Source organism: Tenuifilum sp. 4138str (assembly GCF_041102575.1).
Classification (GTDB): Bacteria; Bacteroidota; Bacteroidia; order Bacteroidales; family Tenuifilaceae; genus Tenuifilum; species Tenuifilum osseticum.
Window position 1 is genome coordinate 115,343 of record NZ_JBGCUE010000009.1, and the last position, 48,208, is coordinate 163,550.

45 protein-coding genes are annotated in these 48,208 nt (G+C 42.7%); 35 read left to right on the plus strand and 10 right to left on the minus strand.

Going from position 1 to position 48,208, the window contains the following annotated elements:
- Positions 1 to 223: 223 nt before the first annotated feature.
- The 4 genes from AB6811_RS09665 to AB6811_RS09680 form a co-directional block, all read right to left on the minus strand.
- Positions 224 to 1,030: a DUF5692 family protein gene (locus tag AB6811_RS09665; RefSeq protein WP_369490251.1), complete on the minus strand. Its 807-nt coding sequence runs from the start codon at positions 1,028 to 1,030 to the stop codon at positions 224 to 226.
- 25 nt (positions 1,031 to 1,055) lie between these two features.
- Entirely contained in the window at positions 1,056 to 1,631 is a 576-nt protein-coding gene (locus tag AB6811_RS09670) for a TetR/AcrR family transcriptional regulator (protein WP_369490252.1), read from the minus strand.
- A gap of 187 nt (positions 1,632 to 1,818) precedes the next feature.
- The gene (locus tag AB6811_RS09675) at positions 1,819 to 4,461 is read right to left on the minus strand and encodes a DUF5686 and carboxypeptidase regulatory-like domain-containing protein (protein ID WP_369490253.1); all 2,643 of its coding nucleotides are present in this window, start codon (positions 4,459 to 4,461) and stop codon (positions 1,819 to 1,821) included.
- Between the two features lie 9 nt (positions 4,462 to 4,470).
- Positions 4,471 to 5,550, minus strand: coding sequence for a DEAD/DEAH box helicase (locus tag AB6811_RS09680; RefSeq protein ID WP_369490254.1), 1,080 nt, complete (start codon positions 5,548 to 5,550; stop codon positions 4,471 to 4,473).
- A gap of 197 nt (positions 5,551 to 5,747) precedes the next feature.
- Here AB6811_RS09680 and AB6811_RS09685 point away from each other — a divergent pair, with 197 nt between their 5' ends.
- The 8 genes from AB6811_RS09685 to AB6811_RS09720 all read left to right on the plus strand — a co-directional run bounded on the left by AB6811_RS09685 (position 5,748) and on the right by AB6811_RS09720 (position 13,781).
- A complete protein-coding gene (locus AB6811_RS09685) occupies positions 5,748 to 6,911 on the plus strand; it encodes a glycosyltransferase (protein ID WP_369490255.1) in 1,164 nt (387 codons plus the stop codon).
- A complete protein-coding gene (locus AB6811_RS09690) occupies positions 6,905 to 7,522 on the plus strand; it encodes an RNA polymerase sigma factor (protein WP_369490256.1) in 618 nt (205 codons plus the stop codon). Before AB6811_RS09685 ends, AB6811_RS09690 begins: the two co-directional genes overlap by 7 nt.
- 11 nt (positions 7,523 to 7,533) lie before the next feature.
- Positions 7,534 to 8,154 (plus strand): 16S rRNA (guanine(527)-N(7))-methyltransferase RsmG, encoded by a 621-nt coding sequence (gene rsmG, locus AB6811_RS09695; RefSeq protein ID WP_369490257.1) that lies wholly within the window; start codon positions 7,534 to 7,536, stop codon positions 8,152 to 8,154.
- A gap of 351 nt (positions 8,155 to 8,505) precedes the next feature.
- Complete coding sequence (gene rpmH, locus AB6811_RS09700; protein WP_369490258.1) at positions 8,506 to 8,661, plus strand: 50S ribosomal protein L34; 156 nt, start codon at positions 8,506 to 8,508, stop codon at positions 8,659 to 8,661.
- Positions 8,662 to 8,746: 85 nt separating this feature from the next.
- Positions 8,747 to 9,871: a CofH family radical SAM protein gene (locus tag AB6811_RS09705; protein ID WP_369490259.1), complete on the plus strand. Its 1,125-nt coding sequence runs from the start codon at positions 8,747 to 8,749 to the stop codon at positions 9,869 to 9,871.
- 58 nt (positions 9,872 to 9,929) lie between these two features.
- Positions 9,930 to 10,808 (plus strand): PASTA domain-containing protein, encoded by an 879-nt coding sequence (locus AB6811_RS09710; protein ID WP_369490260.1) that lies wholly within the window; start codon positions 9,930 to 9,932, stop codon positions 10,806 to 10,808.
- The gene (locus tag AB6811_RS09715) at positions 10,792 to 12,729 is read left to right on the plus strand and encodes a T9SS type A sorting domain-containing protein (protein WP_369490261.1); all 1,938 of its coding nucleotides are present in this window, start codon (positions 10,792 to 10,794) and stop codon (positions 12,727 to 12,729) included. Before AB6811_RS09710 ends, AB6811_RS09715 begins: the two co-directional genes overlap by 17 nt.
- The gene (locus AB6811_RS09720; protein ID WP_369490262.1) at positions 12,726 to 13,781 is read left to right on the plus strand and encodes an RluA family pseudouridine synthase; all 1,056 of its coding nucleotides are present in this window, start codon (positions 12,726 to 12,728) and stop codon (positions 13,779 to 13,781) included. The genes AB6811_RS09715 and AB6811_RS09720 overlap by 4 nt, the downstream gene beginning before the upstream one ends.
- A gap of 97 nt (positions 13,782 to 13,878) precedes the next feature.
- Here the strand turns inward: AB6811_RS09720 and AB6811_RS09725 are convergent, their stop codons facing one another.
- Entirely contained in the window at positions 13,879 to 14,568 is a 690-nt protein-coding gene (locus AB6811_RS09725) for a Crp/Fnr family transcriptional regulator (protein WP_369490263.1), read from the minus strand.
- Between the two features lie 199 nt (positions 14,569 to 14,767).
- On the opposite strand from AB6811_RS09725, the gene AB6811_RS09730 reads away from it, so the two are divergent.
- The 15 genes from AB6811_RS09730 (at position 14,768) to AB6811_RS09800 (ending at position 30,155) form a co-directional block, all read left to right on the plus strand.
- Positions 14,768 to 15,262, plus strand: coding sequence for a Na+/H+ antiporter subunit E (locus AB6811_RS09730; RefSeq protein WP_369490264.1), 495 nt, complete (start codon positions 14,768 to 14,770; stop codon positions 15,260 to 15,262).
- Positions 15,255 to 15,515, plus strand: coding sequence for an MrpF/PhaF family protein (locus tag AB6811_RS09735; protein WP_369490265.1), 261 nt, complete (start codon positions 15,255 to 15,257; stop codon positions 15,513 to 15,515). The genes AB6811_RS09730 and AB6811_RS09735 overlap by 8 nt, the downstream gene beginning before the upstream one ends.
- Positions 15,515 to 15,856, plus strand: a complete 342-nt coding sequence (mnhG, locus tag AB6811_RS09740) for a monovalent cation/H(+) antiporter subunit G (protein ID WP_369490266.1) — start codon at positions 15,515 to 15,517, stop codon at positions 15,854 to 15,856. Before AB6811_RS09735 ends, mnhG begins: the two co-directional genes overlap by 1 nt.
- Positions 15,857 to 15,858: 2 nt before the next feature.
- Positions 15,859 to 16,101 carry a Na(+)/H(+) antiporter subunit B gene (locus tag AB6811_RS09745; RefSeq protein WP_369490267.1) on the plus strand — a complete coding sequence of 81 codons (243 nt, stop codon included), beginning with the start codon at positions 15,859 to 15,861 and terminating at the stop codon, positions 16,099 to 16,101.
- Positions 16,094 to 16,795: a Na(+)/H(+) antiporter subunit B gene (locus tag AB6811_RS09750; RefSeq protein WP_369490268.1), complete on the plus strand. Its 702-nt coding sequence runs from the start codon at positions 16,094 to 16,096 to the stop codon at positions 16,793 to 16,795. Before AB6811_RS09745 ends, AB6811_RS09750 begins: the two co-directional genes overlap by 8 nt.
- Positions 16,796 to 16,797: 2 nt before the next feature.
- The gene (locus tag AB6811_RS09755) at positions 16,798 to 17,172 is read left to right on the plus strand and encodes a sodium:proton antiporter (protein ID WP_369490269.1); all 375 of its coding nucleotides are present in this window, start codon (positions 16,798 to 16,800) and stop codon (positions 17,170 to 17,172) included.
- Positions 17,166 to 20,291, plus strand: coding sequence for a proton-conducting transporter transmembrane domain-containing protein (locus tag AB6811_RS09760; protein WP_369490270.1), 3,126 nt, complete (start codon positions 17,166 to 17,168; stop codon positions 20,289 to 20,291). The genes AB6811_RS09755 and AB6811_RS09760 overlap by 7 nt, the downstream gene beginning before the upstream one ends.
- Entirely contained in the window at positions 20,292 to 21,197 is a 906-nt protein-coding gene (locus AB6811_RS09765; protein WP_369490271.1) for a respiratory chain complex I subunit 1 family protein, read from the plus strand. It begins immediately after the preceding gene.
- A 28-nt stretch (positions 21,198 to 21,225) separates the two neighbouring features.
- On the plus strand, positions 21,226 to 21,867 hold the full coding sequence (locus AB6811_RS09770) for a NuoB/complex I 20 kDa subunit family protein (protein WP_369490272.1): 642 nt from the start codon (positions 21,226 to 21,228) through the stop codon (positions 21,865 to 21,867).
- An 11-nt stretch (positions 21,868 to 21,878) separates the two neighbouring features.
- Positions 21,879 to 22,409: an NADH-quinone oxidoreductase subunit C gene (locus AB6811_RS09775; protein ID WP_369490273.1), complete on the plus strand. Its 531-nt coding sequence runs from the start codon at positions 21,879 to 21,881 to the stop codon at positions 22,407 to 22,409.
- Positions 22,399 to 23,592, plus strand: coding sequence for an NADH-quinone oxidoreductase subunit D (locus AB6811_RS09780; RefSeq protein WP_369490274.1), 1,194 nt, complete (start codon positions 22,399 to 22,401; stop codon positions 23,590 to 23,592). The genes AB6811_RS09775 and AB6811_RS09780 overlap by 11 nt, the downstream gene beginning before the upstream one ends.
- 22 nt (positions 23,593 to 23,614) lie before the next feature.
- On the plus strand, positions 23,615 to 25,414 hold the full coding sequence (locus AB6811_RS09785) for an FAD-dependent oxidoreductase (RefSeq protein ID WP_369490275.1): 1,800 nt from the start codon (positions 23,615 to 23,617) through the stop codon (positions 25,412 to 25,414).
- A 31-nt stretch (positions 25,415 to 25,445) separates the two neighbouring features.
- Positions 25,446 to 26,429 carry a dihydroorotate dehydrogenase-like protein gene (locus AB6811_RS09790; protein WP_369490276.1) on the plus strand — a complete coding sequence of 328 codons (984 nt, stop codon included), beginning with the start codon at positions 25,446 to 25,448 and terminating at the stop codon, positions 26,427 to 26,429.
- A gap of 313 nt (positions 26,430 to 26,742) precedes the next feature.
- The gene (locus AB6811_RS09795; protein WP_369490277.1) at positions 26,743 to 29,028 is read left to right on the plus strand and encodes a spermine/spermidine synthase domain-containing protein; all 2,286 of its coding nucleotides are present in this window, start codon (positions 26,743 to 26,745) and stop codon (positions 29,026 to 29,028) included.
- 134 nt (positions 29,029 to 29,162) lie between these two features.
- Complete coding sequence (locus AB6811_RS09800) at positions 29,163 to 30,155, plus strand: D-alanine--D-alanine ligase (RefSeq protein ID WP_369490278.1); 993 nt, start codon at positions 29,163 to 29,165, stop codon at positions 30,153 to 30,155.
- A 6-nt stretch (positions 30,156 to 30,161) separates the two neighbouring features.
- On the opposite strand, the gene AB6811_RS09805 is transcribed toward AB6811_RS09800, so the two are convergent.
- The 3 genes from AB6811_RS09805 to AB6811_RS09815 form a co-directional block, all read right to left on the minus strand.
- Positions 30,162 to 30,503: a YbaN family protein gene (locus AB6811_RS09805; RefSeq protein WP_369490279.1), complete on the minus strand. Its 342-nt coding sequence runs from the start codon at positions 30,501 to 30,503 to the stop codon at positions 30,162 to 30,164.
- Positions 30,504 to 30,696: 193 nt separating this feature from the next.
- Complete coding sequence (locus AB6811_RS09810; protein ID WP_369490280.1) at positions 30,697 to 30,903, minus strand: CDGSH iron-sulfur domain-containing protein; 207 nt, start codon at positions 30,901 to 30,903, stop codon at positions 30,697 to 30,699.
- A 4-nt stretch (positions 30,904 to 30,907) separates the two neighbouring features.
- On the minus strand, positions 30,908 to 31,390 hold the full coding sequence (locus tag AB6811_RS09815) for a CDGSH iron-sulfur domain-containing protein (protein WP_369490281.1): 483 nt from the start codon (positions 31,388 to 31,390) through the stop codon (positions 30,908 to 30,910).
- Between the two features lie 346 nt (positions 31,391 to 31,736).
- On the opposite strand from AB6811_RS09815, the gene AB6811_RS09820 reads away from it, so the two are divergent.
- From AB6811_RS09820 to pyrF, 8 genes are all read left to right on the plus strand, one after another.
- Positions 31,737 to 33,932 (plus strand): glutamine synthetase III family protein, encoded by a 2,196-nt coding sequence (locus tag AB6811_RS09820; RefSeq protein ID WP_369490282.1) that lies wholly within the window; start codon positions 31,737 to 31,739, stop codon positions 33,930 to 33,932.
- A gap of 301 nt (positions 33,933 to 34,233) precedes the next feature.
- Positions 34,234 to 36,222, plus strand: coding sequence for a PorE family type IX secretion system protein (gene porE / locus AB6811_RS09825; RefSeq protein WP_369490283.1), 1,989 nt, complete (start codon positions 34,234 to 34,236; stop codon positions 36,220 to 36,222).
- Positions 36,223 to 36,291: 69 nt separating this feature from the next.
- Positions 36,292 to 36,981 (plus strand): tetratricopeptide repeat protein, encoded by a 690-nt coding sequence (locus AB6811_RS09830; RefSeq protein WP_369490284.1) that lies wholly within the window; start codon positions 36,292 to 36,294, stop codon positions 36,979 to 36,981.
- 12 nt (positions 36,982 to 36,993) lie between these two features.
- Complete coding sequence (locus tag AB6811_RS09835) at positions 36,994 to 38,109, plus strand: hypothetical protein (RefSeq protein WP_369490285.1); 1,116 nt, start codon at positions 36,994 to 36,996, stop codon at positions 38,107 to 38,109.
- A 243-nt stretch (positions 38,110 to 38,352) separates the two neighbouring features.
- The gene (locus AB6811_RS09840) at positions 38,353 to 38,712 is read left to right on the plus strand and encodes a 7(1) septoil knot domain-containing protein (RefSeq protein WP_369490286.1); all 360 of its coding nucleotides are present in this window, start codon (positions 38,353 to 38,355) and stop codon (positions 38,710 to 38,712) included.
- A gap of 69 nt (positions 38,713 to 38,781) precedes the next feature.
- On the plus strand, positions 38,782 to 39,951 hold the full coding sequence (locus AB6811_RS09845) for an AIR synthase related protein (protein ID WP_369490287.1): 1,170 nt from the start codon (positions 38,782 to 38,784) through the stop codon (positions 39,949 to 39,951).
- Between the two features lie 47 nt (positions 39,952 to 39,998).
- Positions 39,999 to 41,090 carry a peptide chain release factor 1 gene (gene prfA / locus AB6811_RS09850; RefSeq protein ID WP_369490288.1) on the plus strand — a complete coding sequence of 364 codons (1,092 nt, stop codon included), beginning with the start codon at positions 39,999 to 40,001 and terminating at the stop codon, positions 41,088 to 41,090.
- A gap of 12 nt (positions 41,091 to 41,102) precedes the next feature.
- Positions 41,103 to 41,936, plus strand: a complete 834-nt coding sequence (pyrF, locus tag AB6811_RS09855; RefSeq protein WP_369490289.1) for an orotidine-5'-phosphate decarboxylase — start codon at positions 41,103 to 41,105, stop codon at positions 41,934 to 41,936.
- 6 nt (positions 41,937 to 41,942) lie between these two features.
- On the opposite strand, the gene AB6811_RS09860 is transcribed toward pyrF, so the two are convergent.
- Together AB6811_RS09860 and AB6811_RS09865 are read right to left on the minus strand one after the other, a co-directional pair.
- Positions 41,943 to 43,058: a gamma-glutamyl-gamma-aminobutyrate hydrolase family protein gene (locus AB6811_RS09860; RefSeq protein ID WP_369490290.1), complete on the minus strand. Its 1,116-nt coding sequence runs from the start codon at positions 43,056 to 43,058 to the stop codon at positions 41,943 to 41,945.
- Between the two features lie 20 nt (positions 43,059 to 43,078).
- A complete protein-coding gene (locus AB6811_RS09865) occupies positions 43,079 to 44,536 on the minus strand; it encodes a M28 family peptidase (protein ID WP_369490291.1) in 1,458 nt (485 codons plus the stop codon).
- A 277-nt stretch (positions 44,537 to 44,813) separates the two neighbouring features.
- Between AB6811_RS09865 and AB6811_RS09870 the strand changes: the two genes are divergently transcribed.
- The 4 genes from AB6811_RS09870 to AB6811_RS09885 all read left to right on the plus strand — a co-directional run bounded on the left by AB6811_RS09870 (position 44,814) and on the right by AB6811_RS09885 (position 48,136).
- The gene (locus AB6811_RS09870; protein WP_369490292.1) at positions 44,814 to 45,410 is read left to right on the plus strand and encodes a hypothetical protein; all 597 of its coding nucleotides are present in this window, start codon (positions 44,814 to 44,816) and stop codon (positions 45,408 to 45,410) included.
- Positions 45,411 to 45,477: 67 nt separating this feature from the next.
- The gene (locus tag AB6811_RS09875; RefSeq protein WP_369490293.1) at positions 45,478 to 46,620 is read left to right on the plus strand and encodes a L,D-transpeptidase family protein; all 1,143 of its coding nucleotides are present in this window, start codon (positions 45,478 to 45,480) and stop codon (positions 46,618 to 46,620) included.
- 2 nt (positions 46,621 to 46,622) lie between these two features.
- On the plus strand, positions 46,623 to 47,339 hold the full coding sequence (locus AB6811_RS09880; protein ID WP_369490294.1) for a L,D-transpeptidase: 717 nt from the start codon (positions 46,623 to 46,625) through the stop codon (positions 47,337 to 47,339).
- Between the two features lie 11 nt (positions 47,340 to 47,350).
- Positions 47,351 to 48,136, plus strand: coding sequence for a hypothetical protein (locus tag AB6811_RS09885; protein WP_369490295.1), 786 nt, complete (start codon positions 47,351 to 47,353; stop codon positions 48,134 to 48,136).
- Positions 48,137 to 48,208 lie beyond the last annotated feature (72 nt).

Below are 48,208 nucleotides of genomic sequence, written 5' to 3' on the forward strand. Positions count from 1 at the left end.
AACGTCTCATGGGGTCGATTAGAGATCCTTCGCTGCGCTCAGGATGACAGGCATGAATATTTTTGTTAACTAAACGACATTGATTCAACATTAATCAAATCGGCTTCGTAAAGTAAAACCGCCAACGGTTAACTGGTTTCAAAATTATCAATATGAAAACTATACAAAATAATTGCACGCATCAGTCGATGCGCGCAATTAGTGCTACATGATTAAATATCTATTACTTATCAGTTTTCTTGAAAAAGAAATACCAAATAAGATATGGCAGATGAAGCGAGAAGTTAACTATACCCCACCAAAATACAACCTTTTGGCTTGCAAATGCCGACGAATCCATGATTGGCGTAAAAATATCGTAGGTGGCTCTAATAAGAATGTGAATGGCTAAGGTATATACACGGGCTTGAACATATAATTCGGGTCTGCGTTTAATTACAGGATAAAGTTCGGCAGCCAATAGGATGCAAAGCGAACTTGCTGCGTATCCGGGATTTTCAGCATAAACAAAAGCAATATTCCAGCTGGTATATAGGAAGTTCCATATTGCATCGGTGTAAGCAATTAAGTCGCCAGGTTTCTCCTCGGAAATCTTCCATCCGTTCCGTTTACCCTTACCTGCTTTTACAAGCGGTATTGTTACAATAAGTATTAATCCCGATAGGCCATTGAACCAATTGCCCATTTCAAAATCCTTCAACGAGGCTTCCAGTATGTTAAGCCCAAGAATAGCATACAGAAACCATAACACCCAATCCTTTCGAAAGATTGTCCACCATCCCTCGCGCTTTTCGTATTGGGCAATACGGGCAAAGCCAACCACAAAGGCTGTAGGCAATAAAACCGAAAGTGTTTTTGCCCAACGGAACCAACCTTCAAGGTTATTAAACCATAGAGGAAAAGTAAAAAACGATAATACCCAGAATACAGCTGCAAACCTGTAATTCTTTCGCATAAACTCCACTGCCAGCATTAACAGTACAATGTAAAGTGGCATCGAAACCAAATACTGCCAAAATGGTATTGCCATAAACATCAAAATTTAAGTTTTACAATCATGCTTTAATCATATTCCAACTCATATCAAAGGCCTTATCAATACTATTGTCATCCAGAACAAAAACATTTGCCACATGCTCATCGGCAAGTTCACGGATAAAACCGAGCATGCCCAAAAAAATCATTTCATTATCAACATCTTTTCGAACCAGTCCCAAATCCTTTCCTTTTTGTATTATGTCATGAACAGGCTTTTTCATTTGTTCTGCCATTTGTTTATGGGTATCGCTGATGAACCTAGATTTATAGTACTCTTCAAGAAAGTGGCTTTTTTTGTAATGGTTAATACGATGCATTAGGTAATTAACCCAGACCCGCTTAAGTCCTTCCGTGAAAGGAGCAGTTGTGTCATAGTTTTCCAGAAACCTTTCAATACTCTCCTTATAGAGTTTTAAATACAGCTGGTTAAGTAAATCTTCTTTATTGTTAAAGTATAGGTATATGGTGCCAACTGCTATGTTTGCACGCTCTGCAACTTTTGCCATCGAAAAGCCGCCAAAACCACTATCCATAAGCACATCAAGGCTTGCCTCAAAGATTACTTCCGGTTTAGCTTCGTCTTTTTTTCTCATGTGGCAATATTAATGAATATTCATTCATTTTACAAAAAAACATAAAAAAATAACGATACTACACTGATTTCCTATTCGTTAACTATTCGTTAAAAAATAGAATATAGATTATAGAATATAGACTTTAGAATTAGATGTAAAAAAACAAATGCAGCTCCTATGAGTACTAAACAAACAGTTTAGCATACTACTCAAAGCCAGGAATAAGTAGCGATACTTTTACCGATAGCGAGTGGAATTGCTTCCCCTCAAACGATCCAAAAACACCAATGCCCCCAACAACACCTATCTGGCTTAAAAAATAGCCAATCTCATAGTAAGGTTTATAGCCTGCAGTTTTAAGGAAAACCAACTGCAAGTTTTCCAGCCAAATTCTATTGCTCAGGAATGGCAAATACTTTAAAGCAAGGTACGGCGATTGGTAACTCAGAAAGGCTTGCGCATAGCACTCCGAAGTGCTCCTGCGGTAGTAACTGATATTCTGGTAACCCTCTATAAAAGAGGGATTTACCACCGGAGAACGCATGGTGTTGAAATGCTTATAATCCACAAAGTAAAGATTCCCCTTGCTTGCGAAATCACCGTAAATAAATTTATAGGAAATACGATTACTTGGACCGGTTCTGATTGTTTGATTAACCATGGCTTCCCATCGGAGATAATCGGAATTTGAGCTAAGTACATTTGGAAAACCCTTATGAACCTGAAAGGTAATGGTTGGCCAGCGAGAGTAAAGCATTTGCTTACGACCATTGCGAATTCGGTAATGGTAAAACGGAGTGTAGCGCACCCGAATGGAACCCTCAAGCGAACTATGAGTTGATAGGTTCTGGGGTGTGACATCCTCGTTTGCAGGAACATTTGGGGTATACCATCGCAGATTCTGCTGGTAAATAATAAAATCGGTCTTATTTTGCAGCTCAACCCTGCGAGCAAACGAAACCGAGGTGTAAACCTCAAATCCGTTTAATGGGTCAATCCGGTTCGAAAACGACACATACCGGTTTTCGTAAAGTTTCATGTAGTTTCGGCCAAACCAAAGCGAGGCCGAGGTATTGGTTAATGGACTAATACCCGCATCGCCATTGAAATCGTAACTTATCCAACCCAATCGGATGGATGCTAAACCCCTATTCATATTGGCATAGGAAAACCGAAAATCGGTTTCACCCATGAGCGTTTTGCGGGCAGTTGCGTAGTATGCCGATTGTTTTATATAAATTCCATTCCTGCTGTACTGCTTACGGTAACTACCCGAAGCCCCTACTACAAAACCATCAACAGTGTTGAAGCGGAACTCATTTGGACCAGCAAAGCCCGAGAATCGAAATGTACGTTTTTTATTGGCGTTATACCAGGTGTGCCCCATGTAAAGGGTTTTAAGTAAATTTATCTTCCCGGTACTATTGGCCGAAACGCTATCGGGCGTCAACTGTAACTTACTATCTATCTCCCTATTCACTTTGAACTCTTCGGCATTAAGCGCAACAGGCCTAACCTGCTGCCACGCCATGGTGTCGGGTTTGGTTGCAACCGAGTCGACTGTAATGGATAGAGGGTTAGGCACCTCAAGCTTATTGGGAAGCGAATCGGATTGGCGTACTTGTTTTTGCATGAGCTTTTGCAGCTCATACATTTCACGATTTGTAAGATTATCCTTGGCTAGGAGTTGTTCCATGCGGGCATCTTCCCTTTGCTTTCGGGGCGAAGTATTTCTTTTGACCTGTGTATCCTCGGCAATTTGCTTTGTTTCTGCTTCTTTAATATCAATCTTAACAGGTGGTTTAACTTTTGAGTTTAGTTTTACATTCAGATACTTGATAGCCGTAACATACTGTATTCGGCCAACGTTGCCAAGGAAATTAGCATCAATATCAAAATACTGGCTGATGGGAAGCCAAGCATTACGCTCAACCTCCCCAAAGGTTTGTTTAATCCGAAATGGCCCCGCAAGCGACTGAACAGTAAAATCGATTTCATGTAGGTTCCAGTAGTCCTCCGCAACGTACATGTAGCCTTCAACCAGTTGCCTGCTTTTCCGTTTGGGAATAACCTTAACCTTAACCAGTGCGCGGTTATCCTGGAAGGCGTAACCCTCGTACTTAAACAGGTAATGGTTAAAAGCATAAGGTGCTAGGGGTAAAATGATTTCACCAACCTTAGGTTGGTAAAGATTTGCCGAAACAAAACCCAGTATATTATCGGTGCTGTTTAACTCGCCGGGAAAGTTGGAACGAATCATCTTTACCCTTTGATCAAATTTTTCGGGCGCTGTAAACTTTACGTTGTTGTAGGACTCTTGCAGGTAAAGTGAACCCTCCTTGGGCGGATTTGGGCTATCCTTTAAGCTACGCTTAACCAACCACGACAGCTTATCGACCTTGAAAGTCCCTTTAAGGTAAACCTCCGCCTCGTACTCACTAACCAGATTGCGGTAGTATGGCGCCATGGCAATTGCCTTGCGAACCACATCGTATGCAATATCTTCGCCCTTGCCTCCAACGGTTACGGGGGCAATCAGAAATGGTTTTACAGGCATGGTGATGTTTAGGGTTGCCTCTCCTACATCTATTTTAATCCGCCGCTCAACCGTTTCGTAACCAAGACTCCGAAAAACAAAGGAATACTCACCACTGGGAACCCTTAGCATGTAGTCTCCATCGGAGTTAGATGATGTCCCTTGCCTTAGCTCCTTGGAATATATCGATGCGTAAGGGATTGGCCTACCGGTATCGTCCACAATTCGGCCCTTAATAACCTGACCAAATGAAAATAATGGCATTACTACCGGTAGGATTGGGAATACTATTCGGAGTAACCATTTCTTCATTGCCTAAGCTTAGCTATTAGGATTATAGTTGATGACAAATATTTTTGTACCCAGGAAACGCTCTATGCCATGCAACTTCCCGCGTTGGTCGGGGCTAACAAAAGTAATGGCTACGCCATCGGACTGGGCACGGGCAGTACGACCAATACGATGAACGTAATCTTCAGGATCGGACGGAACATCGTAGTTTACCACTAAATCGATATCCTCAATATCGATACCGCGCGCAACAATGTCGGTAGCCACCAGAACCTGAACCTTACGGTTACGAAAATTGCGCATCACCTCCTCGCGCTGTTTCTGCTCCAGGTCAGAGTGCATGGCAGCAACGCTTAACCCTTCCTTGTGTAGTTTGCTTTCAATGCTTTTCACCTCGGCCTTGGTTGACGCAAAAACAATGGCACTCTGCACCACCTCCTTCTTGCTCAAAAGCGAGGCCAAAAGCGACAGTTTTTGCGAGGCTCCAACATGGTAAACCGCCTGTAAAATATTTTCAGCCGGCTTGGAAACAGCCAGGTTTATCTCAACTGGCTCAACAAGTATCGATTTTGCCAGTTTACGAATATTAGGGGGCATGGTTGCTGAAAACATCAGGGTTTGCCTTTGCTTGGGCAAATAGGCAATTATTGCCATGATATCGTCGTAAAAACCCATGTCGAGCATTCGATCGGCCTCATCGAGCACGAGGTGCTGAACGCCTTTAAGGTTAACGTAGCCCATTTGAATATGCTGCATTAATCGGCCCGGCGTGGCAACAATAATCTCTGCGCCATGCTCTAAAGCCTGTCGCTGCCTGTCCCAGTTAGAACCATCGTTCCCGCCGTAAACGGCTATTGAGCTAACCGGGGCAAAGTACGAAAACCCTTCAACCTGTTGATCGATTTGCATGGCAAGCTCACGTGTAGGAACAATTACAAGTGTATTGACCGACGAAGCATCATGTTCTTCAGCTGATAAGAGGCTGAGGATAGGCAGCATAAAAGCTGCAGTTTTTCCAGTTCCTGTTTGTGCACAGGCCAGTAAATCGCGACCTTCCAAAATTACGGGTATGGCTTGCTCCTGAATAGGAGTGGGTTTTGTGTACCCCATGGCTTCGATACCTTCAAGTACCGCGGGGTTTAAATTAAATCTACTAAAACTCAAATCTTTATAAATTTTTCACAAATGTAGTAAAGTAATTGAACATGGCTATGTTGAGCTTACTGACAGGAGACAAATTTGAAACCCCTTGTTACAAATCATGATTAAACTTCACTTGAAATTCAGCTAAAATTTAATATCATTGCATGAAAATTACTACTTGTCTTATAATGGAAATTATCTATAATTTAAGCATTTACCAAAAAGTAATTGGTGTTGCCTTTTTAGTATTTGTACTTATACAGCTTTACTTCTACCTGGTTTTTTACCTACGGGTTATCCGTAAAAAATTTAATGATTTACCCGAAAACGATGAGCAGTACCCACCACTATCGGTAGTAATATGCGCTCGCAACGAGGAGGAAAACCTTAAGCATTTCCTTCCCAAAGTCCTTGAGCAGGACTACCCTGACTACGAGGTGGTGGTAGTGAACGACTGTTCAAGCGATAATTCCGATCTGGTTCTTGAGAGCTTACAAAAGAAATACCCTCGGCTGCGTGTAACAACCATTAAGGAAGACGAAAAGTTTACCCATACCAAAAAATTAGCCCTTACGGTTGGCATAAAGGCGGCTAAAAACGATTGGTTGGTGCTGACTGATGCCGATTGCTTCCCAAAATCGAACAAATGGCTACGCTACATGGCGTCGAACTTCACCAATGGCACAGAGGTGGTGCTAGGCTATGGTGGATATTTGGCCGAAAGGGGTTTACTCAATAAGCTAGTTAGACTCGATACGCTTTTCATCGCTCTGAACTACTTTGGATGGGCGTTAGCCCGTAGGCCATACATGGGAGTAGGCCGTAACCTGGCCTACAAAAAATCGCTATTTTTCAAAAATAAAGGGTTTGCCAACCATGTGGGTATCGACTCCGGCGACGATGACCTTTTTGTGATGGAGGTTGCAACACCAAGCAATACGGCTGTTGAGTATCGCCCTGAGGCACATACTCTCTCAGTTCCTCGGAAAACTTATTCTACCTGGTTACGCCAAAAGCGCAGACACCTATCAACAGCCAAATTCTACAGCAGCAACCTGAAAACCCGCTTAGGGCTTGAACCATTAAGCAGAATACTTGTTTACATTCTATTTACGTTAACCCTAATTTTCAAAATTCTTCCTTTGATATCAACCGCCCTACTTTTGCTGGTAATTATTGTAAAACACACTATAACTGCCATTGCAGCAAAAAGGCTTGAAGAAAAAAAACTAATGCATATTGCTTTTTGGTGGGATTTGTTTTCTCTATATTTTTATGCTAAATTGCTAATCTTTAACACTCTTAACCGACGACAGCAGAAATGGTAATGATCCCGGAAAACCTTTCGGAGAAGGCGAAATACGACCTTGTGCTTGTGGATAAAGCAATTAAAGGCGACCAGAAAGCTTACGCTGAACTTATGGATCGCTACCGGGATGCCATATACTACATGCTGCTGAAAATGGTTAACAATAAAAGCGATGCGGAGGATTTAACCCTTGAGGCTTTTGGCAAAGCCTTCAAGAACATACACCAGTATACACCGAATTTTGCATTTAGCACCTGGCTATTCAAAATTGCGTCGAACAACTGTATCGACTTCATTCGCAAGCGCAAGGCCAACCTGATATCGATTGACCAAGGCCCAGAGGATGCCGAAGGCAACTCCATGTCGCCATCGTCCGTTATACCGGCATCGACACCTGATCCTGAGGAAAATCTAATTAAGGAACAGAACATACGCCTGATACAGGAAGTGGTTTCCAAGCTTAAACCCCGCTACCGCAAGCTCATAGAGCTACGCTACTTTAAGGAGTACTCCTACGAAGAGATTGCCGAAGAGCTAGACCTTCCGTTAGGAACCGTAAAAGCTCAACTTTTCAGAGCCCGTGAGCTGCTCTCAAACATCCTGAGCAACCTTCCGCCACACCATAAATAATACATTTTGCCATGGAACAAATTGCACAATACTTTCCTGAGCTAACACAAGCTCAACGCGATCAGTTTGCACAGCTTGAGCCACTTTACAGGCTATGGAACTCACAAATCAACGTTATCTCCCGTAAGGATATCGACAATCTGATGATTCACCATGTTCTGCATTCCTTGGCCATAGCAAAGGTTGTTCAGTTTGCCAAAGGCACAACCATTATGGATATTGGCACTGGTGGCGGTTTTCCGGGCATCCCCCTTGCCATCCTTTTCCCAAACTGTAAATTTACCCTGGTTGATTCCATAGCTAAAAAAACAAAGGTAACCTCCGAGGTAGCCAAAGCCGTTGGCTTACATAATGTTGAGGTAATCACCGCCCGCGCTGAGGATCTAAAACAGGAGTGGGATTTTGTTGTGAGCCGTGCAGTGGCTCCTGTTCCAAAGCTAATGGCTTGGGTTGAAAAAAACATTCACCCCGGGGGCATTAACAACCTGCCTAACGGCCTAATCTGTCTTAAAGGAGGCGACATAAAAGAGGAGCTAAAGCCCTACCACAAGTGGGCTACAAAATGGAATATTGACGATTTTTTTGAGGACGATTACTTCGTTGAAAAGTATGTGATACATATTGAGGTGTGAGGTAAAGGATAATGAATAAAGGGTAAAGGATAAAGGATAATGGATAAAGTGGGTTGATTCAAAATCTGGCCTAAATGGTGCTATATAAGCTTCGATGCTTTTTAGCACATTGATTATCAGTAAAATGCATATTAAAGGGTTGAGCATTATAGTAGTCGCCTATGTGTCAACTCAGCGGTTATCAAGTACCTAAACCAACCCCCTGGCTAAGGGATGTGCGGCTAACTATTTTTTGAATTTTTAACCAGGTGTTTTTTAATATTGAAAAATTGTTTTACCTTTGCGAACCCAAAATGGGTTTAAAAAAGCCATAGATTTGCTGGAAATAATAATTAGTAAAAGCATACAGAGATGAAAAGAACATTTCAGCCATCCATCAGGAAAAGAAGAAATAAACACGGATTCCGTGAACGTATGTCGACCCACAATGGCCGCAGGGTTCTGGCTGCCCGCCGTGCAAAGGGAAGAAAAAGACTGACAGTTTCCGATGAAATCTTCCGGAAATAATTACTAATCAATCATAACAGATAAAGGCGGGTAATTAACCTGCCTTTTTTGTTTTCTTGGTGTATATTTACCGCAAATTTTTAACATGGAACCCATTGTAAAAACAATAGCACCCAACATCAACGATGATTTTCTCAAACACATTACAAGCAAGGTAATGGATGGGCAACGTATACAGCCAAACGAGGCTGTGTACCTTTACGAGAAAGCCGATTTAGCCCTACTATCGCAATTGGCAAATATTACAAGTGGCAGGATAAATGGCGATTACGTTCTCTTCAACAAGAACTTCCACATAGAGCCAACCAACCTGTGTGTTTTTAACTGCAAATTCTGTTCGTACCATAAGGGTGCTGGCGACCCTGAGAGCTGGGTTTATAATCTTGACGATATCAAAAAAATTGCCCTCAACTACCAAAATAGCGATGTTACAGAAGTACACATTGTTGGCGGTGTTCACCCAAAATGGGATTTGGACTACTACGGGAAAATGATTAAAACCGTTAAGGAGATACTTCCGAACATTCACGTTAAAGCCTTCTCGGCCATTGAACTCGACTATGTGATTCGTAAAAGCAAGCTTTCGTACGCGGAGGGTTTGAGGAAACTCAAAGAGTATGGTTTAGATTCCATCCCCGGCGGGGGTGCTGAGATTTTCGACCCGGCCGTGAGAGCCAAAATATGCCCCGATAAAGCATCGGGCGAAACATGGCTGGCAATCCACAAAGCAGCACATCAAAATGGCATACAATCCAATGCTACCATGCTTTATGGCCACATTGAGAGCTACAAGCATAGGGTCCAACACATGGAGGCCATCCGCAACCTTCAGGACGAAACCCATGGTTTTAACTGCTTTATCCCTCTTAAGTTCCGTTCCGCAAACAACCCCATGGGATACCTAGGCGAAGTTAACCTAACCGAGGACCTTCGCAATTTTGCAGTATCCCGAATCTTCATGGACAATATTAAGCATCTAAAGGCCTACTGGCCAATGCTCGGGATACAGAACACCCGCCTTGCAATCCATTTTGGCGCCGATGATATTGACGGAACTATCGACGATACCACAAAGATATACTCCATGGCCGGAGCTGAAGAGCAAAAGCCAGTAATGACAGTTAACCGGTTGACACAACTTGTAAGAGAAGCGGGTAAGATTCCGGCCGAGCGCGATTCGCTATATAATATTATTAAGGTATACAGCTAATTGGTAGCATTATTACATGTTTATGCTATTTTTGTATCATGTTTAATTACCTTGCATTATGACAACCAAAACTGCATTCGAGAAAGTAAAACAGTACCTTCTGAAGATATACAAAATCCCCTACGTTAACACCATAATAAATGGATTAGGGTTGATTCTTGGAGTACTTATTGTACTCATGATCTTTCTGAGGATATACACCAGGCATAACCAGGAACAACCAACACCAACACTTTTGGGTATGGCAGTAGAGGAAGCAGCTGAGGTGATTGCCGATAACAACTTGAGGATTGAAATAGCCGATTCGGTTTACATATTTAACAAGAAACCGGGAAGCGTAATTTCCCAGAACCCCGAACCTGGCACCATGGTTAAAAAGAACCGAAGGGTATTTGTTACCATCAACGCCAAAAACCCTATCAAAATTGAAATCCCCAATATTGTTGGCTACACGCTGAGACAAGCAAAGGCTATCCTTGAGCAGGAAGGCTTTGAGGTTGGCACCCTATACTTCCGCCCCGACCTAGGGCTAAACAATGTTCTTGAACAACGCTTTGAAGGCAAAACTGCGGAACCTGGCACACGCATCCCCAAGGGCTCAAAAATCGACCTGGTTTTAGGTCAGGGTATGCAGGGCGAACGTACAGGAATACCGCTACTCATAGGTCTTAAGCTTAACGATGCAGTAAGCAGAATAATTGAAGCATCGCTCAATGTTGGTAGAATAAGGTACGACGAAACAATAATTACGCACAACGACTCGTTAGATGCTAGGGTGTATAGCCAGTACCCTGCCTACATGGAGAACGCAACCCTTGGCTTTGGAACTAGGGTTGATATATGGCTTACACTAAACCAGGCACGCATACCAAAGATTGAGCATGCGGACTCGGTTAACACAATGCCGGCTAAACATGCCGATGAAATTATTGAATAGCAATACAATGCGGAAAGCATTAAACATTCTAGGATTTATTTTTGTATCATCCCTATGCTATGGGCAGGAGGTTCTGGTTAACCTTTCGGGCTATCGTACCATAAGTGATGTTACAAAGAAAAGTAATTACACAAAAACGAATCTGTCATTACCATTTTTCGACGATTTTGCCCGAAATACCCCCTATCCCACCCCAGAGCTCTGGGAACCTAGCAATGCGATATCCAATAAGACCTATGCCATAAACCCTCCTACCATTGGGGTGGCAACATTCGATGCAGTCAACCGCAAGGGAGTTTTACATCAGCACCTAACCACCACCCCTCAGCCTGCCGATACACTAACATCGCTCCCCATAAACCTAAACTACCCTGCAACCGATAGCATATACCTATCGTTCAGCGTTCAACCCGGAGGGTTGGGTTATCAGCCTAGCCCAAATGACTCGCTGGTACTTGAACTATTTAGCCCATCGGAAAACCGCTGGGTTAGAGGCTGGGCTTCATCGGTTGACTTCAACGCTAACAAGATCGCTTTTTATAACCACCTGCTCAACCATAAGGATGAGAAAAGTTCCACTAAGCTCGACTCAACATTCTTTACAGTTAACATCAATATTGATAATCCCATTTTCTTAGAAAACGGTTTCCGTTTTCGCTTTATTGGGTATGCTTCGCTCATGGAGAATGCCACTGTGCCCGGCTACAAAACCAACTCCGACCATTGGCATATTGATATGGTTTACCTGAACAGGCTCCGTAACTGGGACGACACCATATACAACGACATTGCGTTCCGCAAACCAATAAAATCGATACTGAAGAACTACACATCGGTTCCATGGACACATTTTGCCGATGCTGAAGTTTCTGAAATTAAGAATCCCCGCGAGTTTTCTATTGTATACAACAACCTTGGTCCCACCACATGGAACGTTACCCGCCGCTTTGCGGTTACCAACCTTTCAACCGGCAACGAATACACGTTTTCTGGAGGAGCCGAAAACATTTATGGGTATGAGGAATTCACATACACCCGACCATTCGACTACACCTTCACCTCTGCTTGGCCCGACTCCGCCAAATTCCTGCTCAAAACTTTTCTCCAAACGGATTTTGATGAATCAACCAAGCATTTAAGGTACAACGACTCGCTGGTTCACCAGCTCAACTTCTACAACTACTACGCCCTCGACGATGGTTCGGCCGAAAGCGGCTATGGCCTTTTTGGCGAGGGTACCATTAACGCCATGATTGCCCAAAAGTTTTACAGCTACAAGGCCGACAACCTGGTTGGCGTAATGATTTACTTTAACCGCAGCTACCAGGATGCCAATAACGAGCCCTTTAAAATATCCATTTGGGCCGATAACAATGGCAAACCGGGTGAACTACTCTACCAGAGAAGCACAACCCGCCCCCTATTCACCGATAGCCTGAACTGCTTTACCGTTTACCGTACCGACCCCGTTTCGATACCCGTTGGCAACTTCTACATAGGATGGCAGCAAAGTACCATTGAGTTTTTGAATGTTGGATTTGACCGCAACACAAATAGTCGGGAGAGAATTTTTCACACCCTACCCGGTTACTGGACAAACACCCAGTTTGAGGGAACTATAATGATCAGACCTATTTTTGGCAAGCTTTACCAAAATCCCACCACTGCACCTATATCTACTACCAGTAACATCAGGGTTTATCCGAATCCGGCAAGCGAAAAGATTTATATCGATGTTGGTAATGGAATTGCTGTAAATTCATACCAACTAATTTCTATAACCGGTCAGGTAATTGAGTCTAAATCGGTTTATCAGAACGAACCTATCGATGTTGAACACATCCCAACAGGAATGTACCTACTAAAGGTGAACCTTGCCAACGGACAATCCCTTACTTCCAAAGTGATTATTAAGCGATGAACCAAAATCGGCTGCTTGACCCCGACGATGACTTGGAAAACGGAACGGCGGAACAGGCCGACCTGTATGAGCATTTCCGCATTGAGGTTGATAAGGGACAAACACCAACGCGAATCGATAAATTCCTTACCGATAAGATACGGAATGTGAGCCGCAACCGTATTCAGGGGGCTGCCGATGCGGGCAATATCCTGGTTAACGGAAAGGCCGTTAAATCGTCGTACAAGGTAAAGCCGCTCGATACCATTTCCATTGTTCTGGCTTACCCACCCCGCGAAACCGATATCAAACCCGAGAATATCCCTATCGAAATAGTTTATGAGGACGAAGCTTTACTTGTGGTGAATAAGCCTGCAGGAATGGTTGTGCATCCGGCACATGGTAACTTCACCGGAACATTAGTTAATGCCCTACTTTACCACCTGCGCGACGTTCCGCTCTTCAAGAGCGGCGAAGTAAGGCCCGGGCTGGTTCACCGTATCGACCGCAACACATCGGGGTTGCTGGTTATTGCCAAAACCGAGATGGCCATGAATCGCCTAGCCCGGCAGTTCTTTGAGCGAAGCACTGATAGGCTATACATTGCGCTTGTATGGGGCGATATGGAAACCGATAGTGGAACGATTACCGGTCATATAGGCCGTAGTATCCGTGACCGAAAAAAAATGCAGGTATTCTCCGATGGCGAGCAGGGGAAGCATGCTGTAACGCACTGGAAGGTAATTGAGCGATTTGGGTTTGTAACCCTTATTGAATGTAAGCTGGAAACTGGCCGTACGCACCAAATACGTGCCCACATGGAGTACATCAGGCATCCGCTTTTCAGCGATGAGGTTTACGGAGGCGATAAAATCCTAAAGGGCAACCTAACCACAAAGTACAAGCAGTTTGTGGAGAACTGCTTTGAGCTATGCCCCCGCCATGCCCTGCACGCCAAAACGCTCGGGTTTACCCACCCACTCACCAACAAGAAAATGCACTTTGACTCGCAGCTACCATACGACATGTCTGCGCTGATTGAGAAATGGAGAGCATACGGCAAAGGGGTTTAAGTAAAGGTTTGGAATAATTCCATTTGCAGTTTTAATCTACCTTTTGATCAGCTACCATATTCTCAATTTTAATCAAGGGCTTGTAAAACTATAAGAATTAACCTGTTCTACTTATCCGCTCCAGCTGACTGAAATTAAGGATTTCAACCCTATTACCGCTTATATCAATAATTCCATCGTTCTTAAACTCCCTGATGGCGCGTATAACGCTCATAACCGAAACCCCAGTATATTCAGCCAAATCCTTACGGCTCAAGGTAAGGTTAAAGGGGTTAGCCTTGTAAACCACTCTATAGAGGTAAAGGAGCGTATCGGCAAAACGCCCATTTATTTGCTTATGGGTAAGGCTTACCAGCCTGTCGTAATTGTAAAGCGTACACTGATTAAGCTGGTTTACCACCTCGGCGGCAAATTCGCCATTCTCGTGAATAAGTTTTTCAAAAGCATGCCTGTCGATGGCGCATATGGTTGTATTGTCAAGCGCAGCTACGGAGTAGTCCAGAATCTGGTTTTTGAAAAGGAAGGGTAAACCAATCAAACTGCCCACACCAAATATGCTCAAAATAAGGTTACTGCCATCGGGCAACTCCTTGTAAACCTTAACCATCCCGCTTTGCAAGTAAAGGATATGGGTATAAAAGTTTCCTTGCTTGGCAATCATCTCCCCCTTGCGGTACGATATTTCAGCCCTGTTGCTATTAGCAAAATCAAGCTGAGAGTCGCTCAGCTGCCTAAAACATTCTGACTTGTTATTGCAAAGCAGGCATGATTTTTTTGACTCAACCATCTGTTAATGAAATTACAATTCAAGAAACGGTGATGTAAATCATCGTTTTTATCAACATATGTTAATTGAAAACCTTTGCAAATTTAATCTTTTTACCCTAATATGTTACTGCTTTAATTATTTGTTAGTCAAATAACATATCTACTTTTACATATCTATATATCTGTTTATTTTAATTCACAAAACAAACTATAAACCAATGAATATCAGAAATGTAGCAAACCTGTTTGTTTTACTTTTCCTGATTTGGTTGCTGCTTACGGGTACGCTTGAGCTTACAAGTCTACTATTGGGCTTGGCACTTGCCGTTACTCTTGCCCTAATTTTTGGGAAGAATAGCAACGTTTTTGGGAGGTTTCGCATGACCCCTAAGGTGTTCGTTTACTCATTAATCTACCTTTTTGTGCTTAGCTGGGAGATAGTAAAATCGAACATCGATGTGGCGCTTAGGGTGTTAAACCCTAAACTTCCCATAAACCCAGGGATAGTAAAGGTTAAAACACGGCTTAAATCGCCCATAGGGCGGATGATTCTGGCAAACTCTATCACCCTGACTCCAGGTACACTTACCATCGACATCAAGGATGATGAGCTGTACATCCACTGGATTGATGTAAAAACGCTTGATACCGAAGAGGCAAGCCGGAAAATTCTGGGAAAATTCGAAAAGTTGCTGGAGGTGATTTATGGTTAACACCATTCTAATTATGGCAGGTGTGCTCATGGCCTTGGGCATCCTGCTGGCATTGCTCCGATTCATAAAGGGTCCCGATGTCACTGACCGAACCATTGCTTTTGATGTGATGACCGTGGCCTCAATATCGGTAATTGCTCTAATCGCCCACTTTGCCGGTAGAATTATCTATCTGGATGTGGCTCTGGTTTACGGTTTACTCAGCTTCCTGAGCGTAGTAGTAATAGGTAGGTATATCGAAAGGGGGTTGTGATGGAAATACGTGAACTTATAGGAGCATCGGTAACCCTTGTGGGTTCCATCTTCATATTTTTAGGTGGCCTTGGCATAGTTCGCATGCCTGACCTGTTCAACCGCATTCAGGCTGGTACCAAGGCGTCGACCCTGGGAACCATTCTTAGCCTAATTGGGCTAGCCATAGTAAATCCTGCCTGGATTTGGAAACTGCTAGTCATTATGTTCTTTGTGCTTATCACCAACCCGGTTTCATCGAACGTGATTTCGCGTGCTGCACACTTTAGGGGTACAAAAATGACCGATAAAACGGTTGCCGACCTCTTGGTGGAAAGCGAAAACAAACCTAAGGAGGAATAGCTATGAGTTTAATTCTTGCAATATTTCTAGGAGTAGTTATCCTTGTGCTGGCAGTAACTGCCATCTACCACAAGAACACAAAGGTGGCCATTATTGCCACTGGGGCAGTTGGGCTTTTTGCATCGGTACTGTACCTTTTACTTGCTGCACCCGATGTAGCACTAACCGAAGCATCGATAGGTAGTGGACTTTCCACGATTATTTTCTTTTACGTTTTAAACAAAATCCGACACTCCAATGACTAAGAAAGGAATGTTATTGCTACTACTGGTTGGGTTTGTTGCTGTAATCAGCAGTTTACTCATCAACTTTACTGGGAGCAATGAGCTTAATCCGCTGGCGCGTTACTACGCAGAAAACGGACCTACCGAAGTGGGTGCAGCCAACCTGGTAACTGCCGTGGTAGTTACTTATCGTGGATTCGACACCCTAGGCGAGGTCACCATTTTGTTCATTGCTGCGGCAATTGTGGGCTTCTTTCTAAAAGTAATGAATGCCGATAATGGAAGGCCCAACAAGCTAAGGAAAACAAGCGAAATTCTGGAAACAGCATCCACACTGCTTGTGCCAACCATTTTCATGCTGGGTGTTTACATTTTTGTAAATGGGCACCTTACCCCTGGCGGAGGTTTTCAGGGTGGTGCTGTTATTGCCACAGGTGTTATGATGATAATACTTGCCCGACCCGCCTCAAGGTTTAACCACAAGCTGATATCGGTTCTTGAATCGGTATCAGGAGTTGGATTTGTTGCAATGGGAATACTGGGCCTTATTCTGGCTAGCGGTTTCCTAAACAACGCTTTTTTACCACTGGGCAAACTCGGAAGCCTTTTAAGCGCAGGCGCCATTCCAATAATATATGTTTTCATTGGCATTAAGGTTGGCTCTGAGCTAACAGGCATACTCGATTCACTTAAGGAAAACCAAAACGAGATTTAGCTATGGCGCAATACCTTACACTTGAGTTTCTTGCCATGCTTATAGGCTTTATGCTGATAGTAGTTGGCTTATGGGGTATGATTACCCAGAAAAACCTGATAAAGATTGTAATTGGTTTCAGCCTGTTCGATACTGGCCTTAACATAGTGATTGTTAGCATGGCTTATATTAAAAACAGCACCGCACCAATTATCGATAAGGCTGTAGATGTGTCGCAAGCTGCAAGCAAAGTAGCAGACCCTGTGCCACAAGCGCTTGTTCTCACCTCAATTGTAATTGGACTAGGCGTTACAGCCCTTATGCTTGCATATGTTTTGCGAATGTATAGGGAGAAAAAATCACTTGATATTAACTCATACACCGATTTGAAATGGTAAACCCAATACATATAGTTTCCATAGCGCTGGGAGTAGCTTTTGCGCTTGGATTTTTAGGTAAAAGGGAGAAGTTAGCCCTTGGGGTTGTTTACACCGCCCTGGCAGCCATGATTGCCATATCGGCAGGTTGGTTAAGCCATTTCTGGGGCAATGCAACAGAATCTGTTCAGATTTTTACCGGGGGATTTAAACCACCCTTTGCCATTAACCTGCAAATGGGCTTAGCCGAATCGATATTTACGCTTCTTATTAATACAGTTGGATTACTTGGCGCTATCTACCTGGCTAAAGAGCTATTGCACGCTGGCAAAAATATGATGATTGTGTTTCTAGTACTAGTATTAGGCCTAAATGTAATGGTAATGACTCGCGACCTCTTCAACCTATTTGTTTTTATGGAGATACAGAGCATTGCCATTGCGGGTTTGGTAATACTTAACCCTGACCGTAAATCGATTCCGGCAGGTTTTAAGTATGTTATTGCCACCGGCTTAATCTCAGGACTGCTACTACTCGGAACAGTTTTCATTTACTACTTTGGTGGCACACTGAATATCGACTTTATAAGCCAGGCATCGCTTTTATACATTAAAGGTGGATATGTAGCAATTTTTCTGGTCCTACTATCCATTGTGTTGGAGCTAAAACCATTCCCAGCCAATGGATGGGCGCTAGATGTGTATGAAGGTGCACATCCCGGAATTGGAGCTTTAATATCAGCGGCATCGGCCACTGCAGGAATTTTTGTTCTGGACAAGTTGATGGTGTTTGGAAATTTTACCCTTTTCAATGCCCTAAGCATAATTGGAGCCATAACCTTTATGGCATCGAACCTGCTTGGGATTAAGCAGGAAAACACCAGGCGGCTTCTGGGCTACTCATCGGTAGGGCAAATTGGTTTAATTATGACCATAATAGGGTTAAAGCCTTACCTTGGTGAGAATACAAAGTTTATTGCATTGGCCATCCTCCTCTCGCATTACCTGGCTAAAGCTGGTTTGTTTTGGCTTGCAGGCATTGTAAATGCTGATAAGTTAAAGGATTGGGGTGCAATTAGAGGCCATCGAATCTACCTTTTCCTGATGGGAACTTTTATTTTTACTCTGGTTGGATTCCCTCCATTCCCATCGTTTTTTGGGAAATGGCAACTGGTAATGCAACTGGCAAGTAACCACCATTTCTGGTTACTTGCAATAATTCTGCTTGGGTCGCTCTTTGAAGGGGTTTACCTGTTCCGGTGGTTGGGTTATGCAATCAAATGGGACGAGGTGGAACAGAATTACCCTAAAATCAAACTACATCAGTTTATACCTACTGCATTATTTGCTGGGTTGACATACGCTTTAGGATTTTATTTTGGAGAGATTACAGGTTACAAATCTACCTTTATATATATGGCTACCGCATTCATTGCATTCCTTTACATAGTTGATTTTTTACCTGTTTACATCAAAAACACCTTAGCCATTGGAGCAATGGCGTTGTACTACTTTTCACATCAGGATACATTCCATGGGTTAACCAGTATCTTCTTTATCATTTTTGTAGTTGGCGGTATAATTACTCTCCTGGCCGGATACACTTTTAAGGGTAAACGTACTGGATTTTACCCGCTTGTAATGATGATGTTTGCTGGATTAATAGGGCTACTCGAGGCTAAAACCACACTGGAATTCTTCTTTGCCTGGGAGTTAATGACTGCAGGCTCTTACTTCTTGATTATCAGGGGTAAAAAATCGATGGAGCATGCATTAAGCTACATCCTTTTCTCGGTTGGGGGAGCCTACTTAATCCTGGCTGGTTTTAGCATTGCACAGCTAGGCCATACTGGTATGGGACTTGAAATATTAAAGGACATACATTACTATGCTCCAATTGCATTTACCCTAATGGCAATAGGTTTCATGACCAAACTTGCGTCAATAGGCCTTCATATTTGGCTACCAGGCGCGCACGCTGAGGCCGAGGCCGATGTATCGCCAATGGTTTCGGCAATTCTCCTGAAAGCCGGAGTGTTAGGATTGGTAATGCTATTCCTAAGCATGGGGCCACAAAAACTATTTGGCATCGATGTCCTTTATGCGCTAAGCTGGGTAGGTGTTCTTACCGCTCTTATGGGTAATATGATGGCGGCATTCCAGGAAGACGCTAAAAGGCTATTAGCATATTCAAGCATAGGCGTATTGGGATATGCACTTTTTGGTTTAACCATGATGTCGCACCTTGGTTGGTTAGCATCCCTTTCAATTGTGGTCACACACTTCATGTTCAAATCCTTACTATTCCTAGCAATTGGAGGTGTTGTAATGCGAACCAAAACCAAGTATATGTATCAGATGGGTGGTTTGATTAAGCAAATGCCTTTTTCGTTTGTATCGGTACTGATTGGTATCATAGTAATTGCAGGATTGCCACCCTTAACAGGTTTTGGCGGTAAATGGTTAATGTTCAACGCCATCATGCAAAACGGATGGTACTTTCAGGCCGGAATTGCTTTTTTTGCAGGGGTAATCTCGTTCCTATACTGTTTTAGGCTTATTCACACTATCTTTTTGGGGCAACCCAAGGATGAACTCCGAAACGTAAAGGAAGCTCCTTTTTGGATGCTTGTTCCTCAATATATAATAATTACAGTACTATTGGTTCTTTCAGCGCTACCAAACTCAATGCTAAAACCAATTGGGCAAATTCTGTTAAACTACTTCCCTGAAGGTGCATTGGTTTGGCATGGGCAATTAGCTATTGGACCATTTGGGTATTGGAATGGTAAACTTATACTAGCCATAGTGGTGCTTATCTTTGGTGCCGTCTTTGCATGGCTGTACATCATAAACCGGAAAGCCCAAAAGGTAAAGCAGTTCAATATTGTATATTCTGCTGAACGTCCATTCCGCCCTGAAACCACCCATTTTGCATATAACTTTTACGCACCCTATAAAAAGGCCGTTGGATTCCTAGTAGCTCCGGGTATAACCAACTTTTGGGATGCTGTTGGCGAAGGCGCACATGCTATAGCCGATAAAATCAGGAGCATCTACAATGGTAATGGACAAACTTACCTAGTTCACATCCTAGGGTTTACTGTAATAGTTTACATCTTAATTAACGGAGGATTCTAAATGGAATTTGGAATTAAACAAATACTATACTTGCTGCTAACCCTTTTTATAGTTTTAAATTACGGGCTAATTCTTCAGGGCATTATGCCCAAAATAGCAGCAAGAGTTGGGAGACGTTATGGTATAAGATGGTATCAACCATACCTCGACTTAATAAAGAATCATGCCAAAAGGAGCAAAATTACACATGGTGTAATGTACTACTTAGGCCCAGTTTTTAGACTTACCGGAGGAATTGGACTTCTTTTTTTCCTTCCTGTAATATATGGTTCCCCTATTTTTGATAATCTATCGTTTGCTGGGGACCTTACCCTTGTTCTTTTCTTTCAATTCTTTGGTGTATTGGGTATGGCCTTAGGGGCAGGTGAAGGTGGACATCCATATTCGGCAATTGGGGTTTCCAGAGGTCTTTCGCAGGTTACTGCACTTGAGCTTCCTCTTACCCTAGGAGTAATATCAATAGCCATGCAGTACCATACCCTCAATATTAGCGATATTGTTGCAGCGCAACAAGGCGGTATATTGAACTGGACCATTTTTACTAATCCCTTTGCCGGTGCCGCTCTAATGCTCACCTTTTTAGGTTCCATGGGACGTGCTCCCTTTGATGTTGTTTTAGCGCCACAGGAAATTCCTATTGGCCCACCCACAGAGTATCATTCTGGATTTCTAGGTGTGTTGCAGCTTAACCGAGCTATTTTCCCTGTGGCAAAGCTAATCCTATTCATGAACTTACTGTATGGAGGTGCAACCAGTTGGCCCGAGCTATTCATTAAAACCTTTTTCATATACCTATGGTCAATTTTTGTTGGGGTTGCTTTTCCCCGCTTCAGGGTTGACCAAAGCGTTCGCTGGTTCTTAGGCGTTCCACTACTTTTTGGAATTATAGCCATTCTTTTAATCTGATTATGAAATTAGTAATATCACTATAACCATGAGTAAAAGTGATTTAGAGAAAAGGACAGTAATGTCGCCCGATGGGGAACCAATAGAGATAAATCCGCTTCAGGACTACTTTTGCGACGCTCGTCCAAAAGTTCACGAACCGGTACTTCCCATATTTGAAAAATTTTTGAACTGGGCCCGCTCGGAATCGTTATGGGTGTTAGGCTTTGGCACCGGTTGCGGTGCCATTGAGATGCGTCCGCTCATGACCCCACGGTTCGATGCGTACCGTTTTGGCATACAGTGGCGCCCCACACCCCGTCAATCGTCGGTATTCATTATATCAGGATATCTTTCCGTTAAAACCCTGAAAAGGGTTATCCGCAGCTACGAGCAAATGCAAAATCCAAAGTTTGTTATTGCTCTAGGCAGTTGCACAATAAACGGCGGAATGTATTGGGATAGCTACAATACCATCAAAAGACTCGACCATTACTTACCGGTTGATGTTTATATTGCAGGCTGCATGCCACGCCCCGAAGCTATTTTGGCTGGGTTTGAGAAGCTGAAAGAACTTATTCGCCAGGGCAAGGGTGAAGGGGCTAACCTTTATGCCAAAAACTTTGACTGGTATAAGGCAAATCAGAAAAAGATTATTAAGGATTGGGATATGCCCGATTATAACTGGTAAAAGTTACGACCATGAACACACCACTTGATAACATAAAAACCGTTTTCCCTAATGCCGAAGTGTGGACACAGCGTCAAGGGCTCTACCACATGAGCATTCCAAAGGAACAACTGGTAACCCTGGTTACTCACCTCAAGGAGGTTGAAGGCTACCTTCATCTGGTTCAGCTTACTGCCGTGGATTGGATTGAAAAAAATCAATTCCAGCTCACCTACATCCTTAACAATCCCAGTAAAAGGAATGATGTAATGGTTAAAACTTTTATCCCAAGGGATAAACCTACAATGGACACCATTCATCACCTTTGGGAACAAGCTGCAACCTACCAGCGTGAGCTCCGCGAAATGTTTGGCATTGACTTTCCCGGTAGCCCAAGGGTTGATAAACCCTTTATACTGGAGGGTTGGGACAATATCCCACCCTACCGCCGCGACTTTGATACCAAGAAGTACGCTGAGGAAACCTACTTCCCTCGTCCGGGAAGGGAAACTCATGATCCAAAGGAGTATATGAAGAAAAAACTTTACCCCGATGAAATTTAGCAAACTGTTCAAGATAAACGAGGATAGAAGCCTTTACCCACCGCTTAACAGCGAGGGCAAGGTAGATATTGACCTTAGCTCACATAAGTATGTGAAGCTATGGCATGGCCCACAACACCCGGGCATAACAGGGAACATGTCGCTTGAGTTAACCCTTTTAGGCGACGAGATTATGGATTGCGAAACCCACGTGGGATACCTACACCGCGGTTTTGAGAAGTTGATGGAGCGCCGCAAATGGATTCAGTGCTTCCCCATTGTTTGCCGAATTACCGTTCCTGAACCCGACTTCAACGAGTACTGTTTTGCTGCTGGGGTTGAGGAGTTGGCTGGGATTGAGATTCCTGAAACAGCCCAATGGCTTAGAACTCTTACATTGGAAATGGCACGCCTACAAAGCTACCTGATGTGGATAGGCGGACAAGCCGGCTCGCTGGGAATGGGAATAATTGGACAGTGGAGCAACTACTGCCGCGACCTGGTTCTCGACCGCTTTGAGGAACTTACCGGTGGACGTATATACCACATGTATATCATACCCGGAGGAGTTCGAGGACTTTTGCCCGATGGATTTGAAGCACGAATGGAGGAAACCCTCAAAACAATTGAGGAGTTTATGGTTGATATTGACAGGGTGATGTTCAACAATGCAGTTTTCAAGAAACGCACTGTTGGTATGGGATATATCGACCCAAAATGGATTTACCAGTTTGGCATTACCGGCCCTAACGCGCGTGCGGCCGGCATCCCCGATGATGTTCGTAAAAAGTACCCTTACCTGAAATACCCCGAGCTCGACTTTGAACCTGTTGTGGGGAAGGATTCCGATATCTATACCAGAGCCGATGTCCGCCGTCGCGACCTTTTACTTACTGTTGACCTAATCCGTCAAATTCTTGCTAAGATGCCCAAAGATGGCGATTTTAAGGCGCCAACCCCAAATGTTTTGCACTGGAAAGTCCCTGCTGGCGAAACCTTTGTGAGGTCGGAATGCACCCGTGGCGAGTTCGCCTACTACATTGTTTCCGATGGCAGCGAGTACCCCCGCCGTATTAATGTTCGCGGGCCAAGCTACACCCATGCCGTTGCATTGCTTGAAAAAATGATTATCAATACCAACCTTGCCGATGTGGCTGGCCTTATGACCTCGTTGCACACCTATCCACCTGAAATTGAAAGGTAATTTATTGAAACGTAAGTAAAGTATGGCACGAATAAAAGATATCATAAGCCCCTTTACCGCATGGAAAAATGTGGTTAAAGAGCCTGTAACCATTAAGGAACCCCTCAAGAGAGAGGCTGCACCCAGATACCGGGGTTTCCACAAGAACGATGTTGATACCTGCATAGGGTGCGGAACATGCGAGTCAATATGCCAGAATGCGGCAATCGATATGGTTCCGGTTGAGGGCATTGAGACAAAAAATGGTGATAGCGGGTTAAGACCCCGTATCGACTATGGCCGCTGTTGCTGGTGCGCACTTTGCGTTGATGTTTGCACCACAGGCTCACTGTCCATGTCGAATCACTTCAAGTGGGTCGACTCCGACCCAGATGTATTCCGGTTTATTCCCGGGGTCGACAAAAAAGAATGGGACGACGAACCCAATGGCTACAAAAAACCTGGGCCAAACTACGAGCTCTACAGCAAGGAGCGAGTTCACATGCCCGAGCTTAAACCCGAGGAACGCGACAAGTCGTTCATCGAAATTGTTCGCGGCTATTCCAGGGAACAGGCCATAAAGGAAGCCGACCGCTGCGTAGAATGTGGAATTTGCGTTGCAACCTGCCCGGCACATATGGGAATTCCAGAATACATTAAAGCAATACGAAACGACGACCTGAACGAAGGGTTACGCATACTCTACGACACCAACCCGCTGCCTGAGATTTGCGGCCGCATTTGTACACATAAGTGCGAAACTGTTTGCTCCGTGGGGCATCAGGGCGACCCGCTCTCCATACGCTGGCTTAAACGCTACATTGCCGACCAGCAACCCGCTGAGAATTACAAACAAATTCTGGAAACCGAGAACATCAGCAAGAATGGTAAGCGGGTAGCCATTATTGGAGCCGGACCTGCTGGCCTATCGGCTGCCCATTACCTTGCCCTAATGGGCTACGAGTGCACCATTTTCGAGAAATTACCATTGCCCGGCGGAATGATGCGCTATGGAATTCCTGAGTATCGCCTACCCTACGATGCCCTTGACAAGGACATTGATTATATCAAATCGCTGGGCGTTGAAATCCGGTGCAATACTACCGTGGGTAAGGATATCACTCTGGAGGAGCTGCACAACCAGTACGACGCCGTGTTTACCGGAACAGGCTTACACCTTGGTCGTAGCACCCGCATTCCCGGTACTGACCACCCACATGTTTACCAGGCAGTTGACCTGCTCCGCGATGTAACCATGGGCAAGGAAATTCCTGCTGCCCAGAGTATTGTGGTTATTGGTGGCGGTAACGTAGCTATGGATATCACCCGAACGCTTGCCCGAATCCAGAACCAGAGGTATGGCAAGGTGAATATCATAACCACCTCGCTGGAATCGGAAAATGAGATGCCAGCTGACCGCGAGGAAGTTGTTGAGGCCCGCGAGGAAGGTGCCACAATCATTCCCGGATGGGGACCCGTTAAAATCGAAATTGAAAACAACAAAATAAAAGGCTTACATGTAGTTAAGTGCGTTTCAGTGTTCGATGAGAATCGCCGTTTCAACCCCAAGTTTGATGAAACGCAAACCGATTTCTTTGCCGGCGAAATGGTGGTTGAGTCCATTGGACAGGGAATGGATTTAAGCTACCTACCCGAGAGCATCAAGGATAATCTTAAACTCGACAGCCGCGGACGAATAGTAGTTAATGACTACTTCCAGTCAAGCGTCGAATGGCTCTTTGTGGGTGGCGATATCATTCAGGGCCCCGATGTTATACATGGTATTGCAAACGGCCATAAAGCAGCCATTGGAATCGATAGGTTCCTGGGTGGCAAAAAGTAAAAGAGGTCAATCAACTTAAACTTAAAACGATATGGCAGACCTATCAACCACATACATGGGCTTCACGCTGAAGAACCCATACATTGCATCGAGCTCCGGACTTACCGACTCGGTTGAAAAAGCAGCCCTGCTCCAGAAACATGGATTTGCCGCCATTGTGGTTAAATCGCTCTTTGAGGAGCAAATCATGATGGATGTTGATGCCCAACGCATGAACAATATGTTCAACTCCTACAGCGAAGCCGAGGAATACATTGAATACTACACCCGCAAGCATGCCCTTAGCAGCTACGTTGAGCTAATTGATGGCATGAAGCAAAAGCTAAGTATACCGGTAATTGCAAGCATCAACTGTAGTAGCGCCGATAGCTGGATTGACTTTGCAGGCGATATTCAAGCTGCCGGTGCCGATGCCATTGAGCTCAACATGTTTATAATGCCTTCGGATGTTAAGATGAAAGGCGATGAGATTGAAAAAATTTACATCGATGTTGCCCGCAAGGTAGCACAAACACTATCGGTTCCCGTTGCAATGAAAATACATCACTACTTTTCAGGCATGGCAAACTTTGCCGTGGAACTATCCCGAACCGGAATTAAGGCACTTGTCCTTTTCAACCGGTTTTACCAACCCGATGTAGACTTGAACACCCTTAAGGTTACCTCAGGCAGCATACTCAGCCATCCCGATGAAAATGCAGAGGTTCGCCGATGGCTTTCCATTCTTTCAGGGCGAGTTGCATGCAACCTGGCAGCCTCAACCGGCATACACGACTGGCAAACAGCAGTCAAGAATATCCTCTTGGGAGCCAATGCAGTTCAGGTGGCATCGGCTATGTACAAATCGGGCCCCGAGATACTTGAACCATGGATTGAGGAAACCAATAAATGGCTAGATACCAAGGGGTTTGAATCCATTAATTCCATTACTGGCAAGCTACGCCAAGCCGATAGCATTAAACCGCTGGCATACGAGAGAGCACAGTTCATGCGTTACTTCTCCGATGCCCGATAATTGTTAAACAATTTTAAAAGTAGCCATAGAATTTTTCTGTGGCTATTTTTTTATTCCTAAGCTAAAGCGTTTGAAACATTAGATATTCCCTAGGTTTAGTTATATCATAAAAACAACATTAAGCATTTTTTTACTTGTGTACCATTAGTTTATCCTATTGTGTAGAATTTGTTTCATTTAAACCTAATCTAAAAATGTTTGTCCGATTTTATAGTTCAGGTATTAATACCAAAAAATAAAAAAGTTAACTGTTTTCATTAACCAAGCAACAAAAAGATTGGCATAGACTTTTATAACCCTAATTTAAAGAATTATGAATCGAACTAACGGAAATAATGCATCGAAAAAAGGGCTTGAGATACTTAAGCCAGCATTGGCTGCTGGTCTGATATCGCTATCGTTTATTGCCCTTGAAATACTTTGGACAAGAATATTCTCGGCAGAATATTTCTACACATTTGCCTTTCTGGTGCTTTCGCTGGCAATACTCGGAATGGGCCTTGGCGGGCTGGTTATTAGGTTATGGCCGCGCCTAAGTAACGAAAATAATTTATGGATTTACCTGCTACTAGGAAGCTTAATTTCGGTGGTAGCCCCAATTACAGTTTTACATTTCAATATCGACTTTACACTTCTGTTTAGCAGCAAGGCAATGATTGGAAAAATTGCGCTGGTAGTTTTCTTGCTAAGCGCTTCGTTTCTTTTTGGAGGAATGTCGTTAAGCCTAATTTTCAAAAAACATCATTCCCAAATGCCCAAAATTTACATGGCCGATTTAATTGGTGCCGGGCTAGGTGTAATTGTTGCTGTTTTGCTAATGAACCTTATTCAGGTTCCCAAAACCGCATTTTTAGTTAGCATTCCTTCGCTTATTGTTGCGTTTATTTATGCAAAGAAGTGGACTAAAGTTTTCCCTTTAGCGCTGGCAATAATGCTAATTGCGTTTCTTCCCAGAGCCGAAAAGTTGCTTAGCAAGCAACGGAAGGAGCGCTTCGAACTAATATATCAGCATTGGGACGCAATGGCTCAGCTAAAAGTTGAAAAGGTGAATGACGATTTTTACTATGCCATAATCGACAATGCCGCCCACTCCCCCACATATCACTTCGATGGCAATTTTGATGTTCCCGACAGCATGAAACTGTTTCCGGGCTATCCCATGAAATATTTTGTAAGGCGAATACCCAACTGTACCTTTTTAGCACTTGGCGCTGGAAGCGGTGGCGATGTGCTTAACGCTTTGAGTTCGGGAGCTAAAGAAATACACGCGGTTGAAGTTGTTCCGCAAATAAACAAGCTAATGACCCATGGGCTTCTTTACGATTTCACCGGGAAAATATACAGCAATCCTAGAGTAAATGTAATTACGGAAGATGGTCGTTCATACGTTCGTCGTTTCAAAAATAAGTTCGATATCATTTACGCGCTAAGCTCCAATACATTTGCATCGTTAGCATCGGGTGCTTTTGCCTTGGCCGAAAACTACCTTTTTACCAAAGAAGCTTTTGAAAACTACTACGATGCCATGACCGATAACGGAATACTTTTCCTCGATCACCAATTCTATGTCCCACGCCTTGTTTCGGCAGCAAAGGAAGCGCTCGAAGAAAAACATGTGGCCAACCCCAATGATCACATCGCTGTTTTTCATTCCTACGTTGGCAGAAGAAAGTTAATGGTATTCAGCAAAAAACCAATTGAGCAAGAATGGTTAGCTAACGGCTTAGCAGAGCTTACTCAAGGAGAAAAACCTTATATGGTGCAACAATACCCAAGTCCGCCCGATTCGCTAAAGCAAAATTTAATAGCCGAAATTATGAAACATGGCTGGCAAAATGTTCAGGATACTGTTGCCATCGACATTTCGCCAAATACCGATAACCGACCTTTTGCTGCGCAAATGGGGTTGCTTAAAAATCTAGATTTTTCTAAGCTCGACAAAATACCGCCTTACGAATTCCAGGGTTTCCCACTTGCTAAGCTCCTAATTTTTATAATCCTTGCAATTGTTACGCTAATTGCAATACCCATAAACCTGATACCTTTTATTAAGAAAGGCGAAAAGTTAACGTTACGAGGTTGGGGTTACTTCTTCCTAATTGGCGCCGCTTTCATGGCCATTGAGGTTATTCTAATTCAACAATTCACGCTATTTATTGGCTCTGGCGTTTACGCCTTCGTTTCAATCCTTTTCATTTTGCTCTTATCGTCGGGGGTTGGAAGCCGATTCTCGCAAAAGGTTAAACCCCAAATTGCTTTCCTTGGAATAATTGCCTGGATTCTGCTTAATATTTTTGTTTTTCAGCGACTAGTCTCATCACTCGCATTTTTAGAAGTTCCTTGGCGCATACTTATTACCATAATCCTAATAGCTCCGCTAGGCTTTTTTATGGGAATGCCATTCCCCAATGGAACAAAAAAAGTAGGGGAACTTGTAGATTGGGGGTTTGCAGTAAATGGAGCTGCATCGGTACTGGGATCCACTGCAATTATGCTGGTTGCATTCACCTTGGGATACAATTTCGCATTGCTGGTTGGTGCTGCTGGGTATTTGCTTGCAATGCTGGTTATGCAAAGTAAAAAAGGTTGGGTAAAATAGCTAAGTGACTTAATTTTCTAAACGGGACAAAATCATAATTGTCCCGTTTTTTTTTCTCCCTGACATTTATTTTTTATCAAGCTCTTTTAATTTCACCAAATTTCTTGCAGCTTTGCATTGAAATAAATTCACCTATGACACCCAAACTGAACATTGCTGTAATGGCAGGAGGCAATTCCTCCGAAGCAAACATTTCGCTTAAAAGTGCTGCGCAAATTTCGGGTTGGCTCGACTCCAACAGGTTTAATGCGTACACCATTTTGGTTAAGGGAAATAGCTGGACTTTAGAACACGCAAGCCTTGGTTCAATTCCTGTAGATAAAAACAACTTTACAGTTGATATCAATGGTGAATTACTGCAATTCCATTGCGCGCTAATTGCAATTCATGGCACTCCCGGCGAGAACGGACTGCTTCAGGCATACTTTGAGATGCTTCAAATACCCTACACCACAGGAGGAGTTATGAACTCTTCCGTTACCTTTAACAAGTATTACTGCAAGGAGTTAGTTCGCGAAACAGGAGTTAACCTCGCAAAGGGATTGCTGCTCAGGCGCGGTCAAAAAGTAGATGTGCAAGCAATTCTGGACACATTGGGATTACCCATTTTTGTCAAACCCAATGAGAGCGGCAGTAGCTACGGAGTAAGCAAGGTTAAGCAGGCCACTGACTTAATGCCCGCCATTGAAAAAGCATTTGCCGAGGATAAAACTATTATTCTGGAGGAGTTCATACCCGGCCGAGAATTCACCTGCGGTGTTTTCAAATACCAGAATGGTGAAATGATTATGCCCGTAACCGAGATAGTCCCTGAAGCCGAGTTTTTCGATTACGAGGCAAAATATCAAAACAAGTCGAAAGAGATTACCCCTGCCCCAATCCCAGAATCATTAACCAGTGCCATACAACAATTCACTTCAAAGATATACGATCGCTTGCAATGCCGCGGTGTGGTTCGTGTGGACTATATTGTGAATAATGATAAAATCTATTTCCTTGAGATAAATACCGTCCCCGGCATGAGCGAGGCTAGTATTATCCCCCAGCAGGTTAAGGCCATGGGTGGGAACATGCGCCAATTCTTCACACTAATCATCAACGATGCCCTTAATCGTAGCAGGGAGTAGCGAAGGCTAGCTGTTTCGTAACTTTACCACATGGGCGGTAACACCAACCGCAATTAACAGTAGTATTAACCGGATAACGTTGCCAACATCAAGTGTTGCAACACTTGTAAGTATAGATGCCCAGAGCAATCCTAAAGTATACCATTTCACTCGTCGTGGCATTGACCGGCGTTCAATGTAATCGTGTATGTATTTTCCGAAAAGCCGATGGTTTATTAACCACCGGTAAAGCCTACCCGAGCTCCGAATGAACAGAAATGCGCTAAGCAGCATAAAGGGTGTTGTGGGTAGTAATGGTAAAAAAATGCCCAACACTCCCAACCCAAACGATACTATGCCGAATATCACAAAAAAAGCCCTTAACGCAGGGCTTTTCGCTTTTCTTGCTTTTTGTAATTTCAAGTTAGTGCCCGTTAAAACTTATGCCATGCAAAGATAGCAATTGTGTTCAGGCGCAACTGGCTAATTAAGTTAAATGATAATTATTTTGATTATTCTAGCTTATTGCCATACGGGCAGATACACTAGGCACAAAATAACCCTACCCATTGGACTTTCCTCCCTTGTGGCTACCATCGCAAAAGGGTTTATTGCGCGATGCCCCACAGGTGCATAGGAAAACCTCCTTGGAGTTATCGGGTATAAGGCTTTCACCATCGAGGTTAACAATAAAGAAGCGCCCCTCAACCCTAATTGGGCCTCCTTTGCTTAGATGCAGCTTTGCTGCAATTTTTTTTGGTTGGTTCATTTTGCTACTCACTATCACGGAATCCTTTTTTGAAATGTGTGCCATCGCAAAATGGCTGGCTGTTTGAATGACCGCAGCGGCAAATGGAAACCATTTTCATTGACTTAACCTCCTTGCCATCGGCATCAATAATCTGAAAATCGCCTGAAACCAACAATGGGCCATTGGGCATTACCTGAATCTTTACCGGCGTAACCTCAAACGCCTCAACCTCCTCGGGAGTAAATTCCCGAACACATTTGTGCGAACGCTCTTGCTTATTTTTTTCAGGATTGTTCCACATAAAGGTAAGTGCGTTTGTTGGGCACTCATTCACAATCTCAATAATTCGCTCTGTGCTGGCACCGTTCATGTTAACCCAAGGTCGTTTACGGGGGTTAAACACTGAGAGCAGCTTAGTGTAGCAAATGGAAGCATGAACACACTCCCCTGGTCGCCAGAACACAGTGATTTCGTCGTTGGAATATTTTCTGTTATCGCTTTCCATGTTCGCAATTTACAAAAACCAACGCAAAACGGCAACACTTTGTTCAACAACCAACCCAAGGTGATACATAATGGATAAATGTGTTCACAATAGACCACTAAGGCAAGCAACCCGCTACCAAGAAACAAATACAAAGCTGACATCAAAACAAGGGACGATACCTGATAAGAATTTTAAACCTACAACCATTTAACAAAATACTTATTTTTTTACATCACACCCCCCCTGTTTTTTTATGCATATTAATTTTTTTTATTTTTTTTGAATACTTACCCCTATTTTTTTATAGGTCTAAACTATTTATTTTGTTTTTTCTTATATTTGCCCTTGAAAAACATACCACACTATGCCAAAACTACGATTTAAAGCATTCGGTGAAGCAACTAATCGCATCCCGGTTGACATGAACGGCGAGGGCAAAGCAGAATCGCTTGTCGATATCTTTGCCATCAATGTATTCGATAGGCCTAAAATGAAGAAGTACCTATCGGAAGAAGCTTATGAGAGTATTATCACCTCCATTGATGAGGGTAAAAAGATTGATCGTAAGATTGCCGGCCAGGTTGCCTCGGCCATGAAGGCCTGGGCTATTGAGCGTGGGGCTACCCACTACACACACTGGTTCCATCCGCTAAACGGTTCCACCGCCGAAAAGCATGACGCATTCCTCTCAATTGATATCAAAGGTCAACCCATTGAGGTTTTTAAAGGCGATATGCTTGTTCAGCAAGAACCCGATGCCTCAAGTTTTCCAAGCGGGGGCATCCGTAATACTTTTGAGGCCCGTGGATACACCGCTTGGGATCCAACCTCACCAGCCTTTATACTAGAGAATACGCTATGTATTCCCACTGTGTTTGTTTCGTATACCGGGGAGGCGCTCGACTTTAAAACACCATTGCTCAAATCGCTTGCACTACTCGATAAGGCAGCCCTTTCGGTGCTGGAGTACTTTGATAAGGATGCCCGTAAAGTTTATGCCACGCTTGGCTGGGAGCAGGAGTATTTTCTGATTGATGAATCGCTGTATAACGCCCGGCCCGACCTTGCATTGTGTGGCAGAACGCTTATGGGACACGCTGCGGCTAAGGATCAACAACTTGAGGATCATTACTTTGGTTCAATTCCTGCAAGGGTTTCCGCCTTTATGCGTCATTTTGAGGTTGAAGCACTTAAGCTTGGTATACCTATTAAAACCCGCCATAACGAGGTGGCACCAAACCAGTTTGAGTGCGCACCCATTTTTGAGGAGGCCAACCTGGCTGTTGATCACAACCAGCTTATCATGTCGCTGATGGATCGTATTGCTCGCCAGCACGGCTTCCGTGTTCTATTTCACGAAAAACCCTTCAAGGGGATAAATGGCTCAGGCAAGCATAACAACTGGTCAATGATGACCGACACTGGGACTAACCTGCTTTCACCAGGCAAAACACCAAAGAACAACCTACAATTCCTGACCTTCCTAATCAATACCATCAAAGCCGTACATGACCACTCCGCATTACTTTTGGGTAGTATAGCATCGGAACCAAACTCCCACCGACTTGGTGCGCACGAGGCACCGCCAGCCATCATGTCAGTGTTCATCGGCAAAACCCTAAGCGCCGTGCTCGACGAGCTGGAGCAAAAGGTGACAGACCAAAAAATGACTCCCGACGAAAAGACCGAACTTAAACTGGAAATCATTGGTAAAATCCCGGAGATCCTTTTAGACAATACTGACCGCAACCGTACATCGCCATTTGCCTTTACCGGGAACCGATTCGAGTTTCGCGCTGTAGGCTCCTCCGGCAGTTGCGCATCTCCAATGATTGTGCTTAACACAGCCGTGGCCAATCAGCTCATGAAGTTCAAAGATGAGGTTGATAAGGTAATTGCCAAAGGAATTAAAAAGGACGAAGCCATAATCCAGTGCCTGCGCAAGGTGATTATTGAGTCAAAAAAGATTCGCTTTGAGGGCAACGGTTACAGCCAGGAATGGGTTGACGAGGCAGCACGCAGAGGGCTCCCTAACATCAGCAACCCACTGGAGGCATTCAAGACCTTCCTGCTCGACTCCTCTGTAAAACTCCTCACCGGTAACGGAATACTAACAAAACGCGAGCTTGAAGCACGGTACGAAATAAGGAACGAGATCTTTGTAAAAAAGGTACAAATTGAAGCCCGCGTGCTTGGCGATTTAGCTATCAACCATATTATCCCCACTGCCATCGCATACCAAAACACCTTAATTAGCAACGTTAAGGGATTAAAGGAACTTTTCCCAAACGAATGGGAAAAACTTGCCGATCATCAGCATGCTTTAATCCTTGAAATTTCCGAGCATATACATGCCATAAGCCATCAGGTTAACGAGATGATTGAACGCCGAAAGGAAGCCAACCAAGTTGAAGATATTGTTGAAAAAGCCCACTTATACGGGAAAAACGTTAAACCCTATATTGAAAGCATTCGCACGCATATCGATAAGCTGGAAATGATTGTTGACGATGAGATGTGGCCTTTGCCCAAGTATAGGGAGATGCTATTCATACGGTAATAGCATTCAACTGCTAAAACTTTTTTTGATTTTCCATACGCCCCGCCCTTTAAAGCGGGGCGTACTTAATTGCACAAGTAGTTTTGATACTCTTGTGATTGATTGTTGTATTTGTATGCTAACCCTAATCAACATTAAATGAGGTCATCCTTTTAAATGGGCGAGCAAAGTAAGCATCTACCCTACCATGCAGAAAAACCATTGTGAATAAGTTATAATAAAAAAATAGCCCTTGCGTTACTACTTAATTGGCATTTACTTATATTTACCATAATTTTGTGACTAAAACCTTTAAAGCACAATGAAGCGACTACTTCTTATTGCATTGGGATTAGTTTACCTAACCTCAGGAAACATTTCGGCTCAACCCACTAAAAAGTTAGAGAAAGCCGATGCGCTATACAATGCCGGTGCATACTTTGATGCGATTGCCCTTTACCGCGACGATATCGACAAGATTAAAGATAAAAAGGAACTTTCCCTCTACCTTTTTAAAATTGGAAACTGTTTTAGACAAATAGGAGAACCCCGTCAGGCCGAGCAGTGGTACGAAAAAGCCATTCGAAGGGAATGCCCAAACCCTAAGGTTTACTACTACTATGCTGAAATGCTGAAGATGAATGAGAAGTACGACCTTGCCATTGAACAGTTCCAAAAGTACAAAGTTCTTGTCCCTAACGATCCCCTTGCCGAAGTCGGAATACAATCGTGCGAACTTGCCAAGCAGTGGATTGCCACCCCGGCTGGTTATGAAATAACCAACATGCGTGCCATTAACTCAAAGTTTAGCGATTTCTCACCCGCATACGCTTCAACCGACTACAATATTCTATACCTTACCAGCTCCCGCAACGGTACTGTCGGAAACAAGACAAGCGCCGTAACCGGCGAGAATTTTTCCGACATTTTTATCACTGAGCTCAACAATAAAGGGATTTGGAGTGCCCCAAAACCTCTGGATGAAACCATAAACTCGCAATTCGACGAGGGCACCCCCTCGTTAACACCCGATGGCAACAACATGTTCTTTACCCGTTGTAAGGTTAGCAAGCGCAACAAACTTGGATGCCAAATACTTTACGCCAAGCAAAGCGACCAAGGTTGGCTTACTCCTAAAGAGTTGGAGCTGGCTGCCGATAGTATGATTGTTGCCCATCCAGCCATTTCGGCCGATGGAACTGAACTCTACTTTGTAAGTAACATTCCCGGAGGGAACGGGGGGCTCGATATTTGGAAAATTACCCGCCAAGCGGGTTCCGAAGAGTGGAGTGCACCTATTAACCTTGGCCCACAAATCAACACTCCCGGGAACGAGATGTTTCCATACATTCATCCCGATGGCACCCTTTACTTCTCTTCCGACGGACATCCCGGCATGGGCGGCCTCGATATATTTAAGGCAAAGAAAAACGATGAAGGCCAATGGGTAATAGAGAACATGCGCTACCCGGTAAACTCAACTGCCGATGACTTTGGTATTATTTTCGAAAAGGAACGCGAAGCTGGTTTCTTCTCCTCAAGGCGTAACGGTGGCCGTGGAGCCGACGATATCTACATGTTCTACCTCCCGCCTATAAACTTTAACATGATAGGCAAGGTAATAGATGAAAAAACAAGGACTACAATCACCGATGCTACCGTTAAACTGGTTGGCAGCGATGGCACCATTGCAACCATGCAGACCCAGAGCGATGGTTCATTCAGGTTTAACCTTGTTCCAAACACCGATTACGTAATTGTAGCTTCAAAGAAGGGATACCTGAACAATAAGGCGAAGGAAACCACTAAAGGGTTAACCAAGAGCCAGGATTTTAATGTTTCAATAGCATTAACTTCTACCGCAAAACCAATTGAAATACCCAACATTTTCTACGATTACGACAAGTGGGAACTTCGTCCCGAGTCAAAAGAAGCGCTTGATAACCTTATCCAGATACTGAACGACAACCCCAACATAACCATAGAGCTGGCATCGCATACCGACAGTAGGGGCTCTCAGGAGTATAACTATGAGCTATCGCAGAAGCGTGCTCAGGCCGTAGTAAACTATTTGATTGAAAACGGCATAGCAACCGATAGGTTGAAAGCCAAAGGCTACGCCCAAACCCAACCAAAGGTTGTTGACGAAAACCTTGCTGCTCAATACCCTTTCCTAACACCAGGAACTGTTCTTGATAAGAAATTTATCGACTCCTTAACCAATGAGGATCAAAAAGAAACAGTTCATCAAATCAACCGAAGAACTGAGTTTAGGGTGCTTAGGGAAGATTATCAAAGTTCAGGCAAATGAGTTTATTAATCATAACCTGATTTAATAAGTCGGCTGGGACATGCAATTTTTTATTGCGTTGTAATTATTATGAAAAAAATATTATACATAGCATTTTTTTTAATTCTAATTACAGAAAAATCATTCTCTCAGGATTATATAGTCCAGGTTAAAGACAGAAATAGGGCTATAGAATTAATTTCACAGGCAAATACTTTTATAGAAAATAACGAGTTAGAAAAAGCATACATAACTATTTTGGAATCGATAACAATTGACTCTACATTCAGACCAGCATATTTGTATTTATTCAAAATATTCACATTAGATAACCTATTTGCCGACAAAGTTTTACCCTTTTTAATTAAGGGAAGAAACATTTACAACGATGACGACGAATTAACTTTTTATATTGCAGAAATTTATAGAATTAAATCTGAGTATGAAAAAGCAAAAATAGAATACAGTAAAGCTATTAATCTTAGCAAAAATAATGGTGAATATTTTCCTTTAATATACTTGTATTACTTAAACAGAGGGAATTGCAATTTAAAATTAAATCAGAATGATTCAGCCATTTTAGATTATACTAATTCAATAAAATTAAAACCCAATCATTCCAATACATACTATAATAGGGGAATAAGCTATTACGCAAAGGGATCTATAGACAAAGCTTGCGAAGACTGGAGTACATCCCTAAAACTCGGGAACAAGAATGCTAATGTTTACATTGATAAGTTTTGTAAATCAACTAAAAATAATAAAAGTCTAAAATAATTTATTAGAACAATGAAACAAACATTACTTTCATTTCTCTCAATCTTTATCATGAATTTAGCATCAGGTGAAACAATCAAAGTAAAAATATTTTATGATAAAGAGTGGAAAATTTGCAAAGAGAGCACTGCAAGTTACTATAGAATATGTAACTGGAATACCGATAAAAATTATTTTGATGGTGAATTCCATGATTATTTAATAAATGGAAAAAAGATTGTTGAAGGTAATTATGTGAATAACATAAAAAGCGGTTTATTTATTTTCTATTATGAGTCAGGCATCGAATGGATTAAGGGAGAATTCAAAAATGACATCCCAATAGGAATTTGGACATGGAAATATCCAAATGGAAATACTCACTTTACATTGAAATTTGAAAATAATAATTTTTACTTTATTAAATATTATGATGAAAATGGGAATGATATCTCTTCGAGTAAAATAAACTTTTCATATTCATTCCAAAATGATTATCAAAATCCAAATATGTTAATCAATGGGTTTATTATTAATAAAATAAAAGAAGGTAAATGGTTTATATATAATAGTAAAGAAAAAATAGGTTTTGATCTATACAAAAATGACAGTTTAATTAAATCAAAAATAAATAAATCTTATATAAAGATAAATGAAAAATTGATAAATAATACTCTTTTTATCCCATACTCCTTATACGCTTGCGATAAAATAATTATTAAAAGCGACGTAAGTATAGAGGACTATCCTTTTTTAAGCGTTTTTATGAAAAATGTTTGGCGGCCAATTGAATCAGCAATGGGTATTCTCGAAGATACTTCAAGTGTTGTACCTGATAACAAGCCAATGTATATAGATGGTATTGAAGGAGTAAATAAAACTATTTCACAGAATTTAATTGTTAATAAAAAATATGTAACTGAATGCAAAAATTTTGGATGGTTATACTATGAAATAATTATTGATGAAAATGGCAACGTTATAGACCAAAATATACTAAAAAGCCCTGACAGTGTAATTACAGAAATAGCATTAAAATCGCTCAAATCATTAAATACTTTTAAACCCGCATATTTTCAAGGGAAACCTATAAAATCGAAATTTAGTTCAAGGATCCTATTTCGTGAACCTAGGATTGTTAAACCCTAGAGAATTGAATAAAAAAACACCTTGTCGGCTTATAAATTCATCACTTGATCGTTTAGTTAACAATAGCAAATAGCTCATTGATGTCAATTTTAATTATTTGTTTCATTTTACTTTGGTTTAATAAACTGGCACTAAATTTGTCATCACTTTATTACATTTCAAACATTTTGTTAGTTTTGCGTTGAACCAGCTATTCAATGTAACCTAATGAAAACATTATTAGTATAATGATTTTGTTATACAATGCGACTTTCAATAAAAATATTATCCATACTATTTGTTCTGCTTGGCTTCAATGGCATATCAGCAGCTCAAAAGTTTTATGAAGCTGAAGATGTCAAGGATGCCCAGGTGAAATTCTTTATTGTTGATAGTCCAGAGCAGGCAGACCTGCATTTCTGCATCATATACGAGGCTTCCGAAATAACTAAACCGGGTGTAATGATGGAGGTTGAAACCCCCAAGGAGGCCGATATCACTCTGATATTTGTTGATAATGAGAAAGATGCCGATATTAAGGTTTGGCTTGTAGACACTCCAGCCGAGGTGAAATGGATTAATGAGTCGAAAAAGAAACTGCTTTCTGTTGGGGGATTAAAGTAATTCCCCTCTTTTATCTTCAAGTTGGTTGTAACGTAAATATAGGTTACCTTTGCAGTTAAAACGCACCCCATGAACAAAAATTCCCGTTACGACCAACGCGGCGTTTCCGCATCGAAAGATGATGTCCATAAGGCAATTAGCAACCTGGACAAGGGGCTCTTCCCAAAAGCATTCTGCAAGGTTGTTCCCGATTATCTTACAGGCGACCCCGATTACTGCTTGGTGATGCATGCTGACGGGGCCGGTACCAAATCGTCGCTTGCCTATGTATATTGGCGCGAAACCGGCGATATGTCCGTTTGGAAAGGCATTGCACAGGACGCTATTGTAATGAACATCGACGATTTGCTTTGCGTGGGGATTACCGATAATATTTTGCTATCATCAACCATTGGCCGTAACAAGAACCTGATTCCGGGCGAAGTGGTTTCAGCCATCATTGATGGCACGGAGGAGTTCTGCCAAACCATGCGCAGCATGGGAATTAACATTGTGCTTACAGGTGGCGAAACAGCCGACGTTGGTGATTTAGTGCGAACAGTTATTGTTGATTCTACCGTTACAGCCCGCATAAAAAGGAGTCAGGTTATTTCCAACAGCAACATTCAGGATGGCGATGTAATCATTGGTCTGGCATCGTTCGGCCAAGCCTCATACGAAAAGGAATATAACGGAGGGATGGGGAGCAATGGACTAACCTCAGCACGCCACGATGTATTCGGACACTACCTTGCCCAAAAGTATCCGGAAAGCTACGACCCTCAGGTACCTGAAAACTTGGTTTACAGCGGCAACCTTAAGCTTGAGCAACCCGTTGAAGGTACTGGCCTTACGGCAGGCAAACTGGTTCTATCCCCTACCCGAACCTATGCACCTATCATTAAAGCCATACTAGATAATTACCGGCCTGTAATACATGGAATGGTTCACTGTTCGGGAGGCGCACAAACTAAGGTGATGAATTTTGTGAACAACCTTCACGTGGTTAAGGATAACCTCTTCCCTGCACCACCGCTATTCCGTATAATTCAGGAACAATCAAATACTCCCTGGCAGGAGATGTATAAAGTATTCAACATGGGACATCGATTCGAAATTTATGTTTATCCTGAGTTTGCCGATGACATTATTGCAATTGCTAAAGAGTTTAAGGTAGATGCCCAAATTGTTGGATACTGCACTGAGGCTAGTTCAAATAAATTAACCATTAAGTCGCCTTTCGGTGAGTTTCATTACTAACTCAAAAAGAGATTTTTTGCTTACCTTTGCGCCAATAAATTTTTGATATGGCAGATAATACTATACTGCGTAAGCTTGAAGGAATAAGGCATAAGTTTGAGGAGATTGGCCAGCAGATAACCGATCCTGCTGTAATGGCCGACATGAAAAAGTTTGTCGCACTTAACAAGGAATACAAGCAGTTGGAGCCCATTGTTGAGGCTTACGAGAAATACAAAAACGTTCTGAGCAACATAGAATCGTCGAGGCAGATACTGGCAAACGAGAAGGACGAGGAACTCCGTGAGATGGCCAAGATGGAGCTAGAAACCCTTACCCAGGAACAAGATCAGCTCGAGGAGGAAATCAAAATTCTACTTCTCCCCGCCGATCCTCAAGACTCCAAAAATGCTGTAATGGAAATTCGTGCTGGCACCGGTGGCGACGAGGCAAGTATTTTTGCCGGTGACCTGTTCAGGATGTATTCAAAATTCTTCGAGAAGAAAGGTTGGAAGTACGAGGTTACCAGTTTCTCCGAGGGTACGGTTGGAGGTTATAAGGAAATTATCATGAATGTTACCGGTAATGGCGTTTACGGTGTGCTTAAATATGAGTCGGGGGTTCATAGGGTTCAGCGTGTACCTCAAACCGAAACTCAGGGTAGAGTACATACTTCCGCTGCTACCGTTGCCGTTCTTCCTGAGGCCGATGAGTTTGATATCGACCTTAAAATGGAAGATATCCGTAAGGATACCTTCTGTTCCAGCGGGCCTGGCGGGCAAAGCGTTAACACCACCTACTCAGCCATTAGATTAACCCATATACCCACCGGCATTGTGGTTCAATGCCAGGATCAAAAATCACAGATAAAGAATTTTGAAAAAGCCCTCACGGAACTCCGCACCCGCCTTTACAACATGGAATACCAAAAATACCTCGATGAAATTGCATCGAAGCGTAAAACGATGGTTTCCACTGGCGACCGTTCCGCAAAAATCAGAACATACAACTACCCGCAAGGGCGTGTAACCGATCATCGTATAAATCTCACCCTGTATAACCTATCGGCCATAATGGATGGCGAATTACAAGAAATAATTGATAAACTTCAGCTAGCCGAAAATGCTGAAAGGTTAAAAGCAGCTGCTGCAGAAGAATAAAAAACAATGCCTATGACAGCCCAAGAACTATTTGAACAGATAAAAAAGAAGCGAAGTTTCCTGTGTGTTGGGCTCGATACCGAACTCACTAAAATCCCTGAGCATTTGCTCACCAAGGATGACCCAATGTTTGAGTTCAACCGTAAAATTATTGAGGCCACCCACGATTTAGCCATTGCATACAAGTTAAACCTTGCTTTCTATGAGGTTCATGGTGCAGCGGGCTGGAATAGTTTGGTGAAAACCGTAAAGTACCTTAAAACGCATCACCCCGATGTTCTGGTAATTGCCGATGCTAAGCGCGGCGACATTGCAAACACAGCCAGAATGTACGCTAAAGCGTACTTTCATAGCTTAGGCTGCGATGCCGTTACAGTATCGCCCTATCTTGGCCAGGACTCGGTTGTCCCCTACCTACAGTACGATGGCAAATGGACAATCCTTTTGGCAATCACTTCAAACGAGAGTTTTGGCGATTTTCAGCTGGTACACAATAAGCAAACCGGCAACCTCCTCTTTGAGGATGTAGTGCTTAAATCGATGCACTGGGGCAGCGATGCCAATATGATGTTTGTTGTTGGAGCAACTCACCCTGAATACTTTGCTGCTGTTCGTAAGCATGCACCTCACCACTTCCTGCTAGTCCCTGGCGTTGGCGAGCAAGGCGGAAGCCTTCAAAAAGTAGCAGAAAACGGCATGAACGACCGTTGCGGCCTGATTGTAAATTCATCGCGGGGAATCATTTACGCCGATATTACCGGGAATTTTACCTCTGAGGCCCGTAAGCGCGCCCTTAAACTCCAGCAGGAAATGGAAGTGTTGCTCAAACAGAATGGATTAGTATAGTTCCACTTACTGCTCTATAACCTTTTTACCAAACCACGACCAAAAATTAAGATGAAATTTCTCGCCAGCTTCGCCGGAATACATATTTAAGTATGTAAGCCTCGATGGCTGGTTGGGCAAAAAGCGTAAGAACTCATCGTTATTATATAGGAGTGTAGGCTCTGGATGGAACTGCACTCCAATTACGTTTGGGTATTTTGTATGAACAATAGCCTCAACCACATTACCATCAATTGAGGTAGCAATAATTTTTAAATTCCTTCCCAGTCGTTCCACCCCCTGATGGTGACTGCTTAACACCCAGGGCTGTCCCTGGCAAATGGATTTTAGAGGTTCATCAACGATACTGACCTGGTGGAAATTCCCCCAAAGGAGTTTATCGTCCAAAGCATAATTGGCATTGTAATTTCTGTGCAAGTTGTTGGTTTGCTGTATGAGCGCATCCTCAACACTCTCAATTCCGTAAATCTCGGAAGGGATATCCTGCACTAAAGTGCCACCTGCTGCAACGTTCATGGTTTGCATTCCAAGGCAAATGCCTACGACAGGCATTAAAGGCTTGGCATCGAGCAGAGGCTGAAATAAAGTATCCTTTGAGCCCCCAATTAAATGAAACATGAACGACACCTCAAAGTAATGGCGAGCCGGATCGGTTATTTGGGTTAATAGCGATGTTTTCTCTCCATAAATTGATGGGGGGATATCGGGGCCACCCGTAAAAATGAAACCATTGCTCACCTTGGTTAACCGAACAAAAACATCAGTACATTCGTTTACCCGGTAAATTGCGGTTTCGGTAATTGGTTCCTTAACAGGCAGCAATCTAAAGTTCTCCAGCTTATTCTTCTTAATGTACTCAACCGATTTTGAGTAATCGTATTTTTCAGAGGTGTGATACACACCAATAACTTTTGTCACCGAAGGTATTGGAAATATCTTACTATCAATTAAATAGTTAAATGTTTTGATATTGTTCTCGGTTGGGTGTACTAGAATAAGTACCCTATCGTGTTTCCCAATGTCATCAATCCCTATAACAATATTACCAGAATCTCTACTACAGGATAGGATGCTTAGCAATACCCCTGCAGTAATCAGTAAAGTTTTCCAACTGTTCTTCATATTTTTAGAGTAATAAGATACTAGAACCTAAAGCCCAAGCTAAACATTTGGGTGCTGGGAATAACATTTCCATCCTGTTCTAATGACAACACTGCAACCTGACGAACAAACTGGAAATTAACATTCATAATGCTGAACCCCACGCCAACCTGAAAGCCATAATTATCCTTTTGAATGTAATTATCCATGTCAAAACTTCCATTACCAACTTTACCTGAAAATCGGTAGGAGTAGTATCCTCCTCCTATAAAGTACAGATTTGGCGATAACATTTGCTTCCTTTTCCCACCCATGTAAAGAAGGATACTGGCTGGAGCCATAACCTCATGGGTTCTGAAATGACCATACCGATGCTCTGTTCCAGTTGTTTGGTAAAGTGCACCAACCTGTAAATCGATATACCTACTTAATCCAATTGTGAAGGATAACCCTGTGTTAAAAGAAAAATCTTCCTTTGAGTTGTAGAACTCATCCCTGTAATCGTGGTAAGTATTGCCAATGCCTACTTGGTATCCAACCGAAAATTTATCGTTACCCAAAGTTTTTGCTGCAAACCTTGCATCGGGTTTAACGCTATCAGTAGTTGAAAGCTGTAGGGTTGCATCGGCTACAAAGCTTGCAATCTTCGCCATTCCTTCATAGTCAAGCTTATCGGCATCGTCTTCGGGTTTATGGTAAGGCGAAACCGTAGAGGTAAACACATGCACGGCAGGTATTCCTATCTTCCCAAACGGTTGAGTGTCGGTTTGCATTTCAACACTTCGTCCCGATTTTTTCACTTGAATACCATGCTTTGAAGCCAACTGAACGAAAAAATCATCGCCATCGCTAAGCGTTTTATTCCCAACCAGGTCGATACCTCCATACTTTTGCAGCATCCCAACCATGTCGAGACTAAACATGAACTTTACCTTGTCGGTAGGGATAACCTTATTGTTTACAAGGTGGCTTGAACCTACTAATCCGGCCTCCTCCCCATCGAAAGCAATGATTATGACAGAGCGTTTAAGCTTATCGCGGTTAAGTACAAGCCAGCGCCCAATTTCGATAATTGAAGCAACCCCCGAGGCGTTATCGTCAGCTCCATTGTAAACCACTTTTTCGCCGTTTACTATTTTATAGGCCACATGGTCGTAATGCGCTCCAAGTACTATGTATTCATTTTTTAGAACCGGATCATTGCCCTCTACCCAACCAATAATATTTGCCCCTTCGGTCTTGAGCATCATACTGGAACTGATAAATGAGTGTAGGTACTGCCCTTGCCAAGGAGTTAGTCCAACCTCTTTGAACTTATCAGTGATGTATTTTGCAGCCATGCGCCCCCCTTCAGTCCCAAAACCCCTACCCATAAGTGAATCGGATGCAAGATAGTAAACATGACCCTTTAACAAATTCGAATCAACTTGCTGAGCAAATGATAAAACGCTGCAATAAAAGGTAGCAAGTGCGCTTGCAATAACTGTAATCCTATTCATTTTACAAGTCCTTTGAAAAATTATTGTAATGTTACAAAATATTTTAAAATGCTGACCCAATAAAGCAGCATTATTAACTTAAAAGTTTTCTCTCAGCAATAGATACGCTTTAACATTTTTTATACTTTCATTTACATGATTTTCACTACTTTACAATATCCTTATAGTTTAGATAAAAAAAAATACGCAAATGCGAAACAATGAATCGAACAACCCCATACATTTGCATTGAAAATTAAACTTTAATGTTTAACTAACAAACCCAAACATTTCGATTATGAAAAAGACACTTTTACTTGGTTTTGCAGCCTTAACTATGGTTGCTATGCTTTCAAGCTGTGGCAAAGTGCCCCAGGAAAAGATTGATGCTGCTAACGCCGCTATTGACTCGGCTAAAGCTGTTGAAGCTGATGTTTATCTTGCTGCTGATTTCGCAGCTGTTCAGGATTCAATGAGCGCTGTTATGGCTGACATTGAAGTTCAAAAGTCAAAATTATTTAAGAAATTTGGCCCAGCCAGCGAAAAACTCGATCGTATTCTTGGCATGGCTCAGGAGCTAAAGGTTAACGCTGTTGCTAAGAAAGAAGAGGTTAAGAAAGAAGTTGAAGGCCTTATGACCGAAGTTGCCACCATGATGGAAGAAAATGGCAAACTTATGAAGAAAGCACCTCGTGGTAAGGAAGGCGCTGCTGTTCTTGAGCAAATGAAAGCTGAAATGGCCACCATCGAGGCTACTGTTAACGAAGCTAAGGGTCTTTACGATGCTGGCAAGTACATGGATGCTTCCAATAAGATGAAAGCTGCTAAAGAAAGCGCTACCAAGATTAACACCGAACTTAACGAGGCTATTGCTAAGGTTAAGGGCAGAAAGTAATTTATTTGCCTGCTATAAAATCCCCGGCCGTTTTTTACCGGGGATTTTTTTTGATATTTGCACCCGTATGAAACCGATTTTAAAGTACAGCTTAATTACCCTTGCAACGTTATCAGTTATAGGTGGTGGATTTGCCCTATTTTACTATTCTATACCCGAACCGCCTAAAGGCGATATCGATTATGCCTTGGCCTCGCTTCATCAGGCATCGCTGTCAAATGCCAAGCGTTACTCCAAGGAAAAATACTTGAAGGCAAAGGCATACTTTGATTCTGCCATGAAGCAGTGGAATATTCAAAACAAGCGCTTCATTTTAAGCCGCGACTACCAAAAGGTATCGTACTTTGCCAAGAAATCGGCCGAAATAGCTAAGAGCGCAACGAGTAACTCCAAGGAACTTTCAAAAAACTTGGTTATTACGGTTAAGGATAAAATTGACAACCTAACCGCTCTTGTCTCGAACATGAACAACCTTTTTCAGAGGCTACCCCTGCCTGATGAGTTTCGCAAAAAAATCTCAAAAGGTAAAATGTTAATCCATGAGGCAGAGGTGGCATTTAAGAAAGGCGATTACCTTGAGTCGTCAGAAAAGATTAAGTTGGCTGAGGATCTAATTATGGATTCCTACAAAAAAACTCTCGATGACCTTGAAGATTACTTCAACTCACAACCATACTGGAACCGACTTGTTAAAAGCGCTATTAGCAATACAGCCAAAAACAACTCCATGGCTATTATTGTGGATAAATTTGCCCGAAAACTCTTTATCTACCAAAACGGTTCAAAAAAGTATGAATTTGATGCCGAATTTGGCAAGAATTGGGTGGGACGTAAACGACTGAAAGGCGACAAGGCTACTCCCGAGGGAATTTATCTGGTTAAAAGCAAAATACCTGCAAATAAAACCAAGTATTTTAGGGCATTGCTACTCAACTACCCTAATTCAGAGGATATTGAAAACTTCAACAAGGAAAAAGCCACTGGCCGAATACCCAAGCACGCTCAAATTGGTGGACTAATTGAGATCCATGGCGATGGCGGCAAAGGAACCGATTGGACTGATGGGTGTATTGCTCTTGACAACAACGATATGCTAAAGGTGTATAAGGCTGTTGAGATTGGCACTCCGGTAGTTATTGTTGGATCAATTGCCGACTTCAACAGCATAGCCATGAGCCTGAACCTTAAACATAATCAAATAAAGGGTTAACTATGAATAGCAATGAAGATAAAATAGATTTCAACCCCGAAATAAACCCTAAGCTAAAACGGTTGGGCTTTATAATGCTGCATATCAATATAATCCTTTCAGGCTTCATCATTCTTTATTTTTATCTCTCCTATTTGTCACAACCCATGGCAGAATTAGTGGTTAAGAACAGAAAGCTAACCCTTGTAGCCGACTTCATACAGGACGACAAGGTTGATGTAAAGAAACTTCAAAAGGAAGTAGCCTCATTAAAGCAACTGTTCCAAAACCTTACGCCCGCACAACCATACATTGTGGTTAACACAACGTACAATCGCTTCAGGCTATACAAAAACCGCAAACAGGTTCGTGAAGGATTTTGTAGTACTGGCAACTATACACTACTAAAGTCGTACGATAAACGTCAATGGATTTTTCATACCCCAAAGGGTATGTATAAGGTGTTAGGGAAAGTAACAAATCCTGTTTGGCGTCGCCCGGACTGGTCGTACGTTGAGGAAGGGCTGCCCATTCCATCGGCCAATGACCCATCGCGTTGGGAAGCTGGCGTTTTGGGCGACTATGCCCTGAGCATTGGCGATGGTTACCTGATTCATGGAACAATATACAAGCGATTCCTTGGTATGCCTGTAACACACGGATGTATCAGAATGAATGACGAGGATCTTGAAGCAGTTTACAAAACCCTAGATCTGGGATCGAAGGTTTACATTTACTAATGATCGTTTTTATGCGAAAACCTATAAAAATCACCCTCTACACCACGGCCATAATAGTTGTATTACTGGCTGTTGCATATACCATTCTTAAAGTAATAGCATTCCAGAAAGCCATAAACAACATTGAGCAACACATTGCAAAAGAGCTCAATAAACGAAAGAAAACAGTTGAATGGGTTAGTGAACCCGACTCAACTTTAAAAAAATTATTGGTGGATAAGGCTTACTACAACGCGTTGATTACCGCTTCCAAAACTGACTCAATATTTTTAACCATTAATATTCCGGACAGTACCGTTTCGTTAATGATTAAAGGGGTTGTTGCTCACAAAGCAAAAGCAGAGCACATTAAAGTAAGCCCTTTGTTTTCTGCTATTAATCCAACCTTGCTTATTCAAGGATTGTCGGTTCCATTAACAATATCGAAGCATACCTCAACCATCCCCAAAGTACCATTAATGATCAAAATTGCCCCACGCGACACCTCGGAATATACGCCCGATGTTATACCTGATACAACCGACCTTGACCCTGTTAACTTTATTATTGAGCTAAAACCAAACATTTTACTTTACTTCTACGAGTCAAACCCTTCGCAATCGTCGGATGGGTTTAATCAGTTCAAGTTCGATCTTAGAGAGCGCACGTGGACTGTTGTTCAGGATGTTAAAAGAATTCTCAGACTTAAAGCACCGGTTTACAAGCCCTACATCAGATTTAAGCTTGGCAAGAAAGATGCAAAGGTGATATACCGGGCAATTCCCAACCAGGGACAAGTAGTTTTACGATTAGACTAAACCACTATGGATTGAAAATCCATAGGTTTTATTAAACGGGAAAGAATGAAATTCTTTAATCTTTTTCTAAAA

Excerpts from the sequence above, each read along its gene's own strand:
- AB6811_RS09665 (WP_369490251.1), bottom strand. The coding sequence starts at position 1,030 with ATGGCAATACCATTTTGGCAGTATTTGGTTTCGATGCCACTTTACATT.
- AB6811_RS09670 (WP_369490252.1), bottom strand. The coding sequence starts at position 1,631 with ATGAGAAAAAAAGACGAAGCTAAACCGGAAGTAATCTTTGAGGCAAGC.
- AB6811_RS09675 (WP_369490253.1), bottom strand. The coding sequence starts at position 4,461 with ATGAAGAAATGGTTACTCCGAATAGTATTCCCAATCCTACCGGTAGTA.
- AB6811_RS09680 (WP_369490254.1), bottom strand. The coding sequence starts at position 5,550 with ATGGGGTACACAAAACCCACTCCTATTCAGGAGCAAGCCATACCCGTA.
- AB6811_RS09685 (WP_369490255.1), top strand. The coding sequence starts at position 5,748 with ATGAAAATTACTACTTGTCTTATAATGGAAATTATCTATAATTTAAGC.
- AB6811_RS09690 (WP_369490256.1), top strand. The coding sequence starts at position 6,905 with ATGGTAATGATCCCGGAAAACCTTTCGGAGAAGGCGAAATACGACCTT.
- rsmG (WP_369490257.1), top strand. The coding sequence starts at position 7,534 with ATGGAACAAATTGCACAATACTTTCCTGAGCTAACACAAGCTCAACGC.
- rpmH (WP_369490258.1), top strand. The coding sequence starts at position 8,506 with ATGAAAAGAACATTTCAGCCATCCATCAGGAAAAGAAGAAATAAACAC.
- AB6811_RS09705 (WP_369490259.1), top strand. The coding sequence starts at position 8,747 with ATGGAACCCATTGTAAAAACAATAGCACCCAACATCAACGATGATTTT.
- AB6811_RS09710 (WP_369490260.1), top strand. The coding sequence starts at position 9,930 with ATGACAACCAAAACTGCATTCGAGAAAGTAAAACAGTACCTTCTGAAG.
- AB6811_RS09715 (WP_369490261.1), top strand. The coding sequence starts at position 10,792 with ATGAAATTATTGAATAGCAATACAATGCGGAAAGCATTAAACATTCTA.
- AB6811_RS09720 (WP_369490262.1), top strand. The coding sequence starts at position 12,726 with ATGAACCAAAATCGGCTGCTTGACCCCGACGATGACTTGGAAAACGGA.
- AB6811_RS09725 (WP_369490263.1), bottom strand. The coding sequence starts at position 14,568 with ATGGTTGAGTCAAAAAAATCATGCCTGCTTTGCAATAACAAGTCAGAA.
- AB6811_RS09730 (WP_369490264.1), top strand. The coding sequence starts at position 14,768 with ATGAATATCAGAAATGTAGCAAACCTGTTTGTTTTACTTTTCCTGATT.
- AB6811_RS09735 (WP_369490265.1), top strand. The coding sequence starts at position 15,255 with ATGGTTAACACCATTCTAATTATGGCAGGTGTGCTCATGGCCTTGGGC.
- mnhG (WP_369490266.1), top strand. The coding sequence starts at position 15,515 with ATGGAAATACGTGAACTTATAGGAGCATCGGTAACCCTTGTGGGTTCC.
- AB6811_RS09745 (WP_369490267.1), top strand. The coding sequence starts at position 15,859 with ATGAGTTTAATTCTTGCAATATTTCTAGGAGTAGTTATCCTTGTGCTG.
- AB6811_RS09750 (WP_369490268.1), top strand. The coding sequence starts at position 16,094 with ATGACTAAGAAAGGAATGTTATTGCTACTACTGGTTGGGTTTGTTGCT.
- AB6811_RS09755 (WP_369490269.1), top strand. The coding sequence starts at position 16,798 with ATGGCGCAATACCTTACACTTGAGTTTCTTGCCATGCTTATAGGCTTT.
- AB6811_RS09760 (WP_369490270.1), top strand. The coding sequence starts at position 17,166 with ATGGTAAACCCAATACATATAGTTTCCATAGCGCTGGGAGTAGCTTTT.
- AB6811_RS09765 (WP_369490271.1), top strand. The coding sequence starts at position 20,292 with ATGGAATTTGGAATTAAACAAATACTATACTTGCTGCTAACCCTTTTT.
- AB6811_RS09770 (WP_369490272.1), top strand. The coding sequence starts at position 21,226 with ATGAGTAAAAGTGATTTAGAGAAAAGGACAGTAATGTCGCCCGATGGG.
- AB6811_RS09775 (WP_369490273.1), top strand. The coding sequence starts at position 21,879 with ATGAACACACCACTTGATAACATAAAAACCGTTTTCCCTAATGCCGAA.
- AB6811_RS09780 (WP_369490274.1), top strand. The coding sequence starts at position 22,399 with ATGAAATTTAGCAAACTGTTCAAGATAAACGAGGATAGAAGCCTTTAC.
- AB6811_RS09785 (WP_369490275.1), top strand. The coding sequence starts at position 23,615 with ATGGCACGAATAAAAGATATCATAAGCCCCTTTACCGCATGGAAAAAT.
- AB6811_RS09790 (WP_369490276.1), top strand. The coding sequence starts at position 25,446 with ATGGCAGACCTATCAACCACATACATGGGCTTCACGCTGAAGAACCCA.
- AB6811_RS09795 (WP_369490277.1), top strand. The coding sequence starts at position 26,743 with ATGAATCGAACTAACGGAAATAATGCATCGAAAAAAGGGCTTGAGATA.
- AB6811_RS09800 (WP_369490278.1), top strand. The coding sequence starts at position 29,163 with ATGACACCCAAACTGAACATTGCTGTAATGGCAGGAGGCAATTCCTCC.
- AB6811_RS09810 (WP_369490280.1), bottom strand. The coding sequence starts at position 30,903 with ATGAACCAACCAAAAAAAATTGCAGCAAAGCTGCATCTAAGCAAAGGA.
- AB6811_RS09815 (WP_369490281.1), bottom strand. The coding sequence starts at position 31,390 with ATGGAAAGCGATAACAGAAAATATTCCAACGACGAAATCACTGTGTTC.
- AB6811_RS09820 (WP_369490282.1), top strand. The coding sequence starts at position 31,737 with ATGCCAAAACTACGATTTAAAGCATTCGGTGAAGCAACTAATCGCATC.
- porE (WP_369490283.1), top strand. The coding sequence starts at position 34,234 with ATGAAGCGACTACTTCTTATTGCATTGGGATTAGTTTACCTAACCTCA.
- AB6811_RS09830 (WP_369490284.1), top strand. The coding sequence starts at position 36,292 with ATGAAAAAAATATTATACATAGCATTTTTTTTAATTCTAATTACAGAA.
- AB6811_RS09835 (WP_369490285.1), top strand. The coding sequence starts at position 36,994 with ATGAAACAAACATTACTTTCATTTCTCTCAATCTTTATCATGAATTTA.
- AB6811_RS09840 (WP_369490286.1), top strand. The coding sequence starts at position 38,353 with ATGCGACTTTCAATAAAAATATTATCCATACTATTTGTTCTGCTTGGC.
- AB6811_RS09845 (WP_369490287.1), top strand. The coding sequence starts at position 38,782 with ATGAACAAAAATTCCCGTTACGACCAACGCGGCGTTTCCGCATCGAAA.
- prfA (WP_369490288.1), top strand. The coding sequence starts at position 39,999 with ATGGCAGATAATACTATACTGCGTAAGCTTGAAGGAATAAGGCATAAG.
- pyrF (WP_369490289.1), top strand. The coding sequence starts at position 41,103 with ATGACAGCCCAAGAACTATTTGAACAGATAAAAAAGAAGCGAAGTTTC.
- AB6811_RS09860 (WP_369490290.1), bottom strand. The coding sequence starts at position 43,058 with ATGAAGAACAGTTGGAAAACTTTACTGATTACTGCAGGGGTATTGCTA.
- AB6811_RS09865 (WP_369490291.1), bottom strand. The coding sequence starts at position 44,536 with ATGAATAGGATTACAGTTATTGCAAGCGCACTTGCTACCTTTTATTGC.
- AB6811_RS09870 (WP_369490292.1), top strand. The coding sequence starts at position 44,814 with ATGAAAAAGACACTTTTACTTGGTTTTGCAGCCTTAACTATGGTTGCT.
- AB6811_RS09875 (WP_369490293.1), top strand. The coding sequence starts at position 45,478 with ATGAAACCGATTTTAAAGTACAGCTTAATTACCCTTGCAACGTTATCA.
- AB6811_RS09880 (WP_369490294.1), top strand. The coding sequence starts at position 46,623 with ATGAATAGCAATGAAGATAAAATAGATTTCAACCCCGAAATAAACCCT.
- AB6811_RS09885 (WP_369490295.1), top strand. The coding sequence starts at position 47,351 with ATGCGAAAACCTATAAAAATCACCCTCTACACCACGGCCATAATAGTT.